Origin of the sequence: Nostoc sp. CMAA1605 (assembly GCF_021596505.1) — a bacterium.
Classification (GTDB): domain Bacteria; phylum Cyanobacteriota; class Cyanobacteriia; order Cyanobacteriales; family Nostocaceae; genus Trichormus.
Genome location: NZ_PJIZ01000003.1, coordinates 1 through 57,671 on the forward strand (window position 1 = coordinate 1; position 57,671 = coordinate 57,671).

The 57,671-nt window shown below is 39.8% G+C and carries 47 protein-coding genes (1 of these 47 running past the window's edge); 23 read left to right on the forward strand and 24 right to left on the reverse strand.

Going from position 1 to position 57,671, the window contains the following annotated elements:
• Window positions 1–738 precede the first annotated feature (738 nt).
• Entirely contained in the window at window positions 739–1,656 is a 918-nt protein-coding gene (locus tag CV014_RS01745; protein ID WP_236140442.1) for a lysylphosphatidylglycerol synthase transmembrane domain-containing protein, read from the forward strand.
• Window positions 1,657–1,928: 272 nt separating this feature from the next.
• Here CV014_RS01745 and gorA read toward each other — a convergent pair whose 3' ends face one another.
• The gene (gene gorA, locus CV014_RS01750) at window positions 1,929–3,281 is read right to left on the reverse strand and encodes a glutathione-disulfide reductase (RefSeq protein WP_236140443.1); all 1,353 of its coding nucleotides are present in this window, start codon (window positions 3,279–3,281) and stop codon (window positions 1,929–1,931) included.
• A 256-nt stretch (window positions 3,282–3,537) separates the two neighbouring features.
• On the reverse strand, window positions 3,538–4,110 hold the full coding sequence (locus CV014_RS01755; protein WP_236140444.1) for a peroxiredoxin: 573 nt from the start codon (window positions 4,108–4,110) through the stop codon (window positions 3,538–3,540).
• Between the two features lie 221 nt (window positions 4,111–4,331).
• On the opposite strand from CV014_RS01755, the gene CV014_RS01760 reads away from it, so the two are divergent.
• On the forward strand, window positions 4,332–4,748 hold the full coding sequence (locus tag CV014_RS01760) for a Fur family transcriptional regulator (protein ID WP_236140445.1): 417 nt from the start codon (window positions 4,332–4,334) through the stop codon (window positions 4,746–4,748).
• A 107-nt stretch (window positions 4,749–4,855) separates the two neighbouring features.
• Window positions 4,856–5,638, forward strand: coding sequence for a Uma2 family endonuclease (locus tag CV014_RS01765; protein WP_236140446.1), 783 nt, complete (start codon window positions 4,856–4,858; stop codon window positions 5,636–5,638).
• Between the two features lie 66 nt (window positions 5,639–5,704).
• Here CV014_RS01765 and CV014_RS01770 read toward each other — a convergent pair whose 3' ends face one another.
• Together CV014_RS01770 and CV014_RS01775 are read right to left on the reverse strand one after the other, a co-directional pair.
• Window positions 5,705–6,751, reverse strand: a complete 1,047-nt coding sequence (locus tag CV014_RS01770) for a DUF1611 domain-containing protein (protein ID WP_236140447.1) — start codon at window positions 6,749–6,751, stop codon at window positions 5,705–5,707.
• Window positions 6,735–7,799, reverse strand: coding sequence for a dipeptide epimerase (locus CV014_RS01775; RefSeq protein ID WP_236140448.1), 1,065 nt, complete (start codon window positions 7,797–7,799; stop codon window positions 6,735–6,737). The genes CV014_RS01770 and CV014_RS01775 overlap by 17 nt, the downstream gene beginning before the upstream one ends.
• A 136-nt stretch (window positions 7,800–7,935) precedes the next feature.
• Here CV014_RS01775 and CV014_RS01780 point away from each other — a divergent pair, with 136 nt between their 5' ends.
• The gene (locus CV014_RS01780) at window positions 7,936–8,511 is read left to right on the forward strand and encodes an NUDIX hydrolase (protein WP_236140449.1); all 576 of its coding nucleotides are present in this window, start codon (window positions 7,936–7,938) and stop codon (window positions 8,509–8,511) included.
• 126 nt (window positions 8,512–8,637) lie between these two features.
• Here CV014_RS01780 and CV014_RS01785 read toward each other — a convergent pair whose 3' ends face one another.
• The 3 genes from CV014_RS01785 to CV014_RS01795 all read right to left on the reverse strand — a co-directional run bounded on the left by CV014_RS01785 (window position 8,638) and on the right by CV014_RS01795 (window position 10,796).
• Window positions 8,638–9,387 carry a helix-turn-helix domain-containing protein gene (locus CV014_RS01785; protein ID WP_236140450.1) on the reverse strand — a complete coding sequence of 250 codons (750 nt, stop codon included), beginning with the start codon at window positions 9,385–9,387 and terminating at the stop codon, window positions 8,638–8,640.
• Between the two features lie 367 nt (window positions 9,388–9,754).
• Complete coding sequence (locus CV014_RS01790) at window positions 9,755–10,159, reverse strand: ExbD/TolR family protein (protein WP_236140451.1); 405 nt, start codon at window positions 10,157–10,159, stop codon at window positions 9,755–9,757.
• Window positions 10,143–10,796, reverse strand: coding sequence for a MotA/TolQ/ExbB proton channel family protein (locus tag CV014_RS01795; protein ID WP_236140452.1), 654 nt, complete (start codon window positions 10,794–10,796; stop codon window positions 10,143–10,145). Before CV014_RS01795 ends, CV014_RS01790 begins: the two co-directional genes overlap by 17 nt.
• A gap of 271 nt (window positions 10,797–11,067) precedes the next feature.
• On the opposite strand from CV014_RS01795, the gene CV014_RS01800 reads away from it, so the two are divergent.
• The 8 genes from CV014_RS01800 (at window position 11,068) to CV014_RS01835 (ending at window position 21,062) form a co-directional block, all read left to right on the forward strand.
• Window positions 11,068–12,537 carry an energy transducer TonB gene (locus CV014_RS01800; RefSeq protein ID WP_236140453.1) on the forward strand — a complete coding sequence of 490 codons (1,470 nt, stop codon included), beginning with the start codon at window positions 11,068–11,070 and terminating at the stop codon, window positions 12,535–12,537.
• Between the two features lie 69 nt (window positions 12,538–12,606).
• Window positions 12,607–13,638: a FecCD family ABC transporter permease gene (locus CV014_RS01805; protein WP_236140454.1), complete on the forward strand. Its 1,032-nt coding sequence runs from the start codon at window positions 12,607–12,609 to the stop codon at window positions 13,636–13,638.
• Window positions 13,635–14,675 (forward strand): FecCD family ABC transporter permease, encoded by a 1,041-nt coding sequence (locus tag CV014_RS01810; protein ID WP_236140455.1) that lies wholly within the window; start codon window positions 13,635–13,637, stop codon window positions 14,673–14,675. Before CV014_RS01805 ends, CV014_RS01810 begins: the two co-directional genes overlap by 4 nt.
• 52 nt (window positions 14,676–14,727) lie before the next feature.
• Entirely contained in the window at window positions 14,728–15,546 is an 819-nt protein-coding gene (locus CV014_RS01815) for an ABC transporter ATP-binding protein (protein WP_236140456.1), read from the forward strand.
• Window positions 15,547–15,756: 210 nt separating this feature from the next.
• A complete protein-coding gene (locus CV014_RS01820; protein ID WP_236140457.1) occupies window positions 15,757–16,755 on the forward strand; it encodes a helix-turn-helix transcriptional regulator in 999 nt (332 codons plus the stop codon).
• 122 nt (window positions 16,756–16,877) lie between these two features.
• Window positions 16,878–19,487: a TonB-dependent siderophore receptor gene (locus CV014_RS01825; protein ID WP_236140458.1), complete on the forward strand. Its 2,610-nt coding sequence runs from the start codon at window positions 16,878–16,880 to the stop codon at window positions 19,485–19,487.
• A 215-nt stretch (window positions 19,488–19,702) separates the two neighbouring features.
• Window positions 19,703–20,698, forward strand: a complete 996-nt coding sequence (locus CV014_RS01830; protein ID WP_236140459.1) for an iron-siderophore ABC transporter substrate-binding protein — start codon at window positions 19,703–19,705, stop codon at window positions 20,696–20,698.
• Window positions 20,685–21,062 carry a DUF1636 domain-containing protein gene (locus CV014_RS01835; protein ID WP_236140460.1) on the forward strand — a complete coding sequence of 126 codons (378 nt, stop codon included), beginning with the start codon at window positions 20,685–20,687 and terminating at the stop codon, window positions 21,060–21,062. The genes CV014_RS01830 and CV014_RS01835 overlap by 14 nt, the downstream gene beginning before the upstream one ends.
• A gap of 226 nt (window positions 21,063–21,288) precedes the next feature.
• Here CV014_RS01835 and CV014_RS01840 read toward each other — a convergent pair whose 3' ends face one another.
• Window positions 21,289–22,146, reverse strand: coding sequence for an Rpn family recombination-promoting nuclease/putative transposase (locus CV014_RS01840; RefSeq protein WP_236140461.1), 858 nt, complete (start codon window positions 22,144–22,146; stop codon window positions 21,289–21,291).
• A 329-nt stretch (window positions 22,147–22,475) separates the two neighbouring features.
• Here CV014_RS01840 and CV014_RS01845 point away from each other — a divergent pair, with 329 nt between their 5' ends.
• Window positions 22,476–23,522 (forward strand): iron-siderophore ABC transporter substrate-binding protein, encoded by a 1,047-nt coding sequence (locus CV014_RS01845; RefSeq protein WP_236140462.1) that lies wholly within the window; start codon window positions 22,476–22,478, stop codon window positions 23,520–23,522.
• Between the two features lie 210 nt (window positions 23,523–23,732).
• On the opposite strand, the gene CV014_RS01850 is transcribed toward CV014_RS01845, so the two are convergent.
• Window positions 23,733–24,563 carry an Rpn family recombination-promoting nuclease/putative transposase gene (locus tag CV014_RS01850; protein ID WP_236140463.1) on the reverse strand — a complete coding sequence of 277 codons (831 nt, stop codon included), beginning with the start codon at window positions 24,561–24,563 and terminating at the stop codon, window positions 23,733–23,735.
• Window positions 24,564–24,690: 127 nt separating this feature from the next.
• On the opposite strand from CV014_RS01850, the gene CV014_RS01855 reads away from it, so the two are divergent.
• Window positions 24,691–26,481: an ABC transporter ATP-binding protein gene (locus tag CV014_RS01855; protein ID WP_236140464.1), complete on the forward strand. Its 1,791-nt coding sequence runs from the start codon at window positions 24,691–24,693 to the stop codon at window positions 26,479–26,481.
• 139 nt (window positions 26,482–26,620) lie between these two features.
• Here the strand turns inward: CV014_RS01855 and CV014_RS01860 are convergent, their stop codons facing one another.
• The gene (locus CV014_RS01860; RefSeq protein WP_236140465.1) at window positions 26,621–26,842 is read right to left on the reverse strand and encodes a hypothetical protein; all 222 of its coding nucleotides are present in this window, start codon (window positions 26,840–26,842) and stop codon (window positions 26,621–26,623) included.
• A gap of 17 nt (window positions 26,843–26,859) precedes the next feature.
• Window positions 26,860–28,701: a protein phosphatase 2C domain-containing protein gene (locus CV014_RS01865; RefSeq protein ID WP_236140466.1), complete on the reverse strand. Its 1,842-nt coding sequence runs from the start codon at window positions 28,699–28,701 to the stop codon at window positions 26,860–26,862.
• 235 nt (window positions 28,702–28,936) lie between these two features.
• On the opposite strand from CV014_RS01865, the gene CV014_RS01870 reads away from it, so the two are divergent.
• Window positions 28,937–29,371 carry an NfeD family protein gene (locus tag CV014_RS01870; RefSeq protein WP_236140467.1) on the forward strand — a complete coding sequence of 145 codons (435 nt, stop codon included), beginning with the start codon at window positions 28,937–28,939 and terminating at the stop codon, window positions 29,369–29,371.
• Between the two features lie 86 nt (window positions 29,372–29,457).
• Window positions 29,458–30,432 carry an SPFH domain-containing protein gene (locus CV014_RS01875; protein ID WP_236140468.1) on the forward strand — a complete coding sequence of 325 codons (975 nt, stop codon included), beginning with the start codon at window positions 29,458–29,460 and terminating at the stop codon, window positions 30,430–30,432.
• A gap of 430 nt (window positions 30,433–30,862) precedes the next feature.
• Here CV014_RS01875 and CV014_RS01880 read toward each other — a convergent pair whose 3' ends face one another.
• Window positions 30,863–31,216 carry an ArsR/SmtB family transcription factor gene (locus CV014_RS01880; RefSeq protein WP_103136522.1) on the reverse strand — a complete coding sequence of 118 codons (354 nt, stop codon included), beginning with the start codon at window positions 31,214–31,216 and terminating at the stop codon, window positions 30,863–30,865.
• A gap of 121 nt (window positions 31,217–31,337) precedes the next feature.
• Here CV014_RS01880 and CV014_RS01885 point away from each other — a divergent pair, with 121 nt between their 5' ends.
• The 3 genes from CV014_RS01885 to CV014_RS01895 are packed head-to-tail and all read left to right on the forward strand — an operon-like array spanning window position 31,338 to window position 33,460.
• A complete protein-coding gene (locus CV014_RS01885; RefSeq protein ID WP_236140469.1) occupies window positions 31,338–32,027 on the forward strand; it encodes an MBL fold metallo-hydrolase in 690 nt (229 codons plus the stop codon).
• A 60-nt stretch (window positions 32,028–32,087) separates the two neighbouring features.
• A complete protein-coding gene (locus tag CV014_RS01890) occupies window positions 32,088–32,621 on the forward strand; it encodes a rhodanese-like domain-containing protein (RefSeq protein WP_236140470.1) in 534 nt (177 codons plus the stop codon).
• 2 nt (window positions 32,622–32,623) lie between these two features.
• Window positions 32,624–33,460: a sulfite exporter TauE/SafE family protein gene (locus CV014_RS01895; protein ID WP_236140471.1), complete on the forward strand. Its 837-nt coding sequence runs from the start codon at window positions 32,624–32,626 to the stop codon at window positions 33,458–33,460.
• 263 nt (window positions 33,461–33,723) lie between these two features.
• On the opposite strand, the gene CV014_RS01900 is transcribed toward CV014_RS01895, so the two are convergent.
• A complete protein-coding gene (locus CV014_RS01900; protein ID WP_236140472.1) occupies window positions 33,724–35,940 on the reverse strand; it encodes an AAA-like domain-containing protein in 2,217 nt (738 codons plus the stop codon).
• A 595-nt stretch (window positions 35,941–36,535) separates the two neighbouring features.
• Between CV014_RS01900 and CV014_RS01905 the strand changes: the two genes are divergently transcribed.
• A complete protein-coding gene (locus tag CV014_RS01905; protein ID WP_236140473.1) occupies window positions 36,536–37,462 on the forward strand; it encodes a hypothetical protein in 927 nt (308 codons plus the stop codon).
• A gap of 249 nt (window positions 37,463–37,711) precedes the next feature.
• On the opposite strand, the gene CV014_RS01910 is transcribed toward CV014_RS01905, so the two are convergent.
• The 9 genes from CV014_RS01910 to hemE all read right to left on the reverse strand — a co-directional run bounded on the left by CV014_RS01910 (window position 37,712) and on the right by hemE (window position 53,156).
• Window positions 37,712–39,112, reverse strand: coding sequence for an AAA-like domain-containing protein (locus CV014_RS01910; protein WP_236140474.1), 1,401 nt, complete (start codon window positions 39,110–39,112; stop codon window positions 37,712–37,714).
• Between the two features lie 34 nt (window positions 39,113–39,146).
• Entirely contained in the window at window positions 39,147–44,927 is a 5,781-nt protein-coding gene (locus CV014_RS01915) for an AAA family ATPase (protein ID WP_236140475.1), read from the reverse strand.
• Between the two features lie 137 nt (window positions 44,928–45,064).
• On the reverse strand, window positions 45,065–46,279 hold the full coding sequence (locus CV014_RS01920) for a hypothetical protein (RefSeq protein WP_236140476.1): 1,215 nt from the start codon (window positions 46,277–46,279) through the stop codon (window positions 45,065–45,067).
• A gap of 41 nt (window positions 46,280–46,320) precedes the next feature.
• Entirely contained in the window at window positions 46,321–47,406 is a 1,086-nt protein-coding gene (locus tag CV014_RS01925; RefSeq protein ID WP_236140477.1) for an amidohydrolase family protein, read from the reverse strand.
• Between the two features lie 195 nt (window positions 47,407–47,601).
• Entirely contained in the window at window positions 47,602–49,869 is a 2,268-nt protein-coding gene (locus CV014_RS01930; protein WP_236140478.1) for a TOMM precursor leader peptide-binding protein, read from the reverse strand.
• A gap of 173 nt (window positions 49,870–50,042) precedes the next feature.
• Window positions 50,043–50,417, reverse strand: coding sequence for a type II toxin-antitoxin system VapC family toxin (locus CV014_RS01935; RefSeq protein WP_236140479.1), 375 nt, complete (start codon window positions 50,415–50,417; stop codon window positions 50,043–50,045).
• Window positions 50,404–50,640 (reverse strand): type II toxin-antitoxin system Phd/YefM family antitoxin, encoded by a 237-nt coding sequence (locus CV014_RS01940; RefSeq protein WP_236140480.1) that lies wholly within the window; start codon window positions 50,638–50,640, stop codon window positions 50,404–50,406. The genes CV014_RS01935 and CV014_RS01940 overlap by 14 nt, the downstream gene beginning before the upstream one ends.
• Window positions 50,641–50,979: 339 nt before the next feature.
• Window positions 50,980–51,930, reverse strand: coding sequence for an NAD-dependent epimerase/dehydratase family protein (locus tag CV014_RS01945; RefSeq protein ID WP_236140481.1), 951 nt, complete (start codon window positions 51,928–51,930; stop codon window positions 50,980–50,982).
• Window positions 51,931–52,103: 173 nt separating this feature from the next.
• Window positions 52,104–53,156, reverse strand: coding sequence for a uroporphyrinogen decarboxylase (gene hemE / locus CV014_RS01950; protein WP_236140482.1), 1,053 nt, complete (start codon window positions 53,154–53,156; stop codon window positions 52,104–52,106).
• A 213-nt stretch (window positions 53,157–53,369) separates the two neighbouring features.
• Between hemE and CV014_RS01955 the strand changes: the two genes are divergently transcribed.
• The 3 genes from CV014_RS01955 to CV014_RS01965 all read left to right on the forward strand — a co-directional run bounded on the left by CV014_RS01955 (window position 53,370) and on the right by CV014_RS01965 (window position 56,661).
• Window positions 53,370–54,107, forward strand: coding sequence for a hypothetical protein (locus CV014_RS01955; RefSeq protein WP_236140483.1), 738 nt, complete (start codon window positions 53,370–53,372; stop codon window positions 54,105–54,107).
• A 36-nt stretch (window positions 54,108–54,143) separates the two neighbouring features.
• The gene (locus CV014_RS01960) at window positions 54,144–56,210 is read left to right on the forward strand and encodes a S9 family peptidase (RefSeq protein ID WP_236140484.1); all 2,067 of its coding nucleotides are present in this window, start codon (window positions 54,144–54,146) and stop codon (window positions 56,208–56,210) included.
• Between the two features lie 88 nt (window positions 56,211–56,298).
• Window positions 56,299–56,661 carry a DOPA 4,5-dioxygenase family protein gene (locus CV014_RS01965; protein WP_236140485.1) on the forward strand — a complete coding sequence of 121 codons (363 nt, stop codon included), beginning with the start codon at window positions 56,299–56,301 and terminating at the stop codon, window positions 56,659–56,661.
• A gap of 180 nt (window positions 56,662–56,841) precedes the next feature.
• Here the strand turns inward: CV014_RS01965 and folE are convergent, their stop codons facing one another.
• Together folE and CV014_RS01975 are read right to left on the reverse strand one after the other, a co-directional pair.
• Complete coding sequence (gene folE, locus CV014_RS01970) at window positions 56,842–57,492, reverse strand: GTP cyclohydrolase I FolE (RefSeq protein ID WP_236140486.1); 651 nt, start codon at window positions 57,490–57,492, stop codon at window positions 56,842–56,844.
• Window positions 57,493–57,590: 98 nt separating this feature from the next.
• Window positions 57,591–57,671: the end of a CobW family GTP-binding protein gene (locus tag CV014_RS01975; RefSeq protein WP_236140487.1), read on the reverse strand. The gene runs 969 nt beyond the window's last position; only the last 81 of its 1,050 coding nucleotides appear in the window; its start codon lies off the right edge, out of view; it ends in the stop codon at window positions 57,591–57,593.

Here is a 57,671-nt window from a genome sequence, read left to right on the forward strand (position 1 = left end):
TTGAAAAAATCAACAGCTTTATTAGTTATTTACAAGCAATCAATAAGTAACTATTTATATGCTGTTTGAGGACTTTGTTAGACTAATAAATTGACTAACAGTTCTTAATAGTAGGTGGTAAAAACTAGTTTTTCCTCTAGCGTAAGTCACATTATTTTGATGAAAAATGTATAATTACTATCTAACTGGGGAGAGATAAGCTGTTAAGCATATAAGAAAGCACATTGAGGCCGCAGAGGGGCAGGGGCAGAGAGCAGGGGAGAGGGTTTACAGCTTTTGTCAGTATGAAAATGATGCAATTTAAATGACGATTAGCTTATCAGGCAAATTGCGATCAAACAGGTGTAGATAAGTATAGTTTATACTTTTTCTGAATAGGAAATCTCCAAATTCAGATTAAAGGTTTGTAGTGATAACTTTAGTTTGCAAAAAGGACTAAAGTCCTTACTACGAACTTAATTCTACTGTTTCTACATTACTTAATATGGTTTGGTGGTTGTAAATTATTCTACTTATTTAAATAATTAAAAGGTTTTTATTGGTTATGAAATATAAATTTTTTCAGTGTTGAACAACAAGAATTATGTTGTATGATATCAATTCACACAAATTTTTAAATATATCCCAACTCAGATATCTTTGTAAAAAACAGATTTCTTAATGAGTGAATTTTGAATTGGTATGACTGATGTAGCATAGTATTTGAGATATTTAGCCTTGGGTGTTTTAGCTAGGTAAATGACTATTAAACTGAAACAGATTCTACGTTGGGTAATTTTGGGGGCTACCTTAGTTTTTGTTGGGAAAGCCTTCCAGAATAACTGGTTGGAGGTGACGGCTATCCGCATTGATGAAGCGGGATGGTCAATTTTAGCGATCGCAACCGGTATTACTCTCTTAGCGCATACTTGGGCTGGTTGGATTTGGACTTGGATTCTCCAGGAATTAAAACAACCCGTACCAGCTACCAAATTTATTCAAGTTTACCTCAAAACTAACATCGCCAAATATTTACCGGGGAATGTGTGGCATCATTATGGGCGAATTGTCGCAGCCAAAAATGCTAATATCTCGGCTGGTGCAGCTACCCTCAGTGTTTTATTAGAACCTCTATTGATGGCGGCGGCGGCTTTAATTTTTGTGGTGTTATTCGGTAATCAATTTGCCGCTAACAACAATACTTTTATTCAACAGTTATTTAAAATATTTAGTTTAATAATTATTCTTGGTGCTGTACATCCCCGATTTTTAAATCCAGTAATTAACTTATTGCATAAATTAAAAGTTAAAAAATCAGACAATAAATCAACTCCCAATGTTGGGATTCGTCGCTATCCCCTACGCCCCTTGTTAGGCGAAATGGCATTTTTAGGACTGCGGGGTTTAGGATTTATCTTAACTCTATTGCGATTATGCCCCTTAAATTTTGGACAAGTTCCTTTATTGTTGGGGGCTTTTAGTTTTGCGTGGCTGTTGGGGTTTATAGTTCCTGGCGCGCCTGGAGGTTTGGGTGTATTTGAAGCTACAGCGATCGCTCTTTTACAACATCGCTTTCCCTCCGGCGCAATTATTAGTGCGATCGCTTTATATCGTCTCATTAGCATCATCGCAGAAGTCGCCGGTGCTGTTTTGGCTTCTCTGGATGAGCGTTCTTGAGGGATTGGGGACTGGGGATTGGGGACTTGTACTGAGCTTGTCGAAGTATTGGGGATTGGAAAAAGCGTTGGACGTAAGGACTGTTAACCCGTGTAATACCAATTCTCTAAAATAAACAAAATTTGGGGGTTTAAGTCCCCAGCTTCTATAAAGCCGCAAGTATTGTAACGGAGTTTTTCTTACAAAGTCAGAGGAACCCCGTTACAACACGTAATTGCGTTAGCGGGGCGGGAGCATCGTTGCGAATTGCGAATTGCGAATTGCGAATTGTTTTAACGCATGGTGACGAATTCTTCGGCGGAACTGGGATGAATCCCGACTGTTGCATCAAAATCAGCTTTTTTCGCTCCCATTTTAACGGCGATCGCTACGCCTTGAATAATTTCAGCAGCGTAATCACCTACCATGTGCGCGCCCAAAACTTGGTCAGTTTCTTGATTGACAACTAACTTCATCATGGTTTTTTCTTCTTTACCTGCTAAGGTGTAGTACATGGGACGGAAACGAGAGCGATAAACTTTGATGCGATCGCTACCATATTTCTCAATGGCTTCTGCTTCTGTTAATCCCACTGTCGCCGCTTCAGGACTCGTAAAAATCGCTGTGGGAATGTTTTCATAACTCATCACACGCGATTTACCACCAAATACAGTATCAGCTAAAGCTCTTCCTTCATTAATTGCTACAGGAGTCAGTTGAAATTTACTAGTACAATCACCGACAGAATAAATATGCTCTTCTGCTGTGCGACTGTATTGATCAACTAAAATCATCCCCGCTTCATCTACTTTTACACCAGTGTTTTCTAAGCCAATATTATCGGTGTTGGGTTTTCTTCCCAACGCCGCTAAACTAATTGCATCGGCTAGGATATTTTCTTCCTCATCGGTTTGAACTTTAACACTGACCCCATTATCTGTCTTTGTAATTTCGACAGTTTTGATATTATTAATAATTCTGATACCGTGGCGGATCATCCCTTCTTGAATTTCTGTCCGCAAATCGTCATCGAATCCACGCAGAATCTTATCTTGGCGAATTACTTGAATGACTTCTGTCCCTAAGCCGTTTAAAATACAAGCGAATTCACAGCCAATATACCCACCACCAAGTATGACTATTCTTTTAGGTTGGGGATTCATATTAAACACATCATCAGAAATCAGTGCGTGTTCAATTCCTGGAACATCAGGACGGACTGGTGTTCCTCCCACCGCAATTAAGATTTTATCGGCGGTGACTTTAGTATCACCAATTTCAATGGTATGACTATCAATAAATTTTGCTCGTCCTTGATATATCTGCACTTTGGAATTATCTAACATTCTTTGATAGATGCCATTGAGTCGCGTTACTTCATTATTGACGCGAGTAATCATCTCTTCCCAATTCAAAGAACTCTGCACAGGACTCCAACCATAACCTTGTGCTTCTTCCATCGCACCAGGAAAGCGAGAAGCATAAACCATTAATTTTTTTGGTACGCAACCACGATTAACGCAAGTACCGCCGAGTCGATCAAACTCTGCAATCCCCACCTTTGCACCATATTCCGCCGCACGGCGCGCAGTTGCAATTCCGCCTGAACCCGCACCAATTACGAATAAATCAAAATCGTAAGTCACGTTGCTTCGCTCCAAATTACAAATAAATTTAAGGCATAACTTAAATTACAGATTAAGAATGAAATAGGCAAAGGAAGTAATCTATAGTCTAGCTTCCCTTGCCTAAAAACCAACAAGCGCAGAATCATGAACAACTAACAAGGGTGAGAGGTGTTAGCGGTAGGGCGGCGTTAAGCCGGTGGTGAGTGCGGAATGATTCTTTTTCTGCTTTCCCTACACCCTTACACCCTTACACCCTTACACCCCTATACCCTTATTAACCGACGAATGCTAAACGAGGTGCAACTTCTTTAGAACGTTCTACACCTTTGAGGTATGCCAAAACTGTATCTGCGTCGGAAACTTCAAAAGGATCTGTAGGACAGTTGTCTTCAAAGCCTGGCTCAATGAACATTTTCTCAATCTGGCCATCGTTGACAACCATTGCATAACGCCAAGAGCGCATTCCAAAGCCGATGTTAGATTTATCTACTAACATTCCCATCTTACGGGTAAATTCGCCACTACCGTCAGGTAACAAGAAGACGTTCTTCGCGCCTTGCTGTTTACCCCATTGGAACATCACAAACGCGTCATTTACTGATAAACAAATAATTTGATCAACACCTAAAGCTTTGAATTCATCATATAGTTCTTCATAACGGGGCAGGTGAGTAGAAGAACAGGTGGGTGTAAAAGCCCCAGGTAAAGCAAATAAGACTACTTTTTTCCCGCCAAAAATTTCTTGAGTTGTGCGGTCTTGCCAACGGTAGGGATTAGGGCCAGCTACGGACTCATCTCTAACACGGGTTTTAAATACAACATCGGGAACGCGAGTAATAGCAGTCATAAATACCTCGTTTTTAGATGGAATAATTAAACTTTCGTCGCAGTCTGATTATTTTTAGTGGTGTGTGTTGTTCACCTGTAAATCAGAATAATTCCAACTTAGGAATTAGTAAATAGTTATAAATACTGATTTTTGATTTTTATTCTTAAAAAATTTAAACTCCTAAAAAAGAAAGGTTATAATAGCGGTCTAGGCTTATTTACCTTGGTCAAGTAAATCCTATGCAGCAGCGAGCAGACGAAATTATCAAGACACTCAAAAGTAAAGGATTGCGAGTCACGCCACAGAGGTTCGCAGTCTATGCCAACCTGCTGGAGAGAACAGACCATCCTACCGTTGAGCAAATTTTGACGGATTTGAACAAAGATGCGCCGACCTCATCACAGGCTACAGTATATGCTGCGCTTCAGGCATTGCGTGAGGTTGGTTTAGTGAGAGAAGTGCTACTAGAAGAGGGTGTTTCCCGTTATGATGCCAATGTTTTACCCCATCATCATTTTCGGTGTACCTGTTGCCGCACCATCGAAGACATTCAATGGAATGCTTTCGGCAATATTGATTTAAGTCAACTGCGTTCAGGACTCAAAGCCGAAAGGTTTGAGGTGATAGTGCAGGGAGTGTGCGATCGCTGTCAATAAGTTGGGCATTGGGCATTGGGCATTGGGCATTGGGTAAAATCTCCCCTACACCCTTCTTTCACTTCCACTGATAAAATCAACATATATCTTGCGAAGGAATCAATCCTATGGAATATTCCATTGCTCTACCCCAGCTGCCAACAGCTGAAGAATTGCCCGATTCTGACGAGACACCTGTGGATAACGAACTGCAAAATCTGATTCCTAACTTACTGTTGGCTATTTTATCGGCGGTGTGGAGCGATGGGCTACGCCCCACCGGAGGTGATCGCCAGGATTGGTTTTTTGGGGTAGATATGGGTATCTACTATCTGCCGACTGCACCCCGAAAATCTATTGTTCCCGATGGGTTTTTGAGCTTGGGTGTGGAACGACGACGACGACAACAACGAGGTAGACTCAGTTACGTTTTATGGGAAGAAAATTGGATTCCGCCCATTTTGGTTGTTGAAGTTGTTTCTCAAACCTATGGTGGCGAATACGACACCAAAATGAGCAAATATCTGGATTTGGGCGTATTGTATTACGTCATTTATAATCCCGACTATTGGCAGCGAGATCATCACGCTCCCTTTGAAGTGTATAAACAAGTTAACGATGAGTTTGTTTTGCAATCGCAAACACAGTTTTGGATACCGGAATTGCAATTAGCAATTGGCGTGGATGTGGGTATCTACGGAGGTTGGGAGAGAGAATGGTTATTTTGGTTTAATCAGGATGGTGAGCGATTCCCCAGTCCCGATGAACGAGTAGAACAAGCCGAACAGCAAGCTCAACAAGCCCAGCAACAAGCTCAACAGGCTCAACAGCAAGCTCAACAGGCTCAACAAGAACTCGAAGACTTACGAAATCGACTCAAACAACGCGGTATCGATCCCGATAGTTTTTAACAGTCATCAGTTATCACGCTTGTGAAACACCACACGCCTGATAACTGATAGCTGATAACCTCTGCTTTAACTTTGCATCACCGCATCTAACAGCACATCTGCCCCAAAACGGACGACATCGGTACAGGGTAGACCGGTTTCGGCTGTGGTTTGGGCGATCGCATCTTTAGCCGCCGCTTCATCTAAATTAACTGTGTTCAAAGCTACACCAACTACAGGTACTTTTGCGAATGCACCCCCAGCACTGGCAACGTTTTCATACAGCTTAATTACCTCTGGTAAAGGCGGGATGGGTACATGAGAGTTATTGCGATTGTGGGTTTGTCCGGCTTTATGTACCAACACTAGCTGCGTCGGTTGAGAACCACGAATTAAAGGCAAGGTAGCAGTTGAACCAGGGTGTAATAAAGAACCTTGTCCTTCTATATATAAAATGTCGTAGTTTTTGCCGTAGCGCATCACCATCTGTTCTACTGCACCAGCCGCAAAGTCTACGCGTACAGCATCCAAGGCGACACCATCCCCTTCTAACATCACACCGGTTTGTCCTGTCGCCAAAAACTTAGAACGCCAACCCCGTAGTTTTGATAACCAATGTAATTCTAAACTAGTGGACATTTTGCCGATAGCCATGTCAGTTCCCACCGTTAGCACCCGCCGACAAGGTAAATTTCTGGCTGCACCACTAGCGATTTCTAAATTAGGGGGTTCTTTACGTACATCCCAAATTAATTGTCCAGGTTTGAGGAGTGCATTTAAATCCGGCATATTGGCTAAGGGTGTATGTAAGCCATTCACCAAAGACATCCCCGATTCTAAAGCTGTTTTGATTTCCGTCCAGTAATCATCAGGTATCCCGCCACCTCCGGGTGCAATCCCCAAAACTAAAATTTGCGGTTGATATTCCAAAGCTGCTGCTACCGATTCCACAATGGGAACATCCCGCTTAATACCTGTGATTTCTCTTAAAGATTTGCCTGCACAGGTTCTATCTATGACTGCGACAATGGGGGCTTCACTGTAGCGTAGGAGTGCTAGCCCAGTTTTACCGATAGATCCTTGAATTCCTTCATGTAATAAAATAGCGACTTTTTGATTAAGCGGCAGACGCACTGTATTTTACCCCCAACCCTGGTAAATCGTTTGGTAATACTCTCCCTTCTTGTACTACTGCACCAGAGAAGGGATCATCAATTAAATTTAAATGACTATCTAAATCTAGGTAATCAGCTAGTGGCGAAAGTTGCGCCGCCGCCGTATTAGATAGGGAACTGTCAGAATAACAGCCAAACATGACCTGTAAACCGTGCGCCTTGGCAGTGTGTACCATCCGCATAGCTTCAGTTAAGCCTCCAGATTTCATCAACTTGATATTAATACCATCAACATAGTTTGCCAAATGCGGAATATTGGAGCTATTAAAGCAGCTTTCATCTACAAAAATTGGTAATGGTGATTTTTCTTTTAGCTTAATTAAATTACTTTCTTCTCCCCGTGGTAACGGCTGTTCTACATATTTAATCCCTAAATCTGCTAGCCAATTACACATCTCAATGGCATTTGCTAGACTCCAACCCCCGTTAGCATCCACAAAAAATTCTAATTCTGGTGCTACTTCTTGCACCGCTAGTAACATTTTCTTATCCGCTTCTATACCCTCTGGAGAACCTAACTTGACTTTAAACAAGCGCACATCCATAAATTGTAACCAATCTCTTGCCCTGGTCTGAGCTGCTGTTGGTGAATCAATGCCGATGGTGACTGAAGTTGGTACGATTGCTTGGCGATTCAGTCCCCAGATTTGCCACAGGGGTAATCCCACAGACTTACCAAACCAGTCATACAATGCCATATCAAGTGCAGCCCTAGCAGCCGAAGGAACTTGATGTTGGATGAAGACTTGCTCAATTTCCTGTCTCTGCAATGGGTGGAATGCCTGCAAAACAGGTGCAATTTGTTCCAAGGAGGTTTTAATAATATCAGTTGATTGTGCATGATTGCCTACACCAAAAGGCGACGCTTCACCCCAACCTACAATCTGATTGTCTCCATCAGAACTGACAATCTTGACCCAAACATTGGTTGTCTTTGCTGTTGTTCCGCGACTAATAGTTAAGGGAAATCGCTTGTTAACAGTAAATAGATTTACTTCTATGTGCATAATGATGCTCAAACTTTGGCAAGAGCAAAAACAGTGTAAGTGCAAATTTTAGCTGATTTGGTGTCACTGTTATACTTTTTTACATTGAGTCTGAATTGCTAAAATATTAAATATTAAGTCGTAAAATCAAGAATTTATGAGTAAATTGCAAAAATGGCAAATAATCAACTCTAAAATGGTGTTAAATCATCCTTGGTGTCAGGTTAGACAAGATGAGATTAAATTACCTAACGGTCAGGTAATAGATGATTATTTTGTGATTATTAAGCCAGATATTGTCTTGGTTCTTCCTATTACTACCAATAGAGAAATTATCTTGGTTCGGCAATATAGACATGGAGTGGAGAATTTTTTCATGGAACTGCCTGCGGGTAGGTTTGATCCTACACAAGAAACCCCAGAAGACGCAGGTTTGAGAGAACTAAAAGAAGAAACAGGTTATGTGGCTGAACAATTGCAAAAAATTACCACACTATACGATAACCCCAGTAAAGACACTAATAAAATTCATCTCTTCTTAGCAGAAAATGTCATTAAAGTTGGGGATCAAAGTTTGGATATTACAGAGGAAATCGAAGTAATGCTGATATCAATAGATGAGGTATTAGAGAAAATTACTCAGGGAGAAATTGCGGTTGCTGGGAGTGTTGCTGCTCTATTTTTAGGACTGAATTTTATGAGTAATAAGGTAAGTAAGCATGATTCAATATAAGTTCTGTTAACCACAAGCAAGTATGAAAGAGGGACTGGGGACTGGGAAAGCAGGGGAAGAATAAATTCGCACGCTGCTAAATGCCGCGCTACTGCTGACAGCACAAACAACCATAATTACTTGAATTTACCAAGAATCATAATTGATTGGTTCAGAACCCATCAGAAAATCAAAATTACCTTCACCTCTGCTTTGTTTAAGTGTTTCTATAATTTTTTGTGGGCTATCGTAGGGGCCACTAACATAGTATGGTTTTCCATCACGACCACATTCAATGCGAATGCTACCATCCCAGTTTCCGAGGTGTGAACGTGATTTTTCAAAGTCTTTGTGTGGTTGAAATCCTAAACTTTGTGCATATTCATAAGCACTAAATATCATCCCTTGAGCAGCTTCGAGGGAAATTTCTTGTGGGTTTTCAGGAAATGGTTGGAATAGTAGTTCTGCAAATTCTTGAAATTCTCTTTTGTCTAATGTACGTGGTGTTGTGGCATCTTTAATCCCTAAGCACCAGACATCTAAAAGATAACTACTAACTGCGATTTGATTGTATCGAGCAGTTCTGGCAATAACAACTAGTCCTAAACCGCGCTCAAGAGACTCATTGTCCTTTGCAGGTACAATTGTAGACGGCAGATTTTTAATGCTATTGTCTGATGAGTCTCTAGGTAATAATTGGACTAAATTATTGCTTGCTAAACACTTGTAAACTGGGTCTAGTTCCCCTTTTGCCAATCTATCTAATGTGGTTTGCTCTGCTTGATTTTTCAGTGCTGCATTAACGTCTGATACTTTAATACCTAGTTTTCGTGCTATCTGTTTGGGTGTTAAATTTAATGCTCGTAAAGCATCAATTTGTTGTTGTATTTCTGTCATAAATCACTACTTTCTATAAAGTTATATATAAAAAAATAAATCAAATAAACATGATTCATTTACTAATTTAAATTCTAAAAATTAATTATATTTTGCTCATAAAACTAAGACAAAAAAACAACTAGTAAAAACATATCTCAATACACTGTCAATAGATAGCAAGCTTAAAACTCTGTAACAATTTTACCCAAATAATTGATGACTGTTTCGCCTAGAAGTTAGCAAAACGCTAATTTGATTTTGTTGTTGTTTAATATAGCTGTTCGTGTTGTTGCCAATGCCAAATTTTGCAGAATATGGGCTGGGGTGTAGCTATAACGTGATCAATAGTCTGAACCCCACCCACTGAAACTTCATGTGATGACAACTACCGCTTTTGAGTAGCGATCGCCAACCTAGCACCCTTAACCAATCGCACCTGATCCATCACAGCAACAACCTTACCATGACCGACCCGTTCATCAGCATTAATCACCACCAAAACATCTGAACTAGAACCGAGTAAACCCCGAATCCGTTCAGCTAAAGAATCAACTAACACAGATTGACGATTCAAACTAACTTCCCCTTTTTCATCAACCGTGATTGTAATCTTAGCGGGGACTTGCTGTTGATTAGAAGTTGCTGCCTTGGGTAAATTCACAGGTAAACCCTCAGAGCGAGTCAAAAACAGCGTAGACATAATAAAAAACGTCAAAATCGCAAAAATTACATCAATCATCGGCACAATATTAATCTGTGCGGGGATATCGGGTTCATCTTGCAGACGCATAGGTTCTTTCTCCTTTCTCATAGCGGCGACGATAGAGCAATTCTAACTGTCCACCATACTCCTGAAACAAAGCCATCTGCCGAGTATAAAGACCCCGAAAAGAATTAGCAAAAAATAGTGTAAAGATAGCAACAATCAAACCCGCAGCCGTTGAAACCAAAGCCTCACTAATCCCCGCAGTTACACCCGCAGTTTTCGTCCCACCGACATCTCCAATATCCAAAGAAGCAAAAGAAGTAATCAAACCTAAAACAGTACCCAGCAATCCTAACAGTGGTGCTAAACCAATAATCGTATCAAAAATATTCTGAAAGCGTTTGAGAATCGGAATCTCCGCCTGCGCCTCACTTTCTAGAGCCAAACGAAACTCCTCTGGCGTTGGTTCCTCCAACTCCAAAGCCGCTAAAAACACCCTGGCTAGAGGTAAATCTGCATTTTGTCGGAGTAGTTCAATCGTACCCACCACATTATCTAAACGATAAAGTTTCAACACCTCTTTGATCACACGACCTTGGCGATTATTCAATTTCAACCAAAAACGTACACGTTCAATAATCAAAGCTACCGCCAAAATCGAAAAACCTAACAGCGGCCACATCACAATCCCACCAGCCGCAAACAAATTCTTAATTCCCATGCCCTACCTCGTGATGCCAAAAACAGAAAAACTACATAGCATCATCAGATAATCAGATGAATTGAGAGTTATTGTCAAGATATTTTCTCAGGATTTGCTAATTATATGCAATTAGCAGAACCACATTTTCTGGGAATAAATCGTTAAAAAAGTCTATAAAACGCTTTTCTGGCTATTGATGACAGTTAATAATCACTTATAATTATCACTTGATATTTATATCTAGGCATCTTACTATGTCTAAGTTAGTAATATTAACTTGCAATAAATTATGACCTTTTCAGGCATAGCTGTTGAGCAGCGTTCCAAGGAAACTCAGGCTCTCCGGTCTTTTCTGGTTTACAGTCTGATTGGTTCTGTATCGTTGCATATTGGTGTCTTAACTTTAGGTCTTGGCAGTTTCTTTACCAGAAATGCTGATTTGGCTAATGAGCCTCTAGAGGTGACAATAGTTGATGCGCCGACTGTCGAAACCGAACCAACCCCACAGGAGACTCCACCAAAACCAGAACCAGAACCAGAAACACCTGTGAGCAATCCTCGTGAAGTGGCGTTAGCTCCGCAAGCTATAGCTCCCGTGGCAATATCTCCTGAGAAATTCCAACCTCAACCAGTACAAAAGTTCTCTGAGCCTGTGAGTAAAGCACCCAAACCACAGCCTGTGACACCATCTCGTGAAGTTGCTACTGCTCAACCTACCAAACCACAGCCAACAGCACCCCAATCTGCCAGTCAAAGCAGTGACAAGTTAAGAACCCTGTTGAGTGGTGTGAGAGATAGTAGAGCTAGTCAACAAAGCAACAGGAACGCCACTTCGGGGACAAGTTCTAATGTGCTGGTGGGTTCTGGTAATGGTACTCCTGTGGGGACTGGTACGGGGACTAATACAGGGACTAATACAGGGACTAATACAGGGACTAATACAGGAACGAATACTGGTACTAGTAACACAACAGGCAATAATACAGTAGCTACAGCCCCAAGACCTGTGAGAGTTGCACCCCCAGCTAATAATACAGGGAATGATTCTCGACGTTCTGGAAATGGTCGGGCGGCTTGTCGTGAGTGTGATACTCGGTATCCAGAGGCGGCGAGAAGAAGAGGGATAGAAGGGAAGGTTGAGGTTGCTGTTGATACTGACGAGAAAGGGAATGTGACTAATGTCAGAATCGTCAACTCTAGTGGGAATCGTGACTTAGACCAAGAAACTCTCAGACAAGCCCGGAACTGGAAATTAAAACCTTCAGAGAGTGGTAGACAAGGGGTATCTATTGCTACCGAGTATGCAATTACAGGTTCTCGACGTTATCGGGAGTTGCAAGAACGTAAACGACAAAGACAAGCACAGGCTAGACAACGTTCTACTGCTGCTAGTGCCAATAATTCAGATGATACTGCAAGCGATCGCCAGAGTACAAGGGCTGCCAATAATACTGAAACTCGCTCTCGACGCAGACGTTTATCTCCCAGTAGCCCTGCGTCTGAAACTGCATCTACCAATAATACTAGAACGTCTGAAAGCCAAAGAACTGTTAGGCGTGCTTTACTCAGGGTACGCCGTGATGTTACACCTTCTTCTCCATCTGCACCTACTGCTAATAGAAGACGGCGACGACTTCCCCAACAGGAGGCTAATTCTTCTAGTGCTAGTCGCTTACGTAGTGCTTTGCGTCGTTCTCGTCAGTCGGCTCCTGCTCAACCTGCTTCAGAGACTCCCGCCCCTACTGAGAATAACAATTAGTAATTTTGTGGATAGAAAATTATGGTTTTCGCAACCTGAATTATCTATTTCCTCTCTACCATCAAAAGCATGACAAGAGCAACTACAGCATCACCTAGAAACTGGAAAATACCGCAAGTATCACCATTAGCAGGTCTGATTTTGGGGATAATGATCCTGCTAATTTGCTTAGTTTATAGTGTCACTTTAGGGGCCGCAGAAATACCTTTAAATAAAATTATCGAATCTTTCATCATCTTTGATGGTTCTTATGAACATTTAGTGATTCAGACGGTGAGATTACCGCGATCGCTCGCCGCCCTACTGGTAGGATCATCCTTAGCAGTGGCTGGTGCATTAATGCAAGGCTTGACACGTAACCCCCTAGCAGATCCAGGTATTTTAGGTATTGAATCAGGAGCCGCGTTAGCTGTAGTTACCACAGTTTTTATGTTTGGTAGCTCCTCTTTGAATGTGTTAACGATGGTAGCCTTTGTGGGTGCTGGGGTGACAGCGATGTTAGTCTACCTCCTTGGCTCTCTGGGAAAGGGAGGCGCAACACCGTTAAATCTCACCGTTGCAGGCGCAGCGTTAACGGCTCTAATTTCTGCCCTCACAACTGCTATTTTGATTGTCAGTCAACGCACCCTAGAAGAAATCAGATTTTGGTTAGCGGGTTCTTTGGCTGGAAGGGATTTTGACATCTTGTTATCAGCCTTACCTTTTGTCGTCATTGGCTTAGTAGTCGCCTTGTTTTTGGGTAGACAAATTACAACCATGAGTCTGGGTGAGGATGTGGCTAAAGGCTTGGGTCAAGATACCATTTGGGTAAAAATTACAACTGGTGTCAGCGTAGTTTTACTTGCGGGAAGTTCCGTGGCTCTTGCCGGGCCAATTGGCTTTATTGGCTTAGTTGTTCCTCATATGGTGAGATTTTTTATCAAAGCTGATTACCGTTGGATTTTACCCTACTCCGCAGTAGTGGGAGCAAGTTTGCTGTTAATTGCAGATGTGGCAGCGCGTGTTTTACTCAAACCCCAGGAATTACCAGTGGGAGTCATGACAGCCTTGGTTGGCGCACCCTTTTTTGTCTACTTGGCTAAATCGAAGGTGAAAAAATGAAATTGGACTGGCTTGTATTCCGTTCTGAGTCTATATCTTGGCGAATTGACCGCCGTGTGCCACCAATGCTGCTATGTTTGGCAGTGGCTATTGTGGTGGCGATGGTGATGAATTTAGGACGGGGTGAATATCCGATTTCTCCCTTAGATATCGTCAAAACTGTCTTGGGTATAGATACAGGCAACCCAGATCATGGGTTTGTGATTTATAACCTACGCCTACCTCGTACCCTAGTGGCTGTCATGGTAGGAATGGCACTGGCGGTTGCTGGGACTATCTTTCAAGGCATCACACGCAACCCATTAGCTGACCCTGGCATTATTGGTATAAATGCGGGAGCAAGTCTAGCAGCAGTTGCAGTCATTGTCCTATTGCCATCTGCACCCATTTATATTTTGCCCTTATCAGCCTTTGTTGGTGCTTTATTAATGGCTGGGTTAATTTATTCCTTAGCTTGGAATAATGGTAGTTCTCCGGTTTTATTTATTTTAATGGGCGTAGGGTTGTCGGCGATCGCCAGCGCATTCACCAGTTTATTAATTACCTTTGGCGATATTTATAGCGTCAGCGATGCCCTAGTGTGGTTAGCTGGTAGTGTTTACGGACGCACCTGGGAACAAGTCTTTTCCTTCTTACCGTGGTTAATCGTTTTTGTCCCGATGGCGTTGATACTAGCTAGACAGTTGAACGCCTTAAATTTGGGGGATGATGTCGCCCAAGGTTTAGGTACTCGCGTGGAATGGCAACGGGGTTTACTGGTGCTAGTGGGTGTCGCCTTAGCCGGTGCAGCAGTCGCCACCGCAGGCATGATTGGTTTTGTAGGATTAATTGCACCCCATATTGGCAGACAGTTAGTAGGTACAAATCATCAAGGATTAATCCCTACCTCTGCATTGTTGGGAGGAATGTTAGTTGTCATCGCAGATTTCTTTGGCAGAACCATGTTTGCACCTATCGAAATTCCTTGTGGAGTGGTGACAGCTGCTATTGGCGCGCCTTATTTTCTCTATTTGTTAATTCGTAATCGGAAAAAATAGTCATTAGTCATTAGTCATTAGTCATTAGTCAATAGTTAAAATGGGAACAAATATGAAAGGATTGTCAACGAAAGGTTTATCTTTAGCTTATGATGGTGCGCCAATTATTCGTGACTTGAATTTGGTAATTCCTCATGGTCAAGTTAGTGCTTTAGTGGGTGCAAATGGTTGTGGTAAATCAACTCTATTACGAGGTTTAGCTAGGTTGCTTAAACCCTATGTTGGGACGGTTTATTTAGATGGACAATCTATTTTTAATCTTTCTACTAAAGAAGTAGCACAACAATTAGGAATTTTACCTCAAAGTCCGGTTGCACCAGAAGGATTAACAGTCAGAGATTTAGTAGCACAAGGACGTTATCCTTACCAAAATTGGTTGCAGCAGTGGTCACAAAAAGATGAAAGAATTGTCCAACAGGCTTTAGAGATTACAGATTTGTTGACATTGGCAGATAGAGCCTTGGATACTTTATCAGGTGGACAAAGACAACGTGCTTGGATAGCAATGGCACTGGCACAAGATACAGATATATTACTGTTAGATGAACCAACTACTTTTCTAGATTTGGCACATCAAATAGAGGTTTTAGATTTGTTATACGAATTGAACCAGAATCAACAAAGAACTATTGTCATGGTGCTGCATGATTTAAATCAGGCTTGTCGTTATGCAGATTATTTAGTTGCAGTTAAACAAGGCAGAATTTTTACGGCTGGAGAACCAAACCAGGTAATGACTGAGGAAATGGTCAAAGAAGTTTTTGGTTTAGAATGTCGTATTGTTGCTGATCCAGTTGTAGGAACACCAATGTGTGTACCAATAGGACGCAAGGGAGAAAGGCAATTACAAGCAAATTCTTCTCATTCGTAGGAAGATTTAAATATTAGGAATCTGCGATGATAATGACAGTTAAGCCCTAATTCATGTTGTTAATATTTATCTAATAGCTTGATTGGTTTTAAGATAGCGATCGCAGTCATCATGCACTTTTCATAACGACAGTATCACTCATCACTTTATTAAAAGTATTTGTCATCATACTCTATTAGATGAGGTGATATTACTAACCAAGTCTTTACTATGACCCTGACCTTAAAACAGCAAGAATGGGAAGAAATGTGGAATACAACATCCCAAAATGTTACATCTAACTCAGATGTGCAATCATTTGAGTATTTATTCCAATTTCCTCAGCAATTTGGTCAAGGTGGAAGAAAAGATATTGAGGTGCATCCAGAAATTTGCTTATCAATTTTTGATTATGAGTTGCATGAAAATGTCGTGGTACAACTACCAGAGTGGGAACACCCTTTACAATTTAGTGTGAGTCTCTCTGGCACAGTAATCGATGAATATGGCGGGAAGTTGGGAGGAGGGTATACTTGCATTTCTGGGGCTGGAATACAACGTCAGATGTTAGTCAAAAGTTCTAAATCTCGACATATGGGGATAAATATTCATATGTCCCCTGATGTGCTACGAACTTTTTTCCCCCATTGTGATGGTGAAATGCTTCCCCAGTTGCGTTTGCTAGCTAATGGTGATGACTGGCAATCCTTAATTTATCCAGAAATTACGACTGCTATAGAACAAGTAGTCAAGCAAATGATGTTCTGTCCCTACCAGGGAACGACAAAACAGATATATTTGCAAGGAAAAGTCATAGAACTTATGGCTTTGCAGTTAGCTCCTATTTTAAACAACCAAGCAGAACTAGCACCATCACCACAGCTTAAACCCACAACTGTTAACCGCATTCATCAGGCTAGGGAAATTCTGCACTTTCGTTTGGAAAATCCACCATCATTAGTGGAATTAGCCGAAATTGTCGGTATTAGTGACAGAACTTTGCGCTATGGGTTTAAGGCTTTATTTGGTACGACTGTATTTAGTTATCTGACGCAGAAGCGTTTGGAGCGTGCCGAGGAACTTCTGCGAAATGGTGGGGTGACTGTAGCGGAAGTGGCGAATTTATTAGGTTATTCTCATTTAGGACATTTTGCGGCGGCTTTTAAACGCAAGTTTGGGATTACACCTAGTGAGTGTTTGTTAGGTAAAAAATCTATTTCTCCTTACTAATGCCGTTTTGGGATATTAACGCCATTTTTGGATAGACGCGATCGCACCAATTTCTCTAAACTACCTCTAGATACAACTGAGAACTTTACGCAATAATTTCATTTACTGGTGTGGAGAGGGGCGTGACTAATTTGACATTTCTACCAAATGTGCGTTTTTGGTTAGGTATTACTTTATTAGGATATTTTATTAATTGTGCTATCGCCCAAACGGCTGTGGCTGAGGTGAAAGGGGAAAATCCAGAAATCACGGAACTAGGGGAGTTTCAAGCCCCAGTTACTAGTATTGATGGTTTGTTGTCTCAATCACCAACACCAACTAATTCTCCTGCAACTACAGCAGCTATTATCATCACGGGTGTAAAAGCAAATCCCACAGACAAAGGTGTCGAGGTAATTTTAGAGACTACCCAGGGAGACAAACTGCAAATCACAAATCGGAGTGAGGGTAATAACTTTATTGCAGATATTCCCAATGCTCAGTTGCGTTTATCTTCGGGAGAGGCTTTTACATTTCGTTCGGAAAAACCGCTTGCTGGGATTACGGAAATCACCGTAACAAATATTGACGCTAATAATATACGAGTCCTGGTAGTGGGTGAGAACACTTTGCCCACAGTTGAATTATTTGATGGGGATGAAGGGCTGATTTTTGCAGTAGCATCTACAACAACGACAACCCAACAACCCCCAGAACAGCCAACAACTGAAACACCACCAGCAGAACCAACAGCGCAGCAAGATGAGCCAATTGAGTTGGTAGTGACGGGAGAGCAAGATAGATATCGTATCCCCAATGCTTCGACTACAACGCGGACAGATACACCCTTGCGAGATATTCCCCAATCAATTCAGATTATTCCTCAAGAAGTGTTGCGGGATCAACGCGCCGATATATCTAGTGCGCTGCTAAACGCTCCCAGTGTGCGTAACGCCGCACCTTCTAATTTTGACTCGTTGCGATTGCAAGTACGGGGATTTTTTAGCCAACCTACGCTGAATGGCATTAAAGAGACTAACGGTTTAGCCTCTAACGTGGGGCCTGATTTGACAGGAATTGAAAACATCGAAATTCTGCTAGGGCCAAACTCAGTTTTACTGGGTTCAACATCTCCAGGTGGAACAGTCAACTTTGTCACCAAACAACCTTTACGAGATCCTTACTACTTTGTTGAAGCAACTGTGGGTAGTTTTGATTTTTATCGTGGTGAGGTGGATTTATCGGGGCCGCTAGATGATGAGAAAAAAGCCCTATATAGGTTAAACGCATCTTACAGAGATCAAGGATTTTTTACTGATCTGAGCCAAACTAGACATCTAGTAATTGCGCCAGTTTTGAGTCTAGAACTGAGCAAAAATACAAATTTGACCATTGAAGGAGTTTATAAGAATCTAGAGCAAGATAACAATAACTTGGGCTTACCTGCAATTGGCACTATCTTTTCTAATCCTAATGGCGAAATACCCCGTAACCGCATTACCAATGAAGGTGAACTTGATGTCACAACTGCCAGGATTGGATATAGACTAGAGCATAAATTTAATGAAAATTGGTCATTAAATAATTCTTTTCGGTATGGCTACGTTAACTATGATGGTACTGGTATTAACGTTGGGACAAGGCTTTTAGCCGATAATCGTACCCTACTGAGAACAGCTAACGATTCTAGCGATCGCTATCGTGACTATAGACTAACAGCAAATGTGATTGGTAAGTTTGCCACAGGTGGAATCCAGCATCAATTACTCTTTGGTATTGATTTAGGAAGGCTGAACAATAGCTTAAAGTTTACGGGTAGATCAGCCGCACCCATTGACTTATTTAATCCCATCTACGGTCAACCAGTGGGAGCAATCACATTTGAGCTTGATACTAACACCGTCACTGATGAACTTGGTATTATCATACAAGACCAGGTAACAATTACCGATAACTTAAAATTACTCATCAGTGGTAGATTTGACACCTTCACCCAAAATAACAAAGATTTTCTCGCCGCTACAGAAACAAGTCAATCAGGTAGTGCTTTTAGTCCCCGCATAGGTATTGTATATCAGCCAATTCCACCTATTTCCCTGTATGCTAACTATAGCCGTTCCTTTGAACCTGCTCTTGGTCAAGCCTTTGATGGGAGTGACTTTGAGCCGACAAGGGGGACGCAGTACGAAGTTGGGGTAAAAGCAGATTTGCATAGTCGGCTTTCCACAACACTAGCTTTTTATGACATTACCCAGTCCAATATTTTAACTGACGACCCAGATAATCCAGGCTTTTCCATTCAAACCGGAGAGCAGCGCAGTCAAGGTATTGAACTGAGTCTTGCAGGTGAAATTTTACCAGGATGGAATGTCTTTGCTAGTTATGCCTATAACGATGCTCGTGTCACCGAAGATAATAGCATTCCCGTCGGCAACCGCGTGCAACGGACAACTCCCCATGCTGCTAGCTTATGGACAACCTACGAAATTCAACGCGGCAATTTACAGGGTTTAGGCTTTGGTTTAGGATTGTTTTATGTAGGCGATCGCGCTGGAGATGCTGGAAATACATTTGAAGTACCTAGTTATTTAACAACTAATGCGGCTATCTTCTACAAACAAGATAGATTCCGTGCGGCGATTAATATCAGAAACCTCTTCGACGTAGACTATTTTGAAAATGCGTTCAATCGCTTGCGCGTCTCTCCTGGTGAACCATTTACAGTCCAAGGAACTGTTTCTTGGACGTTTTGACAATTGCATAATTTCCTAACTCACACTGGAGGATAAAAGCTAGCAGGATTTACTTACACATCTTCAATTTTTCCCAATAAAGCTTTCTCTTAGTTCAGAGGTTGTAGGGGCGGGTTTACAGATATGCTCAATCATTTACCACTATCTCGGTTAACCCGCCCCTACTGCTTGTGAGAAATGCGGGGTACCAATCCTGTTTTATCAAGCACAAATCTATGAAAATAATTTTACATCGCTTTGTTGTCCTATTCTTATTAAGTATTTTGATATTTACTGCTATTTGGGCTAGTAGTAAAAGTTTTACCTATGAAGCGACAAACTCACTATCTTTACAACAAAACGCAAAATGTCGAGTGGTGCAACACGTCCAAGGAGAAACTTGTATTCCCCTCAAACCCCAACGAATTGTCAGCTTAGATTTTAATAGTTTTGCTGCACTTTTAGCCTTAGACACCAAACCTATAGCCACTTGGATTACAACGGAAATAGAAGATAACTTTCCTTACTTTCAAGGAAAAGCAGAGGGAGTAGAAATTTTACATAGTTCCAGTGGTCAAATTAATTTAGAAAAACTTGTATTACTTAATCCCGATTTAATTATTGTGATTTCCCATCCAGGATTTGCAGGGATTTATAAATATGCTGCACAAATTGCACCTACAGTAGTTCTACCTTGGGTCGAAACTAGAGGGGACTGGAAACAACACATTCAAGATACTGCCAGAATTTTAAACAAAACAGCAACAGGTATTCAACTCATAAATTACTATCACCAACGTGTTAACCAATTAAAGCTAGCAATTGTTAATAACCAACAAAAGAATAGCATATCATTTGCTTATGTCGCTGCCGGACAATTAGTCATAACTCGTCAAAAATCTTTTGCGGGTGAAATTCTAAATGATATTGGTATATTAAACCCTTTATTTGCCGAATCTGGTGATTATGATTTACCTCTTTCGGAAGAACTCTTACCCAAGATTGATAGCAATATCCTGTTTATTGCACCACTACGCAAAGATGACTACTCTGTGATCAAAAAACTTCAGCAAAAACCTTTATGGAATAAACTCAAAGCTGTGCAGCAAAATCAAGTTTACGTAGTAGATTTTTCCGTTTGGCGGGGATTGAATATGCTTGCAGCTTATGCAATGCTCGATGACCTTGATAAATACATAGTTAACATGACTGAAAATTATGCAAAAATATAATTTATTTGTCTGTAAATCTTGTCACCGTTCCTCCCAAGAACGACCAGAAAATCCCCCTTTTGATGGTGATATTTTACTTGAAAAACTAAACGATTTATGTAGTAAAGAATCGTTACTTCATGAAATAGAAATTAAACCCGTTGAATGTTTGTGGGCTTGTAATCACGGCTGTGTTGTAGCTGCTTCCCACCCAGACAAACCCACCTATCTTTTCGTCAATTTGACTCCAGAAGAAAGCGCAGCCTCATTACTAGAATTTATGCAATTGTATATCAAGAGTCGCAAAGGTAACGTAGCTTGGAAAAAATTACCTGAAGTGTTACAAGCTGCTATTTTCGCGCAAATTCCACCTGGGGAAAGTTAGCGGCGATTGTATTTTTTCAGCATTATCCCTCTTCTGTCACTCTCCGAAAACTTTTGCCATTTCTGAATTCTAGAGCTTTTGTATAACAGGCGTTTGCGCGATTATTTTCTAATAATAAATACAAGACAACTTTTTTCTAATAGAATAGCTTGTATTGATTGCCTCATAGGGCTTCTAGCGATTGCCCTCCCGGAAAGTGACATAAGAGGGTTATCCTGACTCAACTTTAGCGATTAAACCAAGCCTCTAGATCAGCCATTCCCTGAAAATCTAACAGTGCTTCGCCAAGATTTTCTAATTGTTCTAAGGACAAAGATTCAACACGCGATCGCACCTCTGGAGATAATTCTCCCACACGACGAGTTAATTGACGCAGAACCAGCGATTTTTCTCCTTCTTCTCGTCCTGCTTCTCGCCCTTCTTCCCGTCCTTCTTCCTTAATTTCACGGTAAACTCTTGTTTCTTTGAGTGTAATCCCTAACATCTCTTCAACCTCCCGTTGACTTTTATCTTCAAACTTGTAGACCATGATAGTTGTCAATAGCTCTATTATGGCGCGATTTTGGAGTTGAGGTATTTCTTGTTGACTCCTGGCTAGCAAATACCTTGCTTCCTGTGGTGCTTGCTCATCATCAAGGGTAGTTAACACCATTAACGCCACCCATATAGGTAAAGAGCGAATATCCCCCAACGCATCTAAATATATACGATGCACTTGGTCGCCATTGAGGTGATTTCTATGGGGATAAATATCACTTTGCTCGATACTACGGGAAGGGTAAATGATCACAACTTGCCAATCACTAAATCTATTACGTTGACGATAGAAATATAATGATGATTCTGCAAATACCCTTTCGTAAAGCTGTTCATCCCTTTGAAATTGCACTTCACAAAAATACACTATCCCTGGTCTTTCCTCCTCTGGTGGTAAAAAGACCCCATCAATTTCAAACTTCGGTTCTTTGACTGCTACTGAATCAAACCGATATGCCTCAGCATTTGTGGGAGGATGGGTTAACAATTCAAATAACAGAGTTGGTGATTGTTGAAATAGCTTGTAAAAAATTGAGTCACGCCGCATGAAGCATTCTAGTTAAATTCTATTAAATATCTAACCATACTTACCTTGACATTATGATTTCATGACTGCTCAACTTATCCCTAAACCCAGATTACTCTTAAGTATGTGACATTCTTAACTAAGTCAGCGATCGCCAAAGTCTTTTTAGCATTATCCGCGTTCAACTTCATGGTAGAATTATTGCTATTAATTATCATTAGTGTAGGCAATTCCTGACTTTGAACACAACTCTGAGGAGGGATTTGGTAGCCGTACTCATGCAGGTTTCCCCGGATAACCATTCACGGTTATGGGTTTGATGTCGGTGAATTTTTAGGATGAGGGTAATTGTGCGATTATTGCTGTTAAGTTGTTTAATTTTAGTCTCAGTTTTAGGTTGTCATCGCCAACCGTCTGACATTTCATCTTCCCACATCACACCCAGAGGTGATTGTCAAACAGTGCGACATCTGGGGGGAGAAACGCAGATTTGTGGAAAACCACAACGGATTGTGGTTCTTAATCCCAAGATGTTAGATATTGTACTTTCCTTAGATGTGCAACCGATTGGCTACGCGGAAATATTTAGCAATCGTCGCGGGGATTTTGATCAGCCTAGCCAGCAGATTCCCTATTTAGGCGATCGCATCACTCACCCAATTGCAAACCTGGGAATGAGCAGCAAACCATCCCTAGAAGGTATCATCAAACTCAAGCCAGATTTAATTTTAGGAGATATTCGGACAAATCAGCAACAATATGGTCAATTATCGCAAATTGCGCCCACACTGCTGTTTGATTATGTTGGTGGTAAGAAATGGCAAGATTCTTTACAGGCGATCGCTCAAGTATTAGGACGCACTGATCAAGCCAAAAAAATCATAGCAGCCCATCTCCAACAAATAGCAACAACCCGTCAAGCATTAGCACCTGTTGTCAAAGCCTATCCAAAAGTCCTGATGGTGTCCTCGGAACAACTCAACTCATCAATCAATCTGGTGACTCCTCTAGACTTTTGTGGGGCTTTATTAGAGGATATTGGATTTAAACTGGCTACTGTTTCTACCACTACACCAACAAATATTACTCAACCGATTTCGGTAGAAATATTACCCCAACTTGATGCCGATTTAATCATTGTCCAAGGACATAACATTGTTGAGTTAAGCAACATAAAAAATACAACTAGTTTTACCAAAATTCAATTGCAATCTGTGCAGAAATCTTGGCAAACAAACACTATTGCTCAGTCATTAAGTGCGAGTAGAAACAACCGAGTCTATTTTATTCCTACTTATATTTGTTTAGGTTTACCTTCACCCAGTGGTACACAGATTACTCTTCAATCTTTACAAGAGCAACTATTACCCTTGGCGAAAACAGCGAGTCAAAATTAAGATTTTTCAGACTCCAAATTACATCAGTAGTTCAATATTTAGGATGTACAGATTTTTTTAAAACATTAAATACGAGTCATATATAGGACTGATATTTGATTTCTGAAAAAAACTCCGTACACTTTTGTTCCTTCTTACCTGTTCCCTGTTCTTTGTTCCCTATTCCCTTACTACGCAAATGATTTCAGGAATCAAAGCGGATTCCTGTAGTTAGCTTTCAAGCGCTTCTAACCAAGCGTGTAAATCAGCCATACTCGTAAAATCAAGCAAAGCCTCACCCAGATTTTCCAATTGTTCCAACGCCAGGGATTCAACGCGCTGACGTACTTCCTGTGGTAATTCTCCTACTCTACGGGATAATTGACGCAAAACAAGGGATTTTTCACCTTGTTCTCGCCCTCGTTGTTCTCCTTCCTGTATTCCCTTTTCCCTAATTTCCTGATAAACCCGTGTTTCTTGGAGTGTAATTCCCAACATCTGCTCTACCTCCCTTTGGCTTTTACCTTCAAACTTGTAGACCATGATTGTCACCAGTAACTCTATTATGGCGCGATTTTCTGGTTGAGAATTTTCCTGCTGACTCCTTGTTAATAAATACCTGGCTTCTTCAGTAGTACGTTCTTCTTCCAAAGTAGTCAACACCATCAACCCAACCCATACAGGTAAGGAGCGAATATCTCCCAACTCATTTAAATATATCCGATTTACCTGGGGGCTATTCAGTTGACTGAGATAAGGATTAATATCAGTTTGTTCTAAACTACGAGACGGGTAAATTATCACGATTTGTAAATTACTAAACCTGTCACGGTTGCGGTAAAAGTACAGATAAGATTCTGCAAATACTCTTTCGTAGAGTCTTTCGTCTTTTTGAAACTGCACCTCACAGAAATAAACTACACCCGGATTTTGACTTTGTGGTGGTAGAAATACCCCATCAATTTCAAACTTTGGTTCTTTAACAGCCACCGAATCAAATATATATTCATCCGCATTACTTGGTGGATTTGTCAATAACGCAAATAAATTATAAATTGCCATTTTGGGATAAGTTTTTGCCGTTTCTGGATAGAAAAAATATTAAAAGATAGTAGAATATATATTTTGGTTAATTACATTTGTAATGATTAATTAAAAAAAATAAATTCCTAAAGTTTCTCTTCAGATAATGACACCTAAATTTCATCAAGTATCAAATCAACTCTCTCCCTTGCAACGACTACTGCGATATGGACAAAAATATCGTGGGCAAATTTATCAAGCCTCTACCTATTCTGTAATTAATACCATTCTAGATATAGCACCACCTTGGTTAGTGGGTATTGCGGTAGATATATTAGTGCAACAACAAAATTCTGTTATTGCTAAACTTGGGATTAAAGAAGTAGTATGGCAATTTGCTGTCCTTTCATTAATTACCATCATTATTTGGGTTTTTGAATCACTTTCTCAGTATGCTTATGACCGACTTTGGCGCAATGTCGCGCAAAATATCCAACATAATTTACGTTTAGATGCTTACAATCACTTACAACAATTAGAATCAGCTTATTTTGAAGACAGTAGCACAGGTGGTTTGATGTCGATTCTCAGTGATGATATCAACCAACTTGAAGATTTTTTAAATGGGGGAGCAAATGAAGTTATTCAAGTCACAACTGCTTTGATAATTTTGATGGTTGGTGCGTTTTTCATCTTACCAGTTAATATTACTCTGGCAGCAATGTTACCAATGCCCTTTATTCTTTGGGGTTCATTGGTATATCAAAAGCGTCTCGAACCTCGTTATGCTGATGTTAGAGAAAAAGTTGGTTTTCTCAACTCCAGGTTGGCTAATAATATTAGTGGAATTACCACAATTAAAAGTTTCACAGCAGAAAATTATGAAAATGCCAGATTAGCTGAGGAAAGTGAAGCTTATAGAAAAAGTAATACCAAGGCAATTAAACTTTCTGCCGCTTTTGTCCCCTTAATTAGAATGTTAGTTTTAGCAGGGTTTACGGCTTTATTATTTTTGGGAGGAATGGCAGCTTATTCACAAAAAATATCTATAGGTAATTACAGTGTTTTACTGGTGCTGGTGCAGAGATTACTGTGGCCATTGGTATTTTTAGGAGAAACTTTTGACCACTATCAAAGAGCAATGGCTTCTACTAGGCGCGTGATGGATTTATTAGATACTCCTATCCAAATTACTGCGGGAGATGTGCCTTTAGCGGTGGAACAGGTGCGCGGTGAAGTTGATTTTAAAAATGTGACTTTTGCCTATCGCAACAGTACCGCTATCATTAAAGATTTATCATTGCATATTCCTGCGGGACAAACTATTGCCATTGTTGGTTCGACTGGTTCAGGTAAAAGCACTTTAGTAAAATTATTATTGCGTTTTTATGATGTTTCTAGTGGTGAAATTACGATTGATGGCATTGATATTCAAAAATTGGATTTGTATGATTTGCGTCGTAGTATTGGCTTAGTTAGTCAAGATGTATTTTTATTTCATGGTACGGTAGCAGAAAATATTGCCTACGGTACGTTTGATGCTCAGGATGCAGCCATTATTAATGCGGCAAAAGTAGCAGAGGCACATGATTTTATTATGCGACTTCCCCAAGGTTATGAAACGATAGTTGGGGAACGAGGACAAAAGTTATCTGGGGGACAACGTCAACGTATTGCTATAGCTAGAGCCGTTTTGAAAAATCCACCGATTTTGATTTTAGATGAAGCGACATCTGCGGTAGATAATGAAACGGAGGCAGCAATCCAACGTTCTTTAGAAAAGATTACCGTAAATCGGACTACGATCGCGATCGCTCACCGTCTTTCCACCATTCGTCACAGTCATTGCATATATGTCATGGAACATGGCCAAATTGTCGAGCAGGGTACACACGCAGATTTAATCGCCTTAGATGGAATTTACACCAGTTTGTGGCGTGTACAGTCTGGGCTTTAACAGTCCACAGCGTTGGATAAAATCCCGCTTGCTCCTACACCACAGCAATGGGTGGAAAGCGTTTGTGCATAACCACACCAACACCTTCAACCCTTACACCCTTACACCCTTACACCCCTAATGAACAGCATCAAGAGAACTACTGCGATGGTGGGCATAATCGCTGTACTCTAGCAGGTAATTTTTGACACATTTGTTGCAAGGTTTGTGGGTAGAGTTGCGAGAGTACAAATAAAGCAATGGCGGAACTACCCATGAGTACAATTAGCAGCCCGCCTAGCATTAACCAAGGTTTACGCCGACGGACTGGGGCTGGGGTGGGGGTTGCAGTGGATTCTGCGCTCAGTTCTAAATCTAACAAGGCTTGAGAACTTGCGGCTAAAGCAGGTTGAGGTTCGATTTCTGCCAGTGATGATACTTCCGGTTCTGAAATTTCTGGGGTATTTCTGTGATATCTGAGGTTAATGGGGGTATCTCTGCGATATTGGAGTTTAATGGGGGGATTTCTGCTAGTTTTGAGATATCTGGCGGGATTTCTGCGATGTCGAGTATTTTTGATTCTGGGGGAATCTCTGCTAGTGGCTGTGCTTTAGGAATTGGGACTAAATAATTTTTACTGAGACGACACAGAATTAACACAACCGAAATATTATCATGGCCATTTTCTTGATTGGCTAAATCAATCCATTGCTGAACGGCATCCGTCAAAGCTAGTTCACCTGTTAAGATTGGCAGTGCGTAATCTTGCCAGGATTTTTCTACTAAATTGCGATCGCTCAAACCATCAGAACATAGCAATAATATGCCATCTTCCTCTAAAATCAAGCGTTGAATCACAAAACGCAGCGATTCAGCATCTCGGCTGCCCAAGGCTTGAGTTAGAGCCTGGGCATCTGGTCTTTGCAGTGCTTGATGATACAAGCTCCTTGCTGAACGGACTTCCCTCGCAGTCACATCATCATCTACTGTCAGTTGTTGGCAATAGTCGCGAGTTATCCAGTAAGCACGACTATCACCCACACTTGCCAAGTATAATTCGTGGGCGTTTTCTGACTTCACCCCCGATAGTGTGGAAACTCTTTGCGGTACTTGCAATGCCATGACGAGAGTCGTCGCCATCCTGGCTCTACCTTGGCGGTTTTGTTCGTCGTTACGGGAGCTAATTAAGTTATTAACTACTCGTAAACAGGTTTCTAGTTGTTCTTGTAATAATTGGGGTGTGATGATCTCCGATTCTTGGACTATCTCTGCCATTAGAGCTTGAATTTGCAATTTTAAAGACTGCACTGCTAATTGACTAGCAACTTCACCGCCTTGATGTCCACCAATTCCATCGCAGACAATTGACAATTTTGGGATTAAGGAATCATGGAGATGATCTAAACTTTGCGGAAAGCAAGTATCTTCATTTTGTGTGAGTCGCATCCCCGTATCTGTTGCACCGCCAACCTGGAGCGTTAAAGGTAATTCTGCTGCTGTCGAAAGTAATAAAGCATTGAGTTGAGTGGTAATGGTGTCTAACTCCACTGCCGAGTTACTCATTTGCTGGAGAATATTAGTTAATGCAGCAGTGATTGGGGTGTCTGTGGCAGTAATTAGAGACTGCCAACTCTGGGCTAAATCCTGTAAAGTGGGTGGGGCTGTGGCTGTAGTGGCGTGGAGTTCCAAAAGTCGCACACACCAACCTTGAACTCGCAAATTATTCGGTGTCAGTAAACTTTGACTCAGTCCCAATTCCGATAAAGGTGTCCACAGTTGGAGAATTTGCCAGAGCCAGTAAACTCGTCTCACTGGTTTAGCATCTTCCCAAGCGACATTCAAAGACGGGTAAAGATTCCCGTCTTTGTCGATGGGGACATTATCTAATAAAAGAATATCCCCTTGATCTGCTTCCTCGGAGGGAACAAATCCATAAACTTGGGGGAGATGTAAACGCTCTGGATATAAGCGCAGATAGGGGATGATGACTGGTGGTAGTTCTGGGGGTACAATTGGCGATCGCCCTGGTTGAGTGTCTAGCCATACTTGAGGTGCTATGACTTCATACCTATCTGCAACTTTTATACCTGGTTTCATCCTAGCTGCTGATGCTCCACTTGCCCAAAGATAGCGGTAAACTAAGGGAGTTTGACAACTGTCGCAGACAGCATCACCTATAGAGTTTATTGGGTTCTCACAGTGAGGATTTATACAAAAAATAACTTGCTCAGTAGAAATCATAAAATTATTAATTTAAAAATAAATCAGATCGTGAATTCAATTAAATTTAGCTGCCAAAGACTTGAAAGCTAGAATAGACTGGACTTGTACACATTTGGCTACAGGTTGTTACTGAATTTAATCACAATTATTTACTAAAGATCGTCAATTTTTCTGTAAGCCGCTAGTGTCGATATGTATCTACTCTCAGATATTGAGAAGTTTATGTTGTAACTGTAGTGTCTAGGATGGCGATATGCCAATTTCTACCTTAATCTGGCTGATGGCAGGAGCAGTTTTATGTTTGACAGAACTGTTTCTACCATCGGCTTTCGTGGCCTTTATGATGGGGATTAGTGCCTTAATTGTGGCGTTACTCTCGCAATTCGGGTTGGCGTTGTGGATGCAAGTTGTAGCTTGGCTGCTAATTTCTAGCTTATTGGTGGTGCTTTCTCGCCGATTTTTACAGCCACGACGACGCAAGTCAAAAATTCAAGATGCGGTGACAGCAGAGACGTTAACGGAAATTCCTGCTGGTAAAACAGGGCGTGTGCTGTACGAAGGGAATTCTTGGCGGGCGTTATGCGACGATGAAAAAATTGCGATCGCATCTCATGAAAAGGTTTATGTAGTCAGAAGGGAAGGGACTACATTGATTGTGATGCCGGAAAATTTGTTGAGGAGTCATTAGTCAATAGTCAATAGTCATTAGTCATTAGTTATTAGTTATGGGTTATTGGTTTCAAATTTGATTTAAATATTCGGGAGTATTTATAAATGTTTGAACAACTTCTTTTACTGGTATTTTTGGGCTTGGGTGGTTCTGCTGTGGCTGGCTCTGTGAAAGTCATCAACCAGGGGAATGAGGCTTTAGTAGAAAGGCTAGGAAGCTATAACAAAAAACTCGAACCTGGGCTAAATTTTGTCATGCCTTTCTTAGATAAAATTGTCTACAGAGAAACTATTCGAGAAAAAGTTTTAGATATTCCACCCCAAAAATGTATTACCCGTGACAACGTAGGTATTGAAGTAGACGCGGTGGTTTATTGGCGGATTGTTGATATGGAAAAAGCCTGGTATAAGGTAGAAAATCTTCATTCAGCAATGGTGAATTTAGTGTTAACTCAAATTCGCGCCGAAATGGGACAATTAGAATTAGATGAAACCTTCACTGCGCGCGCTCAAATTAACGAAATTTTATTAAGAGACTTGGATATTGCGACTGATCCTTGGGGCGTAAAGGTGACACGGGTAGAACTGCGAGACATTATCCCATCTCAAGCGGTGCGGGAATCTATGGAATTACAAATGTCAGCAGAACGCCGCAGAAGAGCCGCAATTTTAAATTCTGAAGGTGAAAGGGAAGCAGCAGTTAATAGTGCTAGAGGTAAAGCTGAAGCACAAATTTTAGATGCAGAAGCTAGACAAAAATCTGTGGTTTTGCAAGCGGAAGCTGAACAAAAAGCCATAGTTTTGAAAGCACAAGCAGAACGTCAACAGCAAGTGCTGAAAGCTCAAGCTATAGCAGAATCAGCAGAAATTATTGCCCAAAAAATCAACTCGAATTCTACTACGAACCAAGCATTAGAGGTATTATTTGCTTTGGGCTATCTTGATATGGGTGCTATCATCGGCAAGAGTGATAGTAGCAAGGTAATGTTTATTGATCCCCGCACTATTCCCGCTACTTTAGAAGGTATCCGTTCAATTGTTGCAGATAATCCCACTGACTCAATAGTTAATGGGCGTTAGTCAAGTCGCTGTCCTTTAATTCAAAATGCAAAATAATTAGTGAGATGATTTTTCAGGGGTGCAAGTATTTGCACCCTTCTTTAACGTTAGTTAGATAAACAAAAAACCCCTCTCCATAGAGCGAAGCTCTTCTCGTAGAGTACCTCTCCCCTAAAAGGCTACCGTGTACACACAAGTAGAATTACCCCCCTTAATCCCCCTTGGAAATGGGGGAAATAAGAAAATCTAGTTCCCTCCCATTTCCAAGGGGAGGGTTAGGGAGGGGTAAACAGAGGACTGATAGTGGTACACCGTAGCTTCCCTACTAAGGAAGGGGGTTAGGGGGTTAGGTTTTGCGTTAACTTTTCCACATAACGTGAAAAGTCAGTATTTCATCAGTTTGTAGTAAGGACTAAAGTTCTCTCTACAAACCAAATTGGGATAGAAATTTTTATATTGACTTACCTAAAGCACTATTTTCTAATTGTTTGATTTGTTCTGATTGTTCTGCTAAACGCACAGTCAGACTTTGACACACTAATTCGCACAAATCAAAAATAATCGGATCAGCAATTTCATAGTATACACTTACACCTTGCGGTTGACGCTTGATGATGCCCTTTTGCGCCAAAATTTGTAGGTGCTTGGAAACGTTGGCTTGCTTAAGCTGCGTAATTTCCATGATTTCTGTGACATTTTTTGCACCTGTTTTGAGCGCGCACAAAACCTGTAAGCGGCTCACCTCAGATAACACTTTGAAATACTCTGCAACAGGTGTGAGTGCAATGGTGGAGGATTCGAGCATTGTGCAATTAAGTTCAGTAATTTTTTTCTTGACATTCAGTATTGTAACATGGCTAAATTATATTACTATATAGTAGTATAGTAGAAGCAAGCCCACAGATAATTTCTCAGGAGTTCTCATCATGTTCTTTCGCCAGCTTTTTGATCCAGAAACCAGCACCTACACCTATTTAATTGCAGATGAAGCCAGTAAAACAGCAGTTTTAGTTGACTCTGTATTAGAACAAGTCGATCGCGACCAAAAATTAATTGCAGAATTAGGGTTGAAGCTAGGTTACTGCTTGGAAACCCACTTACACGCTGATCATATTACCGGTGCGGGGAAATTGCGTGAATTAACAGGATGTATAAATATTGTGCCGTTTGGTGCAAATGCGGCTTGTGCTGACAGAAAAATCCAAGATGGAGAAGTATTGCAAATTGGCTCAGTAGAAATTGCGGCGATCGCCACTTTGGGACACACCGATAGTCATATGGCGTATTTAGTCAACAACACTCATTTACTCACAGGAGATTCCCTACTGATTCGCGGTTGTGGACGTACAGACTTTCAGAGTGGGAATGCAGGCGCGCTTTATGACTGTATCACCAAGAAATTATTCACCCTACCTGATAGCACCCTTGTTTACCCAGGACATGATTATCGGGGACACATGGTTTCTACCATTGGTGAAGAGAAACAATTTAATCCGCGATTTGTCGGACGCGATCGCGCAGATTTTATCAGCTTAATGAACAATTTGAATCTTCCCAATCCGCAAAAAATTATGGAAGCAGTTCCAGCTAATCAACGGTGTGGACAAGCAGCTTAGAAAATTCAAAATACCCTGCGGGATATCGCTACAAAATTCCAGCAATCACAAGGAATAATTATGGTGCAAACAGCAAAATTGACAGAAATTGATGCAGCTACACTCAAACAGTGGTTAGATTACAACAGCATCTTATTAATTGATGTGCGTGAACCTTCAGAATACGCCGAAGAACATATCCCAGAAGCCAAGTTACTTCCTCTGTCTAATTTGCAACCCCAACAAATCACTTCAGAGGAAAAACCCATAGTTTTATACTGTCGTTCAGGGAATCGTTCTGCACAAGCTGGTAAGAAACTCATCGCCGCCGGTATGAACAATATCTATCATTTGCAAGGTGGATTACCAACTTGGAAAGCCGCAGGTTTACCCACCAAAATTAATCCGCGTGCGCCAATTAGTATTATGCGACAAGTGCAAATTGTTGCCGGTTCATTAGTAGTTACAGGAACTTTATTAGGTGCATTTGTCTCACCTTGGTTTTTAATTTTGAGTGGCTTTGTGGGTAGTGGATTAGTCTTTGCTGGGGTGACAAATACTTGTGCAATGGGGATGTTACTGGCGAAACTACCCTATAACCGACGGATGGGTTAATTATGACGTGGATTATCGGTCATCTACTCGCCGTTGTTATTGGTATTAGCTTGGGGTTGTTGGGTGGTGGCGGTTCGGTGTTGGCTTTACCTGTATTGGTGTATGTCATGGGGATCGCGCCGAAAAATGCGATCGCCATGACTCTGGTAATCATTGGTACAGTAAGTATACTGGGATTAATCCCCCACTGGCGCGCCGGAAATGTTTGGTTGAAGACAGCCGCTATTTTTGGCGCAGCTACAATGCTAGGTGCATTTTTCGGCGCGAAGTTAGCCACCCTACCATTTATTAGCGATGCTATGCAGATGTTACTGTTTGCGTTATTAATGTTAGTGGCTAGCATCGCCATGATTTGGCGTAGCGCACGCAAATACAAAACAGATGATACTGGGACTTATCCACCGCCAGTCTGTAAATACTGCTGGCTATGGTTGATGAGTGAGGGAATAGTGGTTGGGACTTTGACGGGTTTAGTGGGTGTAGGTGGGGGATTTGCAATTGTTCCCGCCTTGGTGTTACTGGGTAAAGTCCCCATGAAAGCTGCGATCGGCACCTCATTATTGATTATTATCATGAATGCGATCGCAGGCTTTATTGGTTATTTAGGACACGTCACCCTAGACTGGGGTTTAATGCTGTCTTTTATTTTGGCGGCTAGTATCGGAACAGTGTATGGTAGCTATTTATCTCAATTCGTCCCAGCGACTCGACTACAAAAGAGTTTCGGTTATTTTTTACTAGCTGTAGCCACGTTAGTATTATTTCAAAATCGCGATACATTTTGGCAATGGTACACACCAAAAAACAGCGCATCCAATAAAGTGATGCAAATAAGATAAGTAGAACAACTTGAAAAAAACAAACTATGTGAAGTAATGTAAAAAGATTGGAATCTAGTTCGTAGTAAGGACTACCCTTCGGGAACGCTCCGCGAACAGTCCTTATCAGAGGACTAAAGTCCTCTCTTCGAGACGCTTGCGCGTAGCTTGCTTCCCCGCAGGGGTACACTACAAACCTTGAATTATTTACACCGTTCTACTTAAAAGCAATTCCCTATTCCCCATTCCCCATTCCCTATTCCCTATTCCCTATTCCCTATTCCCTATATTTTCCCCTGTAAGCTAAAATATCGCCGATATAATTCACAACTGGGTACTACTGTATCTTTTAACTGTTTTACCAGTCCCATACTACTGAGTTTATAAATTGTAATTGGATCTAATGATATTGCCTCTTGAGCATTAATTACCATATTTAATGCTTGTGCTAATTCTGGTTGTTCTTGTAAGACGGCTTGATGTCGTTGTAAATGAGATGAATAAATCCCCTTGGATGTAGCAGCTGTATCGAGGAATTGAGCAAAGCTAATTTCTTCACGACTGAGATGATAAATAGCCATGTGTACTAATGCGGGATGTCCTTCCACCATAGCCATTAAATCTGCTGCTTCTTGGCTATTATTCCAATTGAGTCCATAGCGTTCGGCTAACTGCTGTACTTGCTCAAGGGTAAAGTGAGTTAATTCAATTGGTAGTCCTACATTGAAGGGAGATTGCTTTAATTGCAAGGGGACATAAATTTCTGTTGAGTGAACTATAACTAATCTGAGTTTTTGCCAAAGTGGTTCTCTTTTGGCTTCTTCAAACCATGAACGAAATAAAGGTAAAACATCTTTCGCTACTATAGGATGTTCAAAAATAAACTGCACTTCATCTAGAGATAAAATCAAAGGAGTTTTGATTTGTTTTAATATATGGTTGCGGAAATAGAGAGAACAACTAATTTTACTACCAATATCTTCATCCCAATAATCATCTAGTTTAGATTCCAGTTGCAATTGACGGGTAACGTTAGCACATAGCCAGCGTAAAAACCGATTCAAATCACTTAAAATTGCATCATCAATTTGTTCTAGATTTAAGCTAGCTGTCTGATAATTTTGTCGTGTCGCATAGTCCAAAGTTCTTAGTAGCAAGGATGTTTTACCCATTTCTCTAGGTGCTTTAATCCTGACTAATGCACCATTTTTTCTAATCGCTTCAAATACTTGTGATTCTACAGCAGTTCTTTCTATATAAAATGGAGAATCAATAGGTACTGCACCACTGGGATAAGAGGGAAAATTAATTGTCTGATCAGGATGATTTAACTCTGGATTATGACCATTGAGTGTTGGTAATTCAGTAATATTTACTGACAAATGTTGATGCAGCCAATCTAGATTAAATATTTTGGCATAAATTGGATTTTTAACAATTAAATTTCCTTCAAATTGGGATACAAGACCAGATAAGCGCAATTCTAGATACTCAGGAGAATTCTGAGCTGGAATTTTTCCCTGTTGTAAAATGTGGTAGTATATTTGCAGTAATTGTTGGCTTTTGGGCGTATTGCGGAGCAGGCGATCGCGGATGGTTCTCAAATGTTCTGGTTCGTCTTGAGATTCCCAATTATTAATGATTTGGGTGTGGACAATTTTTTCTACCCATTTGGCTACTTCATCCTCTTGATTTGGACAAGCATCTGGATGATGATTGCAATAATTGACAATTAGCCAACACAGCTTTTGAGTCAGGAATGGCTGTCCATTAGTCCAATATAATACCTCTCGCAATACTATATTGGGATGCTTAACCTTTCCTGAGAATCCTTGTAATAAAGGTTCACTATCTTGGATTTTAAATCCTTGTAATTCAATCGCTCTACCAATATTGAAAGGAGTAGAATAGTGTTTATCTTGAATCAAATCTGAAGGTGAAGCTACTCCTAATAAAGCAAACGATAATCGCTGGTAAGCTGGTTTGATGGCTCGATTTTCATAGCAGTGTCGAATTAGGGCAAAAAATTCATCCGTGGAAAATTTTAACCCCAGTACGTTATCGATTTCATCGATAAAAATTACAATTTTCTGTTGAATTTGCGTCAATAAGACGGTTTCAATAAATTTATTTAAACACTGAATTGGAGATAGATCATCATGTTCTTTCAACCAACTACGGCGATTGATTTTGAGTTGAAAACCACTTACCAACTCTTGAATAATCCCGCCATACCATTGAGAAGCTGTAATTTGCTGGCTACCTATTCCACTTAACTCAATCTCAGCACAAATAAATCCCTGAGTCTGTAACTTATTCATCGTTCGGACTCGTAAGCTAGACTTACCCATTTGTCTAGCATTGAGAACATAGCAATATTCAAGAGCCAATAGACTCTCATAAAGTTCAGTATCAGCTTGTCGCACCACATAAGTAAGTGCATCAGGTGGGAGGCTACCACCTGCCTGATACCGATAGGTGGTATTAAAGTTTGCAAACATTGGTAGGAATTTACACGGCTAAAACCTGCTTCAGTGTTAATTCTCACATGGTTTTCAGGTTTTGAATACCTGAGTTCACCTGAATTTACCTGAATTTAACTCAATTGTCTAGAGTTCAGGAAATCTTAAGATCACTGATCTTAACTCAACTCTTAATTGCCAAAATCCAGGATACTAATGAAAGATGATTAAAAGGTGTTAGAAAAGTGTTTGGATGTAACTTTTAAATGTATTCAGGTTTACACTCCCTTAAAAGGCTACGTGTAGACACAAGTCTGATAACCCAGTCCTAAAACGTTTTGATCTCGCCTAAGCTCCCTTAAAACAGAGGGGACAAGAATCAAAATCCCCTTTTTTCAGGGGAGCCACTGTGTTAAATGGGTTTCCCAGATTAAAACAAGTGGTGTGGATTTAGGGGGAGCTAAACTGATTCGAGACATCATGAATAAAATTTTAAACATCTTTTGAGTTTGCCGACTAAAACGAAAACTTAAATCAAAATCATAAGTCGAATTATCCTGAGTGAAAACTAAAGGACATTAATAACAAGTTATTTCATATCTTTTCAAAAAAATTTACAGGGTAAGTATGTAATATGGCTACTCGTAAAATTATTCTCCATACTCTCAGATGTGACAAAGCCGAAGACTATTTTGGCGGTGATGAAACCCTTCTAGAAGTCTTCACTGACGGACAACAGCGCAGTCAAATTAAAAAAGATATGAAAGCCGGAGACACCTGGCTATTAGGTAAATCATTTAATTTTAGTCAAGATGCAACAATCAAGTTATGGGATGAATATAAGCCATCATGGCGCGATCCTAATTACTTTTTGGGTGAATTTAAGGTAGGTGGTCTGGATGTTAATTTTGGCATTGCTAAATTTACCAAAGGAGCAGATTATACTTTGACCTACACAGTCACTACTGACCGCCAACCCCAAGTTCCTCCTCAGACTTCATCTCATGTCACCATTGAAATACTTGATGTTTACTGTAGTAATACAGAAAATCCTACCAATGTAGACGATATTTACATTCTGGGTGGCGTGACAGTTTTTGATACCCAGACATCTACATTGGATACGAAACAAGCCAAGCCTGTCTTAACTAAACCTGTTGCGATTAGTCACGGTCAAACACAACCAATTCCTTTCGTTGTGTTTGATGCTGATGTCAAAACCAATTCTGCCATATATTTAGAAATGGCAGCATATAGTGAAGATTTTACAAAAGATTGGAGTCAATACCTAGTCTGGCTGGGTATTGCCAGGACGGCTATTCGGACAATAGTTAATACAGTGGCCATATTGATAGCTGGTGCTTTAGTAAATATTGTCTTAGTGGGACTGAATCAATTTGCGGGTTGGGATAAGGATGAAAGGTTAGGTATTCAGACACACACAATTATGGTGCAGGATATGAAGCCTGGAGAAACTATTTATGACTGGAGGATGATGGAAACTGGTTTAGGTCGGTCTACTGGTGACTATAAAGTTAGATACAAAATTACGGTGAGATAATCCATCCTTAGACTCAAATCTAGTGGTTGAACCTAGTTAAACCAATTCGCAATTCGCAATTCGCAATTCGCAACGATGCTCCCGCCCCGCTTCTCTACGAGACGCTACCGCGAACGCTAACGCAATGGACTAACATCCCGCTACGCTAACGCAATGAACTTCTCTTCTCTACGAGAGGCTGCGCCAACGAGACGCTAACGCAATTACGTGTTGTAACAGGGACTGAAACACCCTAAATTTAGTTAAACACTAATTTAAATTCATTTGAGTCCGCAAAATGTCACTGAAATAATTACGATACAGTTGACAACGGGGTTCTACTTCATTGCCGACGAGCTTGATTAAACCCATACTCTGTAACTGATAAGCTGATAATGCTTCTAATTGCACCGGTTTACTGGATGCAATTACTGTTTGAAATGCTGCTAAAAGTTTTGGTTCTTGTTGTAAACTCAACCAATATTCTCTGAGGTGATGGCGATAGATACCTGCGTCTGTTGTAGCTTCAATTAATAATCTTTCTAGGGTAATATTGGGATAACTAATCAGGTGAGAAAATGCCTGTTGCAACAGATAAGGATGTCCACCCACTAATTGCATTAATGGTTCTACAAAAGTAACACCTCTGGCTAATCCATATTGTGCGGCAAATACTTGCACTTCTTCTTTAGTTAATTCTGGTAACTCAATGGGTAAGCCAACATTAAAAGGTGATTGGTTAATGTTGAGGCGGATATAAACATCGGTGGCGTGAGCGATGATTAGGCGCAGTTTTTTCCAGTTTTGACGACTTCTAGCTTTCTCATACCAAGAACGTAATAACCCGAAAAAGTCTTCGTAAACTTCAGGATAGGGGAAAAGTACATCGACATCATCTAGACATAAAACTAAAGGACTATCAGTATCGGCTAGGAGATATTCTTCTAAATAAGTCGTGCAGCTGACTTTGGCACCAATACCTTCTTCATCCCAATATTCATCGATATGATTAGGTAGGTGCAGTTCTCGATTGAGATTAAGACAAAACCAACGCAGAAATTTATTCAGGTTGGTAAAGTGAGTTTTGCGATCTGCCATCTCCAAACTAAAGCTAACTGTGCGATAACCTTGCTGTGCTGCTTTCATTAATAATCGCTCTAGTAAGGAAGTCTTACCCATGAGTTTGGGTGCTTTGATTCGCATCAGAGAACCTGGTTGCAGCAAGGTTTCATAACATAGGGATTCTAGGGGATGACGACTGACATAAAAATCTTGAGATGAGAATGAATAGGTAGGAGCAACAGTTTCTAGGAAGTTACTATTGTGATGTTGATGATTAGCAGTGCTGGTTTCTGGAATGGATAGGTAATCTGTTGTCATCAACTGTTGATCCCAATATTTTTGCTCCCATGTACGTTTGAGTGCTTCCTTAAAATTACTCTTTCTGACTTTTTCCCCTAAAGAATCCGTTAATAATTTCCATAACTTGGGGGCAACATCTTGACTAATATAGCTAGTGGAATACTGGTTTTTAGCGGCAATTTGATCGTACTCTTCTCTTGCCCAAGAGCCTTTAAGGACAATGATTTCGACATCGCTTAACTTTCTCGCAAACTTTGTAAACACTGCTTGGTTAGCGATGTTAATTGCTGCATCCAGGTTAAAAATCATAACAATTGTTAGTGCAACTGCTGCTATAGTCTTATTATCTATAACATTCAATCCAACGACTATTAAAAATTAATTCGTAAATTCGGTTGTGGACTTTTAAAGCACCTTGTTCTTTAATTACCAAGCCGGATAAGAGCAGTTCTCGTTCGTCTAGACTATCCATAGAATTGACCTGTCCTAATTCCAGGATTTGCTGATATAGGTCTAGCATTTTGGTGGGTTGCCGATCGCCTTTAAGGATGCGATCGCGTATAGTTTTTAAATGTTCTGGTTCGTCTTGGGCTTCCCAATCTGCGATAATGTTGGTTTGAACTAGGTTTTCTACCCACGCTTTTTCTGTTTTGGCAGGGATAGAGGATGCAGCAGTGCGGATCATTTGGCAAATTTTTTGAGTTAAAAATGGCTGGCCATTAGTCCAAAATAAAACTTCTTTCAGCACTGCTTGGGGGTTGCTCACTTTATCAGTCAATCCTAGTAAGAGGGGTTGCGCTTCGTCCATTTGAAAGCCACGCAAATGAATCGCTTGACCTATATTAAAAGGAGTTTTGCGATAGTCGGTGATTAAATCACCAGGTGTAGCCACTCCAAATAAACCGAAACACAATCGCTGATACTCTGAGTTGATATTGCGTTGATTATAGCAGGAGCGAATCAGGGCAAAAAAGTCATTGACGGAAAAATCTAAGCCCAACACACAATCAATTTCATCAAAGAAGATAATAATTTGCGGTGGTACATCACTATCTGGTGTTGTCACTTCCCGTAACAAAACTTCTTCAAAGAACAGACTCAATCGCTGTACGGGAGAGATATCTAGTTTATCTTGCCACCAGGCTTTTAAATTCACCTTCCCCAGTAAATCAAAACTTTGCCAAAGTTCCACAGCCAGACCTTTGTACCACTGATCTGGGGTAATATTTTCATTGCCAATGCGAGTCATATCAATGGCTACGCAAGCAATACCCTCTTGTTGCAAGTGGTGCATCATCCGCACCATGAGACTAGATTTACCCATTTGTCGGGTGTTGAGGGTATAACAAAACTCGCCACTCTTCAAGGCTTTGTAGAGATAACGATCAGCCGATCGCACTACATAAGTAGGTGCATCAATCGGTAAACTCCCACCTACTTGATAATCATAATCGGAGGCTGTTTCACCACTTTTGAGTAGAGCATTTTCAAATTCCAATTTGGCTTGAGTGGCTTTGAGAATTTCTAGAGTTTGTGTGAGTTCTTGGGTACGTTCTTGTACTTTTTCTTCTAGTGTGGCATAGAGACGGGAATTTTCAATGGAGATGGCAGCTTGGCTAGAAAGAATATTTAAGATTTGGACACGATCTGATGTGAATGCGCCAGTGACTAAATTATTTTCTAAATAGACAATACCGCTTAATTTGCCTTGGGTGAGGAGAGGTGTACAGAGAATAGATTTAGGTTGAGTGGTGATAATGTAGGCATCACGGGTAAATTGTCCGTTTTGAGTAGCGTCATCAAGCACTACATTATCTTGGGTGTGGGCGACGTAGTTGATGATAGCAGACGATAGCAGGGGTTTTTGTGTGAATTTATCTAGTGAATCTACTGGTATGGATTGTATTATAATGTCAGTTGTGGTAGCGATCGCTTCTATCACCCACTGTTCTTGAGAATGCAGCAATAAAAAGCCTGTTTGCGCGCCAGCATTCTCAATCACCATTTTCATTAACTTTGCCAACAGTTTGTCAAGAATAATTTCTTCTGCCAAAGCTTGAGAGGCTTTAATGACTGTGGTTAAATCCAGTAGTTTGCCATCACCTCCAGTTGTGGAGATAGTGGGGCTGAAGCTTTTAGTTGTTTCTTGGTTTGTATTGATAGTAAGATACTGGGGGTATTCTGTTTCTAATTGTTTTACTTTGGCTTTAGCTCCCCAAAGGGTGTAACAATGGTGTGCATTTTTTAAATATAACTGACCGATTTCTTCCCTACCGATAGCTAAATAAAATTCTGCTGCTCGTTCATAGGCTAGTGCTTCTTCATGAAGAAATTCATATTTTTTCGCACCTTTTATAGCTTGCTCATAAAGTTCTTCTGCTTGCCAAGTTTTTCCTAAAGCACGGGCTTTTTCAGCAGCAACTAAATCATATTTATGCTGAAAATTTTCTGGACAGTGACTAGCCCATAATTTCAGACTTTCCTGATTTTTATTTACTTGCTTGATTAATTTTCTGCGTTCTTTGACATCACAAGTATGATAGTAAGCAAGTAACGCAAGAGAAAAATAAAAATTGTGCTGTGGTGCTGTTAAATATGAACTAGAAGCATTAGCATATTTTTCTGCATTAATTGCATTAACGGCAGCTTGATAATGGTTTTTGAAAAAATAAAAATAAATCGTCTTGGCAAAATATACAAAGAAGGTTAACCAGTCATTATGACCTTGAATCCAGTTGTTTAAATATTCCTTCTCTTCTTCTAGAGAATTACCAACAATTAAACCTTCAATTTGATTTTTTGATAATAAACTAGTTGATATCTTAGAAAATATTTCTATAGAGTAGATACAAAACTGTTGTTTTAATTTTTTAATCGCTTTAGCATATTTTTTGTAATCACTTTCAACCTCTTCTAAATTTTGTCCAGATAAAAATCTGATGAGACAATAATTGATCGCTACATAGGAAGCAAATTCATTTTCTCCTGTATCTATACCAGTTTTAAATCCATGTATTAATTGATTGTGTGCTACTGTGTTTCCAAGCGATTCTTTCCAATGCCATATTTGGCCGTAATACATTTGTAAAACGAAAGCTTCTAATTTAGAGATGTTAAATCTTTCTAGAAGGTTAAGAGCCAGCTTACCAAACTTATATCCATGACTGATATCTTTTTTTACACTGCCTAGCAGCATTCCGTAAGTACAGTATATATAGGGTGCTTGGGTTGGATTGCCATACTTTATACAGATATTAATCTGAGTTAATATTACTTCAACAAATAAAGTAAAATTTGTTGTATGTGTGGCGGATATAATCTGTTGAAGTAGTAGGATAACGGCTATCTGCGATCGCTCGGTCATTACTGGCAAATTAGCCAAATTTTCAATGTCTTTACCTTGGAGAAAGGATTCTATCAAGTCTTGTTGATGTGAAATTTTATATTCTACATCACTAGTTTCTTGAGGAAGATTTACACCAAATTCTAGTAAAGATTGAAGTGCAGTATCTATAGCCAGATCAGGTTTAAATGTAGTGTAATAGTAAGCTATTTTCAAGTGATTAACTTTAGTTTTATCAAAAATATCGCTAATTTTTTCCAAAACTAGTTCTGACAGTTCTTCAAATTGGCTAAACTTAGTATTTAAATACAGCAATTCCAATGTTTCTGTATGCAATTCAAACGTCAAATTATACTTTTCATCCCAGCTATTAGATGCTAATAAATTTAGTCCGTTTTCTAAATATTTTAAAGCAGGTTCATAAGCTGTTGATTGCTTGGATTTTCTCCCAGCTTGCAGATTTAATTCAGCTAGATTATCTTTTTCTATTTGCTCAGTAATTAAATCTGCGCCTTCATTGAGTTGGTTGACAACATTAAAAATTTTTTCTTCTAAATCATTTGCTGGATTATTATTCAATAACAAACGACCTATTTGTAGATGTAGAGCTTTTTTATCATCATCTAAAATCAGGCTATAAGCAGCTTGCTGAACTCGATCATGCAAAAACTTATAGGGAATATATTTGGGAGCTTGCGGAATGAAAGTATTCTTACCAGACACTTCTTCCTGACTCCATAGCAGTGGCAGCTTATAGTCATTATTTAAAGGTAGAATTAAACCTTCTTTGATTGCTGGTTGTAATTCTTGGGCTGTAACTGGTGGAGATTTGCTATTAACAATAGAGAGCATATCTAAATTAAATTTATTTCCTATACAAGCAGCTAATTTTAAAATATTCTGTGTATTTTCATCTAAGTTATTAATCTTTCTCACCATTAACTCAACTACATTATCGGTTAATCCTACTTTTTGAATTTGCTCAATATTCCACTGCCAGAAACAAGCTTGACTTTCTTTTTGTGTCATCAAAAATTGAGGAGCATTAAAAAGCAGTAGTTTTTCACCGTATAATGTTTGTAGTAATTGAGTGACGAAAAACGCATTACCACCAGTTTTTTCATTCACTAAATTAGCTAGAGGTTTTACATTTTCTACTGAGCAATGAAGAGTATCTGCAATTAACTGATTAATATAAGCCAGTTTCAAAGGCTGTAAAACAACTTGATTAACTATAACTTCAGCTTTTTTAACCTGTTCTAAAGTGTGCATTAAAGGGTGAGTCAAGTCAACTTCATTATCTCGGTATGCACCTATAATCATTAAATATTGGCTATCAGCATTCGTTATTAATCGCTCAATTAAACTTAAAGATGGTAAATCTGCCCACTGTAAATCATCAAAGAATATCACTAAGGGATGTTCTTTTTGACTAAAAACACTAATAAATCTTTCAAAGCACAAATTAAAACGGTTTTGTGATTCGTTTGCGCCTAGTTGCTCAATAGATGGTTGTTTACCGATAATTTTTTCCAACTCAGGAATAATATCGATCATAATTTGAGCATTATTTTCTAAAGCTGCTAGTATTTTTTCTTGCCAAGTTTGGAGTATTATTTCTGCTTCACTCAGAAGTTGACGAATTAAGTCTTGAAAGGCTTGTGTAATTGCTGCGTAGGGAATATCTCTTTGTAATTGGTTAAATTTGCCCTGTATGAAATATCCTCGCTGGCGTGTAATAGGTTTATTAATTTCATTAACTAAAGCAGATTTACCAATTCCTGAATAACCAGAAATTATTATCATTTCAGTGTTGCCTTGACTGACAGATTCAAAGGCATTTAATAGCTGAGTTATTTCTTGTTCTCGTCCATATAATTTCTGAGGGATATGAAATTTATCAGTAATATCATAATCTCCCAATGTAAACTCAGAAATTATTTTTATAGTCTTTAATTCTTGCAAACAAATTTCTAAATCAGCTTTAATTCCCCAAGCACTTTGGTATCTTTCTTCTGGTGTTTTAGCTAATAACTTCATGACAATATTAGAAACTGTCAAAGGGATAGAAGATATTAGTTTATGCGGTGGCTGTGGATGTTGTGCAAGATGACAGTGAACTAATTCTATCGGATCATTAGTTACAAAGGGAAGTTGTCGAGTTAAAAGTTCATAAAAAGTGACACCTAGAGAATAAAAATCACTGCGGTAATCTATACTTCGGTTCATTCTACCAGTTTGTTCTGGAGCAATATAAGCTAATGTTCCTTCTAATTGGTTGATATTACAAAGCTGCTGATTTTCTTGAGAGAGACTGCTAGAAATTCCAAAGTCAATAATTTTTAGTATTCCTGTTTCTGGATTATAAACTATGTTAGCTGAGTTAATATCTTTATGAATAATATTTGCAGCGTGTATAGTAGCTAAACTTTCAGTAATTTTAATAGCAATTGTGAGAAATTCTTCTAATTTAAAATAATGTTTAGAGGTTAAAAGATTTAGTGATTGCCCACCAAAGTCTTCTAAAATAATGACTGGAGAATTGTTATATCGCTGTAGGTCATAAGCTTGAACAATATTATTTGTCTTGAATAAGCGAATGATTTCATATTCTTGTTTATATCGGGTTAACTCGGATGGACTGGGGTAATTTTCTTTGAGAATTTTCAGAATAATTGGTTGATTATTTAGCTTGAGAATACCTCGATAAACTAACGAATTTGAACTTTCATAGATTTTTTCTATGACTTGGTAATTTGTTGCATTATCCCTGAACAACATAAAACGGTTTGTGATTGTAATATTGAAAATATTTTAAACCTTTATAAATAAAAAATCATCTTCAACTGTAAATTTTCAATTCTAAAATTTGAAAATTCATAATTAAAGATGATAATGCGTTAAAATTTTAAATTTTTCTAAGTACAACTTAGTGGTATGTATGGGTAGGGCGACGCAAAATATTCTACATCTACTAAATATTCTACTTCTGCTGAATCTTGTGACATGATCCTATGATAGAAAGGCAAATCTCCATACTGATCATCAGCTTTAGCCCACTTCTTGAGATTATCAAAAGATGAATGGATTTCCCAAGGAATCGGAGGATAGGGCAGCACCGCCTGATAAGCAATAGAAGATTTTCCTGGATTTAAATCCATTTCTTTGATCACACCTTCAAACATATCGAAAGATACTGCTAATCCATATTTGAGAACAATTTCAATGGTACTCAAAATTGGTTGGGAAATTTGATGATACCTGATTTCTTCGTGGTTATGAGATATGGCTTTTTGATACTCTGCATAAGTCAAAATATTTCCTTGTTGATCAGTTGGGTAAAACGCCTGTCCAGCCAACAAAAGACTCAAGGAAATTGCCTGCCATGCTAAACTGCTAGGTAAAATGATTAGTCTGGCTCGATAGTCTTCTACTTTGTGGTTACTTGGTGGGTATTCCTGACTATGCAATGGATAATAAATATTCAGGTCTTCTGGATAGAGATTGTTAGGAGAAGATTTTCGGACAGAAAAAAATATTTCTCGCGCTATTAGTCCGTCCAAAATTTCAGCAGCATCATCGGATTGATGCCATTCTTTATGGAGTAAATCACTCCATTTACCATTAATGAACAAATTCCAAGGATCAAAGCTATGGTTTTGTTCTGCTGCTTTTTTAACTGTTAAGTAGGTATACCATGTTTTGGCAACTAACTGGGATATTTTGCGGCTATGTAGTAATGTGCGTATTGGATCATAAAAATTATTCAATACGACGCGAGGTTCAGGTATTTCTGATTCGTTGAATTCAGATTTATCTGGAAACAAGGCTTTGAGAAAACCTGGAGGGAAAACAACTCCTGGTGATGGTAAATATGCACCTATGTGATTGTATTTATCATAGTCATTATTAGGACGGTACTCTTGTAAATTTTCATAAGTTTTGGTGTCAATGAGATATTGTTTGAACTCCTTTCTTTCTTGAGTAATAATTGTTGTTTCTAGGTGACTACCTTCTTGTTTAAGAGTACGTGGAGTAACTAACAAAATCTGATAATAGGTATCATCTTTATACCATTGCTGTGATTCTAGAGGATCAATAAATCCTGGTAGATTTAAGGCTCTTCTATTCATAGTGTTGCATCCTGTTTAAGTTGAATGATTTGACTGAATCCTTAATCAAGACTGTAAAAATGGAGAGGGTTATCCCAAAGAATCTTTTGGATTGTTTCTTGAGATAATTGATTTTCCAGTTCTAGAAGCCGATTTACAATGTCCGGTTGATGATCCATATGGGGATAATCAGAGCCGAAGAAAAAGTTACCTGCTCCAATGTACTCGATAATTTCTAATATGCAAGGTTCAGAAGGTTCAATTGAGATAAAACATTGGCGACGAAAGTATTCTGAAGGCAGGATTTTGATGTGATCTTTCACTTCAAAATATAAATTTTTGTATTCTTCATCTAGTCGCCAAAGCCAATAAGGAAGCCAGCCACAACCAGACTCTAAAAAACCAAATTTTAATTGTGGATGACGTTCTAAAACTCCGCCTTCAATTAAGGCTAATAAAGCCATCATTTGTTCCATTGGATGGGAACAAGCGTGCATAGCAAAACGAGTATGAAATCTATCTGCACCTGTAGTTGGTAAACGGCTATGAGTTCCCTCATGAATTCCCACCGCAATATTTAATTCTTCACAGGCTGTCCAAAATGGTTCATAGCTGCGATCGCTGAGTATTCTACCTTTGACGGGGTTGGGACGCAAACAGATGGCTTTCCAGCCAAATTCAGCAATGCGGTGTAGTTCTGACACCATTGTTTCTGGTGCATGAAGATTAATCGCTCCGACTCCTTTTAATTTGTCTGGAGCATAACTACAAAATTCTTCATATAGCCATGTATTGTAGGCTTGGGTAAAAGCTCCTACAACCTCTGGAGACATACTATCAATCGCAAATAGCCATAGTCCATAAGTGGGATAAATAAAGGCGATATCAATCCCCATTTGTGTCATTGCTTGCAGGTGAGATTCGGCATCATAGCGTTGAAAATAGGCTTGGGGGTGAGCTTGCATCATTTGGCGATCGCCTGCTGTTCTCACTTGTTGCGATATCTTATTTACTATGTCTTCTCCTTGAATTTTCATGTCTAGCGAGGGTGCATAGTGCCTAAATTCAGGTGCAAGGTATTTTCCCCACATCTGCGGCGGTTCAATTACATGGGAATCAGCATCAAGAATCTTGTATCCATGCAGCATATATTGGGAATGGGGAATGGGGAATAGGGAATAGGGAATAGGGAATAGGGAATGGGGAATGGGGAATGGGTATTTTACGCAGGCTAAAATCAGGCCAATAGGTGTCCTATCAAATTAGGATAGCTAGTATTGTTTCTAGGAAATCCCTGTAATATCTAGCTTTCTTAATTTTGAATTTTGAATTTTGAATTGATATTACATCCACATGGGATAAGGGTTTAGTTGGGCTTCTGTAAGCGGCTGTTGTAACCAACCCATTTTCACGGGGACATCATAAAGTCTACCTGCACCTACGCGTTTCCACATATGGCGCATTCCTGGTACGATGACTTTAGCTACTTTAAGTCCAATATCAGGGCGAGTCTGATCTAGAACGAGCATTTCTAAACCATGCTGTTCCACAATTTTTTGACATAGCCTGACATCTTCAAGAAGATCATCGCTGGCTAATTGGGGATAATCTGCATAGACTTTGGGAACACTTTGAGCGTCGGGAACTAGATAAGGTTGATTGGAGATATTTGCAGATTTCCACCATTCCACAGCAAGGCGATCGCTAGATGGGGGATACTGGGTACTACCATCCGCGTTAGTAACTAATACATTCGGCAAAATTTGGTTCACTTCTGTTAAAGCTCGACTAATGGCTAGCTTGGCATCAAAGTGAACGCCGTAACCTAAGATAATATCCTCTACATCTCCATCTGTTCTGCGACTAATGGCCGCAAAAGCCGGAATGTTGAGATCACTAGTAATATCTATTACCCACAATTGTCTGTCAAGACTTTCATAATATTTGTTCAAAGTTTGAAAATAAGGTTCATCAAAACTATTTAAATCTACTTGATGTTTTGGCAGCCGATTATACCACCACAACGCTACACAGTCCCTTTCTACGAGTTCCATAAACCCTTGGAGAATGGCTTCTTCGAGGGTATTACCTGCGGCGCAACCGTTGGAGTCTGCCCAACAATCCCTCTCTCCTGACTGGGGATAGCCGTAATAACAGTAGGCAGTGGGCAGATATTTAAATTCCTGATGGGTTAAAGACCAAACTGGTGTCCAGTCAATTTCTCTAGTGGTATCAAAAGGTGCAGGGACTTTTTGAAACCAACCTTGACAATCAACATTCCATTGTTCTCGGTGCTGATATTGGGTAGGGCTAAAATTCATACAATCATTGGGGTGAATTGCTTTGTCGCCCAACTGTTCATAACTGCTTTTGAGTCTGATTTCATCCCCCTGAAACACCCCAGAATACCTTTCAATCGCTTCACAAAAACCGCTAGCTTGGGCTTGGGTGTCGGTTCTACCTTTACCGGCACTTCTACCGCCGATATTTTGGCGTAAACTACCTAAATCATCAAAAAGGCTTTGAAAGTGATGTTTGGCTATATATGTGTGAGTTAAGCCATTCCCTGGGATTTTGCTGAGTTCTCGAACAATACCTGTGATGGGGCTAATATGATGGGCGTATTTCTTTAAGGTTTCTTGTGGTGAACAAGAACGATGTCCGCCATCTGTGGTGAAAGTCTTCTGACGAGATTCTAAAACAATTGGCGAGGGCTGGTGATTTGGTTCACCGCAAGTATGACATTGGGGACGCTGTATCACGGTATGGTTTTGGGTTTGGAGAGTCAAGGTGTCATAGGTGATGAGACTCCCTGCTAGTTTGGAATTTTCGCCTTGAATAATCCATTTAAAAACCTCCGTCGCTATCATTCCGATTGCGGTTTGCACTGTAGCATTGAGAAATCCTAGAGGCGGGGATAGGGAAATCTGTTTATGTCTGTGAAGGTAACTAGCGACTGGGCGATTATTTCTTAGACGGTTAGCGAGACATTCCCAACAAGCTGTTTTTTGGGGGTGAAATATCGGCCCTATCCAGACTATCGTTCCCAGAGGGTTAGCTAGTAGCCACGGAGATGAAGCTTGTTGATTAAATGCTGCTAGTTGCGGGTGGAGGTAGTCGTCAGTTAAGACTACGGTGATATCACCAGTTTCTCCGACTTGGATATCTAGGGATTTGAGGAGAGAAATTAATTCATCGGTGGGAAGAGAACCAAATGCTTGAACTGCAACTGTCGTTGATTGCAACCTTTGGGCAGCTACGATGGGGGGAACATTAAGATGATGACAGAAAATAGCTAAGGGCGATCGCTCGGATTCATCTTCTAGATAGCCCCGTTGTTCCATGTGGAATAGGGCGTATTGGGCTTTGATGCTGGTGTTGAGAACATTCTGAAAAAATTCTGAATTTTCTGGGTTGGTGGGTAGTAGTTCTAGCTGAATGATATCAATGATTTCGTCAACGCTATATTTACCTTCTTTGATAAGAGAAGCTATCAGAAATGAGAGGCGATCGCTCAAGCAAATGGATTCTCTCTCAGATATGATAAATACTTGGTCTGGTTCTATTGTCTCAACGGTATAGCAGGACTTGAATTTTGGTTGATTAATCATGTTTTGTCAGCAAAATCTGGAAATTACTGACATATATTAGCTAATCCGTGGATATAGTGTGAAAATCTCATCCACTAACCTTTTAGGATGCGTTAACAAAGTAACTTACCATCCAGATATTTATATTGTATTACCATATTATAATATAATATAAATATATTTAAATTAAAACACTACCATTGTGCATAGGAATAGTTGTTAAGAATATTTTGGTCTTTACTCAACAATATATTTTTATCTAACAAAGCATTTGCCGTAATTATCCGGTCAAAGGGATCGCGAGTCCAAGTTATTGTTAAAGCAACGCTGATAATATCATTAAAATTTTTATTACAAACCTTTAAGTCAATGTGGTTTGACAGATCCGCAATAATCACATTTGGTTCATCTGTAATACGTTTTATCTCATATAAATACTGCAACTCTAACCGAACAATTGCCGAAATATAAACTTCATTATTATTAATTAAAGTTTTAGCAACATCATTTAATTTATCTGTTAAACCAGAATAGAGCCATGCTACTACATGAGTATCAAGATAAATCAATATTAACCTCCTGCTCCCAACTGATATGAACTAAATCATCAGGATTTCCCTGGATAGCATTTGGTTTAGCAGTCAAATTTTTAAGTTTATCTATTTTTTCTACAGGCACAATTTTTAATAATTTGCCATTTTTATTAATTTCTAATGGCATACCTGTTTCTAGTACCTCATCTAATAGATGCTCAATATTATTACTTAATTCTGTTAATGTAACCTTTTTCATTACTTGCCTTCAAGATTTACATTGTTTCATCAGTTCTAGGATAACAAAAATCCTGGCTTTACCCATAAGCTGATTTGAGGCTGTAGCAGCAATATTTACCAACTTAAGTATTTCACAAGATGTAAGTAAGTCGGTGCGAAAAAACCAAACTACATTAAGCAATGTAAAAATTGGGAAATTCGTTTTGTAGTAAGGACTACCCTTCTCCTTGCGGGACGCTACGCGAACGGGAACGCTTCGCGAACAGTCCTTATTTGAGGACTAAAGTCCTCTCTACGAGACGCTTGCGCGAACACTACAAACCTTTAATATTTACCATGTTCTACTTATGGGTTAATTCTAAATAGCTTTAACACCGCTAATCTTTAAAACATCCCTCATAGTTGCACAGTAATTAGGTAACTCAAAACTACCAGGATTAATTACAGTGTCATAGGTAAAATGGCGGTAGTTCATGCAGAATCTATCCCAAGCCGCCATTTGAATCCGAAAGACGGCGATAATTAAATTAGCTAAGGATAGAGATAGGGGAATGCGGAAGAAAATCTTTTTGCCAAAATAAATACAAAGTTCTTCTATGGCTTGGTCGGCGGTTAGTCTTTTTTGTCCTAAAACTAGCCTGCGCGGTGTATTGTTTTGGGGAGGATTGACAATTAAATATTTAACTACAGTCGCAATATCTTGACCGTGGATAAAGTGAAAACTACCGTCGGCTTTGAAGAAACGAATTAAATTAATATATTTGGTAACTTCGGGGACTCCTGATGTTAAATGAGAATAGGGTTTTTTGGCATCACCACCTAAAACTAAAGTCGGAAAAACAGTAGTAATTTTCGGTTCAATCGCCAATTGTGATATCTTCTGTAAACACTCATATTTAGACCGGATATAATCTGTACCAATTTCTCCCGCTTCTTGGAGTGGTTGATTATGACGGTCTAAAACACTAGCTGTAGAAAAATAAATAACTTGTTGGCAACGTTCAGGATTTAATAGACTGAGTAGTTCTAAAGTTTTCGATACATTAATATCAAAAGTTTGTTCACCACCCCAAGCTGTAGCTGTGAGAACAGCAACATCAATAGTAGGTAGTAAATCTGCTAATTGGCTAATATTTTGCATATCACCCTGCAAAACGTGAATACCAGGGCGAACAGTGGTATCAACTTGTAGTTTTTGTGGGTTTCTGACTAGTAAATATAATTCGTCTTCTGTTTGTTGAATTAATGTTTCACTTATATAGTGACCAATACAGCCACTAGCACCAGTTATTAAAATTCTTTTATTCATAAGAGAGAGGCAGGATAATTTTAGATTGTAGATTGAACAATCTAAAAATCGCAAATCCAAAATTAAGTGTTATCGATAGAGTCAATAGTCTCTAATCCAAAGTCAATAGTTCCCAGAACAAAAACTAATGACTATTGACTATTGACTAATGACTATTGACTAATGACTAATGACTAAACCAACGCATTGAGTTGCTTGGCGGTTTCAAAGAAGAAAGCCACGTTTTCTTCTGGGGTGTCTGGGTGTACACCGTGACCAAGGTTGAGGATGTGACCCCAGTTACCTGCTTTGCGAACAGTGTCAATGATGCGATCGCGGATAAATTCTTTTGAGCCGTATAATACGCCAGGGTCAAGATTACCTTGGACTTTGACGTGTTTTCCTAGTCTGGCTCGCGCATCGGCCATGTCTACTGTCCAGTCTACGGTGACGATATCCGCGCCAGATTGTGCCATCCGTTCTAATACGCCTGCGCTACCACTGACTAACAAAATCAATGGGGTGTCTGGGTGAGTTTCCTTGACTTGCTGGAATACCCGCTTTTGGTAAGGTAGAGCAAAAATATCATAGTCTTGGGGGCTGAGATATCCTGCCCAAGAATCGAACATTTGCACTACTTGCGCGCCGGAGTCGATTTGATAGCGGACGTAATCTGCGATCGCATCTGCTAATTTGGTTAGGAGTTGATGCAGCAAATCTGGCTGGGTGAAAGCCATGTTCTTGATGATGGAATAGGTTTTAGAACCTTTACCCTCTACTGCATAAGCCGCTAAAGTCCACGGCGCACCCACAAAGCCCAATACCGTTGATTTGTTGCCTACTTCTTGACGTAATGCCTGCAAAATAGTTTTGATAAAAGGTAGAGCCGTTTCTGGTTCTAGTGGGTGCAGCGCGTCAATTTGTGCTTGAGTGCGAATGGGCGCATGAATAATGGGGCCTTTACCTTCCGCAATGTCCATGTCAATCCCCAAACCGGGTAAGGGAGTCACAATATCGGAAAATAAAATTACGCCGTCTGGTTGGAAAGCTCTCCAAGGTTGCAGGGAGACTTCAATCGCTACTTCAGGAATTTCGGAGCGATCGCGAAATGAAGGATATTTCTCCCTTAAATCCCGATATGCTTTCATGTATCGTCCCGCTTGGCGCATCATCCACACAGGGGGACGATCTACAATTTCACCACGAGCAGCCCGCAAAAGATGAGGAGTCGTTGAAGCAAAACCCATTTAACACTTCATCCTAAGTCACTTTTTTATGTCAATGTTTAGCTTATCATTCTGGGATTACGCTTTCTCAAATAGAGGTAACAGCTCAACGGTAACAGGTGACACGCGAGATGCTCAATGCCCTACGCCCTATGACCTATACCCATTTTCATACTTAGGTTACAAATGTTTTTATTGAGATTATTTTTTTTAAATTTCTTAACTTAAATTAATATGAAAACTAATTCTCATCATGCAACTAGTCAAAGTAAATCTCCAGCAGTGAGGTTATTGATCCCCCGTTCCCAACGCCGGACATTTTTATTTCAGTTTACTTTGATGACGGTTTTGGGTTGGGTGGTGGGTGGTATTGTCAGTTTGGCAATTGAAAAAATTCTCTGGCAAGGTTTTCTGCCGTTTTTCGCCGAACAGCCACAAATATGGAGTTTTTGGGTAAAAATACTGGGGAATATCGTGTTTGCCCTAGTTTTTGCAGCTGATCAGGCTTTAGTGATGCGGCGTTACCTTTCTGGCTGGCGGTGGATGCTGGCTACTAGTCTCGGTTGGCTGCTAGCCAATGCTGTCTCCACGGCTTGGATTAACTATATTGCTAATTTATTTAATCAACCATTGACTAATGACACAGCTTTTGCATTGGGTCTTTTGTCAACACTTCCATATATTTTATCTGGGGTTTGGTTGGGTTTATTGCAATGGTTAGTCCTGCGGAGTTACACATTTAAAAGTTGGTGGTGGAATTTTTTGCCCTCGATTTCCTTCTTCTGTATTAGTGTGGTAGTTTGGTTACTTTCTTTCATACACAATTTAATTCCAGTACCCGTAATGTCTTGGATTGAACAAGGATTTACGGCTATGATCCTGGGAGTAATACCAGCTATTGGCTTGTGTACTTTAAAGAAACAACTACAACGTCAGACTGGAATCTCTAGTGTCCCCTCCAATTTGGGGTAGCTAGTTGGTTGATTTGGGAGAAAAGGTTACAGAAGGATGACAAAAGACCGGGTGTTACAAACAAATATTCTGCCACCTGTAGCTGAGAAACAGCCCCAGGTTCTAGAATTACATGGCGATCGCCGCCTAGACAACTACTTTTGGCTGCGCGACATTGATAACCCCAAAGTAGTCCAATATTTGGAGGAAGAAAACGCCTACACTGACGCAATGATGCAGCATACAGCATCATTGCAAACTCAACTTTACGAGGAAATGCTCTCACGCATTCAAGAAACTGATTTATCAGTCCCCTACCGCAAAGACAATTATTACTATTATTCACGCACCGAAGCCGGTAAAGCCTATCGTATTTATTGCCGGAAAAAAGATAGTTTAGATGCCCCTGAAGAGGTACTTTTAGACGAAAATGAATTAGCGGAGGGTCATGACTTCTTTGATTTAGGTATCTTTGATATTAGCCCTGATCATCAAATCTTAGCCTATTCTTTTGATACCAGTGGCTCCGAAAGATATACACTTTACTTTCTGGATTTAAATACCCGTCAATTTTATCCAGAAACTATTACTGATACTTATTTTTATTTTTGTTGGGCTAATGACAACCGCACAGGGTTTTATACCAAAATTGATCAAGCAAATCGTTCTTACCAATTATTTAGACATACTCTCGGTACAATCCCCGAATCCGATGAATTAATTTATCACGAACCTGATGATGCTTACTCGTTATACATTAGCAATACTCGCTCACAAGCGTATATTTTAATGAGTTTGCAAAGTAGTATCACCACAGAAATTCACTATTTAGATGCTAATCATCCCCACAGTGATTTTCAGATTATTTACCCCCGCCAAACAGGTATAGAATACTATGTAGACCATCACAGCGATGACTTTTACATTGTCACTAATGAAGCCGCCACTAATTTCAAATTAGTGAAAACTCCCATCGCTGCACTATCAAAAGATAATTGGGAAACTATCATTCCTCACCGTGAAGATGTGTTACTTTCAGGAATTAGCCTCTTTGCTGACCACTTAGTAATTTATGAACGCCAAGATGGGCTACAAACTGCTAGGGTGAGAAACTTATCTACAGGTGATGAAAGTAATATTGCTTTTCCTGAACCCACCTATGCGTTTTCAGAAGGTAGCAACCCAGAATTTAATACAAATATTTTGCGCTTTCATTACACTTCTTTAATTACGCCCCCATCGGTTTTTGATTACAATATGGCAACCAGAGAACGGGAATTAAAGAAACAAACCGAAGTGCTTGGGGGCTATGATTCTACTCAATATTGTAGTGAATGGTTAATGGCCACAGCCCCAGATGGTGTACAAGTTCCCATCTCCATAGTCTACAAAACAGGAACTCAAAAAGACGGCAAAAATCCCTTATTACTCACAGGCTACGGCTCTTATGGTTCTTCTTACCCTGCGTCTTTTTCTTCCACTAGATTAACACTATTAGACAGAGGATTTGTCTTTGCGATCGCACACATTCGTGGTGGCGAAGAAATGGGGCGCAAATGGTATGAAAACGGCAAATTCTTACACAAGAAAAACACCTTCACTGATTTTATAGCCTGCGCCGAATATTTAATTAACGAGGGTTGGACAACAAACACAAATTTAGCCATTACAGGCGGTAGTGCAGGCGGTTTATTAGTGGGTGCAGTCATTAATATGCGTCCTGATTTATTTCAGGTAGTCGTCGCCAATGTACCATTTGTTGATGTAGTCACCACAATTCTCGATACATCCTTACCCCTCTCCGCCGCAGAATGGGAAGAATGGGGAAATCCCAATGACCCAATCTATTATGAATACATGAAGTCCTACTCACCCTACGATAACGTCGAGGCTAAAGCTTACCCTGATTTATTAATTACCGCCGGTTTAAATGATTCCCGCGTCAAATATTGGGAACCCGCCAAATGGACAGCCAAATTGCGAGAATTGAAAACCGACAATCATATTTTGCTGCTCAAAACTAACATGGATGCTGGACATAGCGGTGCTTCTGGACGCTACGAAAGTTTAAAAGAACTAGCCTTTGAGTATGCCTTTATTTTGGAACGATTAAACTTAGTTTAACTTAGGAATACAGCCAACAATTTTAGATTTTAGATTCAAGCTAAAATCTAAAATTTAAATTACCAACACCTACTCAGCAAGAACAGTCATGAAAGAAAATAGCATCATCACTGGTTTTCATGCTCATATTTACTATCAACCCGAAACTCGCTCATTAGCTGCCAAAATTAGAGAAGAATTAGGTGCTAGATTTGAAGTTCAGTTAGGCAGATGGCATGATCAACCAATTGGGCCTCATCCTCAATCAATGTATCAAGTCGCCTTTTCCCCAAACCAATTTCCTCAAGTTGTACCTTGGTTAATGCTAAACCGTGAGGGGTTAGATATTCTCGTCCACCCTGAGACGGGTGATGATCTCACAGATCATACAGCACACGCCCTATGGTTAGGAAATAGACTCGAATTAAATATTAACTTCTTAGCGCGAATCAAGTCTAATGCTTCTTCATAGAGACGAGAAAATTCTCATCTCTATTAGCAACACCACAACTAGTTAGAGAACACCAAAAAATAAATTATCCCAAATAAATAGCTTAGTAGGGTGCGTCAGTGCAAGAAAACCTAACTATACCAAGAGATTATTCATACTGACGCACCCTACAGTTTGGATATTTTTTTATCTGGAAGCCCCTTAATGAAAATTGGCGTTGTGTCGCACTAAATTCATAAATTCCTCGCGAGTCCGTGCATCATCTGCAAATACACCCCGCATCGCACTGGTGACAGTCCAAGAACCTGGTTTTTGTACGCCACGCATCACCATGCACATATGAGTGGCTTCGATGACTACAGCTACTCCTTGAGGTTTGAGTAAACCTTGGAGTGCATCAGCAATTTGTAAGGTGAGACGTTCTTGTACTTGCAAACGTCGCGCATACATTTCACAAATACGCGCAATTTTTGATAACCCAATTACTTTACCATTAGGAATATACGCCACATGAGCGCGTCCAATAATTGGTAAAATATGGTGTTCACAAGAACTGAAAATATCGATATCCCGAATTAATACCATTTCATTGGCATCTTCTGTAAATACAGCTCCATTCAGGAGTTCATCTAAAGATTCATGATATCCTTTCGTGAGAAATTGCAAAGCTTTCACAACTCGCTTAGGAGTATCTAATAAACCTTCCCTATCGGGATTTTCTCCTAAACCAATTAACAAAGTACGTACAGCCTGCACCATCTCTGCTTCGGTAACAGTGGGAACATTTTTGGTAGCGATAGATGATACTACCTCAGCAGCAGAATTTATATCGGGATGAATCGATAAAGTCATTTTCTTTGTTGAATTGGTAAAAGATTATGAATTAGTTAATAGTGAAAAATCTGTGACTCACTATTAACTAAAATGGCTTATCACTTAACACATCTTCATCATATCAAACATTTGTTAAGTTGGGAGTGAATTTGATGAGAATCTAATTTTCTCCCAATAAAAACTAATTGATTCTTAGG

Excerpts from the sequence above, each read along its gene's own strand:
- CV014_RS01945 (WP_236140481.1), bottom strand. The coding sequence starts at position 51,930 with ATGAATAAAAGAATTTTAATAACTGGTGCTAGTGGCTGTATTGGTCAC.
- CV014_RS01965 (WP_236140485.1), top strand. The coding sequence starts at position 56,299 with ATGAAAGAAAATAGCATCATCACTGGTTTTCATGCTCATATTTACTAT.
- CV014_RS01900 (WP_236140472.1), bottom strand. The coding sequence starts at position 35,940 with ATGTTTGCAAACTTTAATACCACCTATCGGTATCAGGCAGGTGGTAGC.
- CV014_RS01810 (WP_236140455.1), top strand. The coding sequence starts at position 13,635 with ATGAAATTGGACTGGCTTGTATTCCGTTCTGAGTCTATATCTTGGCGA.
- CV014_RS01745 (WP_236140442.1), top strand. The coding sequence starts at position 739 with ATGACTATTAAACTGAAACAGATTCTACGTTGGGTAATTTTGGGGGCT.
- CV014_RS01915 (WP_236140475.1), bottom strand. The coding sequence starts at position 44,927 with ATGTTGTTCAGGGATAATGCAACAAATTACCAAGTCATAGAAAAAATC.
- folE (WP_236140486.1), bottom strand. The coding sequence starts at position 57,492 with ATGACTTTATCGATTCATCCCGATATAAATTCTGCTGCTGAGGTAGTA.
- CV014_RS01870 (WP_236140467.1), top strand. The coding sequence starts at position 28,937 with ATGCCAATTTCTACCTTAATCTGGCTGATGGCAGGAGCAGTTTTATGT.
- CV014_RS01925 (WP_236140477.1), bottom strand. The coding sequence starts at position 47,406 with ATGCTGCATGGATACAAGATTCTTGATGCTGATTCCCATGTAATTGAA.
- CV014_RS01765 (WP_236140446.1), top strand. The coding sequence starts at position 4,856 with ATGGAATATTCCATTGCTCTACCCCAGCTGCCAACAGCTGAAGAATTG.
- CV014_RS01795 (WP_236140452.1), bottom strand. The coding sequence starts at position 10,796 with ATGGGAATTAAGAATTTGTTTGCGGCTGGTGGGATTGTGATGTGGCCG.
- CV014_RS01880 (WP_103136522.1), bottom strand. The coding sequence starts at position 31,216 with ATGCTCGAATCCTCCACCATTGCACTCACACCTGTTGCAGAGTATTTC.
- CV014_RS01760 (WP_236140445.1), top strand. The coding sequence starts at position 4,332 with ATGCAGCAGCGAGCAGACGAAATTATCAAGACACTCAAAAGTAAAGGA.
- CV014_RS01855 (WP_236140464.1), top strand. The coding sequence starts at position 24,691 with ATGACACCTAAATTTCATCAAGTATCAAATCAACTCTCTCCCTTGCAA.
- CV014_RS01840 (WP_236140461.1), bottom strand. The coding sequence starts at position 22,146 with ATGCGGCGTGACTCAATTTTTTACAAGCTATTTCAACAATCACCAACT.
- CV014_RS01920 (WP_236140476.1), bottom strand. The coding sequence starts at position 46,279 with ATGAATAGAAGAGCCTTAAATCTACCAGGATTTATTGATCCTCTAGAA.
- CV014_RS01805 (WP_236140454.1), top strand. The coding sequence starts at position 12,607 with ATGACAAGAGCAACTACAGCATCACCTAGAAACTGGAAAATACCGCAA.
- CV014_RS01790 (WP_236140451.1), bottom strand. The coding sequence starts at position 10,159 with ATGCGTCTGCAAGATGAACCCGATATCCCCGCACAGATTAATATTGTG.
- CV014_RS01930 (WP_236140478.1), bottom strand. The coding sequence starts at position 49,869 with ATGATTAATCAACCAAAATTCAAGTCCTGCTATACCGTTGAGACAATA.
- CV014_RS01830 (WP_236140459.1), top strand. The coding sequence starts at position 19,703 with ATGAAAATAATTTTACATCGCTTTGTTGTCCTATTCTTATTAAGTATT.
- CV014_RS01960 (WP_236140484.1), top strand. The coding sequence starts at position 54,144 with ATGACAAAAGACCGGGTGTTACAAACAAATATTCTGCCACCTGTAGCT.
- CV014_RS01850 (WP_236140463.1), bottom strand. The coding sequence starts at position 24,563 with ATGGCAATTTATAATTTATTTGCGTTATTGACAAATCCACCAAGTAAT.
- hemE (WP_236140482.1), bottom strand. The coding sequence starts at position 53,156 with ATGGGTTTTGCTTCAACGACTCCTCATCTTTTGCGGGCTGCTCGTGGT.
- CV014_RS01955 (WP_236140483.1), top strand. The coding sequence starts at position 53,370 with ATGAAAACTAATTCTCATCATGCAACTAGTCAAAGTAAATCTCCAGCA.
- CV014_RS01835 (WP_236140460.1), top strand. The coding sequence starts at position 20,685 with ATGCAAAAATATAATTTATTTGTCTGTAAATCTTGTCACCGTTCCTCC.
- CV014_RS01820 (WP_236140457.1), top strand. The coding sequence starts at position 15,757 with ATGACCCTGACCTTAAAACAGCAAGAATGGGAAGAAATGTGGAATACA.
- CV014_RS01875 (WP_236140468.1), top strand. The coding sequence starts at position 29,458 with ATGTTTGAACAACTTCTTTTACTGGTATTTTTGGGCTTGGGTGGTTCT.
- CV014_RS01780 (WP_236140449.1), top strand. The coding sequence starts at position 7,936 with ATGAGTAAATTGCAAAAATGGCAAATAATCAACTCTAAAATGGTGTTA.
- CV014_RS01775 (WP_236140448.1), bottom strand. The coding sequence starts at position 7,799 with ATGCACATAGAAGTAAATCTATTTACTGTTAACAAGCGATTTCCCTTA.
- CV014_RS01865 (WP_236140466.1), bottom strand. The coding sequence starts at position 28,701 with ATGATTTCTACTGAGCAAGTTATTTTTTGTATAAATCCTCACTGTGAG.
- CV014_RS01755 (WP_236140444.1), bottom strand. The coding sequence starts at position 4,110 with ATGACTGCTATTACTCGCGTTCCCGATGTTGTATTTAAAACCCGTGTT.
- CV014_RS01815 (WP_236140456.1), top strand. The coding sequence starts at position 14,728 with ATGAAAGGATTGTCAACGAAAGGTTTATCTTTAGCTTATGATGGTGCG.
- CV014_RS01885 (WP_236140469.1), top strand. The coding sequence starts at position 31,338 with ATGTTCTTTCGCCAGCTTTTTGATCCAGAAACCAGCACCTACACCTAT.
- CV014_RS01890 (WP_236140470.1), top strand. The coding sequence starts at position 32,088 with ATGGTGCAAACAGCAAAATTGACAGAAATTGATGCAGCTACACTCAAA.
- CV014_RS01800 (WP_236140453.1), top strand. The coding sequence starts at position 11,068 with ATGACCTTTTCAGGCATAGCTGTTGAGCAGCGTTCCAAGGAAACTCAG.
- CV014_RS01910 (WP_236140474.1), bottom strand. The coding sequence starts at position 39,112 with ATGATTTTTAACCTGGATGCAGCAATTAACATCGCTAACCAAGCAGTG.
- CV014_RS01940 (WP_236140480.1), bottom strand. The coding sequence starts at position 50,640 with ATGAAAAAGGTTACATTAACAGAATTAAGTAATAATATTGAGCATCTA.
- CV014_RS01905 (WP_236140473.1), top strand. The coding sequence starts at position 36,536 with ATGGCTACTCGTAAAATTATTCTCCATACTCTCAGATGTGACAAAGCC.
- CV014_RS01785 (WP_236140450.1), bottom strand. The coding sequence starts at position 9,387 with ATGACAGAAATACAACAACAAATTGATGCTTTACGAGCATTAAATTTA.
- CV014_RS01895 (WP_236140471.1), top strand. The coding sequence starts at position 32,624 with ATGACGTGGATTATCGGTCATCTACTCGCCGTTGTTATTGGTATTAGC.